48 protein-coding genes and 2 tRNA genes (1 of these 50 only partly in view) are annotated in these 57,671 nt (G+C 71.3%); 41 read left to right on the top strand and 9 right to left on the bottom strand.

Annotated features, from left to right (window positions below; genetic code table 11):
- Nucleotides 1-273 precede the first annotated feature (273 nt).
- From ACTVZO_RS15280 to ACTVZO_RS15270, 3 genes are all read left to right on the top strand, one after another.
- Nucleotides 274-1,677 carry a pyridoxal phosphate-dependent decarboxylase family protein gene (locus ACTVZO_RS15280; protein WP_443298904.1) on the top strand — a complete coding sequence of 468 codons (1,404 nt, stop codon included), beginning with the start codon at nucleotides 274-276 and terminating at the stop codon, nucleotides 1,675-1,677.
- Complete coding sequence (locus ACTVZO_RS15275) at nucleotides 1,674-2,123, top strand: HD domain-containing protein (RefSeq protein WP_443298903.1); 450 nt, start codon at nucleotides 1,674-1,676, stop codon at nucleotides 2,121-2,123. Before ACTVZO_RS15280 ends, ACTVZO_RS15275 begins: the two co-directional genes overlap by 4 nt.
- Nucleotides 2,124-2,273: 150 nt before the next feature.
- A complete protein-coding gene (locus ACTVZO_RS15270; protein WP_362296899.1) occupies nucleotides 2,274-2,468 on the top strand; it encodes a hypothetical protein in 195 nt (64 codons plus the stop codon).
- On the opposite strand, the gene ACTVZO_RS15265 is transcribed toward ACTVZO_RS15270, so the two are convergent.
- Nucleotides 2,458-2,940 carry a DUF4231 domain-containing protein gene (locus tag ACTVZO_RS15265; protein WP_443298902.1) on the bottom strand — a complete coding sequence of 161 codons (483 nt, stop codon included), beginning with the start codon at nucleotides 2,938-2,940 and terminating at the stop codon, nucleotides 2,458-2,460. The genes ACTVZO_RS15270 and ACTVZO_RS15265 overlap by 11 nt on opposite strands.
- A gap of 167 nt (nucleotides 2,941-3,107) precedes the next feature.
- Nucleotides 3,108-3,178, bottom strand: a tRNA-Gly gene (locus ACTVZO_RS15260).
- 203 nt (nucleotides 3,179-3,381) lie between these two features.
- Between ACTVZO_RS15260 and ACTVZO_RS15255 the strand changes: the two genes are divergently transcribed.
- The 5 genes from ACTVZO_RS15255 (at nucleotide 3,382) to clpX (ending at nucleotide 8,092) form a co-directional block, all read left to right on the top strand.
- Nucleotides 3,382-3,458: transfer RNA gene (locus tag ACTVZO_RS15255), tRNA-Pro, on the top strand.
- Between the two features lie 185 nt (nucleotides 3,459-3,643).
- Nucleotides 3,644-5,032 carry a trigger factor gene (gene tig, locus ACTVZO_RS15250; protein WP_443298901.1) on the top strand — a complete coding sequence of 463 codons (1,389 nt, stop codon included), beginning with the start codon at nucleotides 3,644-3,646 and terminating at the stop codon, nucleotides 5,030-5,032.
- Between the two features lie 275 nt (nucleotides 5,033-5,307).
- Nucleotides 5,308-5,925: an ATP-dependent Clp protease proteolytic subunit gene (locus ACTVZO_RS15245; RefSeq protein WP_069920280.1), complete on the top strand. Its 618-nt coding sequence runs from the start codon at nucleotides 5,308-5,310 to the stop codon at nucleotides 5,923-5,925.
- 61 nt (nucleotides 5,926-5,986) lie between these two features.
- Nucleotides 5,987-6,652: an ATP-dependent Clp protease proteolytic subunit gene (locus ACTVZO_RS15240; RefSeq protein ID WP_030710839.1), complete on the top strand. Its 666-nt coding sequence runs from the start codon at nucleotides 5,987-5,989 to the stop codon at nucleotides 6,650-6,652.
- A 153-nt stretch (nucleotides 6,653-6,805) separates the two neighbouring features.
- Nucleotides 6,806-8,092: an ATP-dependent Clp protease ATP-binding subunit ClpX gene (gene clpX, locus ACTVZO_RS15235; protein ID WP_443298900.1), complete on the top strand. Its 1,287-nt coding sequence runs from the start codon at nucleotides 6,806-6,808 to the stop codon at nucleotides 8,090-8,092.
- A gap of 67 nt (nucleotides 8,093-8,159) precedes the next feature.
- Here clpX and ACTVZO_RS15230 read toward each other — a convergent pair whose 3' ends face one another.
- Nucleotides 8,160-9,080, bottom strand: a complete 921-nt coding sequence (locus ACTVZO_RS15230) for a hypothetical protein (protein WP_443298899.1) — start codon at nucleotides 9,078-9,080, stop codon at nucleotides 8,160-8,162.
- Between the two features lie 128 nt (nucleotides 9,081-9,208).
- On the opposite strand from ACTVZO_RS15230, the gene ACTVZO_RS15225 reads away from it, so the two are divergent.
- Together ACTVZO_RS15225 and ACTVZO_RS15220 are read left to right on the top strand one after the other, a co-directional pair.
- On the top strand, nucleotides 9,209-11,830 hold the full coding sequence (locus ACTVZO_RS15225; RefSeq protein ID WP_443298898.1) for a valine--tRNA ligase: 2,622 nt from the start codon (nucleotides 9,209-9,211) through the stop codon (nucleotides 11,828-11,830).
- An 83-nt stretch (nucleotides 11,831-11,913) separates the two neighbouring features.
- Complete coding sequence (locus ACTVZO_RS15220; protein WP_443298897.1) at nucleotides 11,914-13,131, top strand: IS30 family transposase; 1,218 nt, start codon at nucleotides 11,914-11,916, stop codon at nucleotides 13,129-13,131.
- A gap of 92 nt (nucleotides 13,132-13,223) precedes the next feature.
- Here ACTVZO_RS15220 and ACTVZO_RS15215 read toward each other — a convergent pair whose 3' ends face one another.
- On the bottom strand, nucleotides 13,224-13,769 hold the full coding sequence (locus ACTVZO_RS15215) for a vitamin K epoxide reductase family protein (RefSeq protein WP_443298896.1): 546 nt from the start codon (nucleotides 13,767-13,769) through the stop codon (nucleotides 13,224-13,226).
- Nucleotides 13,770-13,921: 152 nt separating this feature from the next.
- Here ACTVZO_RS15215 and ACTVZO_RS15210 point away from each other — a divergent pair, with 152 nt between their 5' ends.
- Nucleotides 13,922-15,076 (top strand): sensor histidine kinase, encoded by a 1,155-nt coding sequence (locus tag ACTVZO_RS15210; protein ID WP_443298895.1) that lies wholly within the window; start codon nucleotides 13,922-13,924, stop codon nucleotides 15,074-15,076.
- A 78-nt stretch (nucleotides 15,077-15,154) separates the two neighbouring features.
- On the opposite strand, the gene ACTVZO_RS15205 is transcribed toward ACTVZO_RS15210, so the two are convergent.
- Together ACTVZO_RS15205 and ACTVZO_RS15200 are read right to left on the bottom strand one after the other, a co-directional pair.
- A complete protein-coding gene (locus ACTVZO_RS15205; protein ID WP_443298085.1) occupies nucleotides 15,155-16,141 on the bottom strand; it encodes an IS481 family transposase in 987 nt (328 codons plus the stop codon).
- Nucleotides 16,142-16,221: 80 nt separating this feature from the next.
- The gene (locus tag ACTVZO_RS15200; protein WP_443298894.1) at nucleotides 16,222-17,271 is read right to left on the bottom strand and encodes a rod shape-determining protein; all 1,050 of its coding nucleotides are present in this window, start codon (nucleotides 17,269-17,271) and stop codon (nucleotides 16,222-16,224) included.
- A gap of 117 nt (nucleotides 17,272-17,388) precedes the next feature.
- Between ACTVZO_RS15200 and folC the strand changes: the two genes are divergently transcribed.
- The 18 genes from folC (at nucleotide 17,389) to galE (ending at nucleotide 41,807) form a co-directional block, all read left to right on the top strand.
- Nucleotides 17,389-18,906: a bifunctional tetrahydrofolate synthase/dihydrofolate synthase gene (gene folC, locus ACTVZO_RS15195; RefSeq protein WP_443298893.1), complete on the top strand. Its 1,518-nt coding sequence runs from the start codon at nucleotides 17,389-17,391 to the stop codon at nucleotides 18,904-18,906.
- Between the two features lie 2 nt (nucleotides 18,907-18,908).
- Nucleotides 18,909-19,277, top strand: a complete 369-nt coding sequence (locus ACTVZO_RS15190; protein WP_443298892.1) for a DUF4233 domain-containing protein — start codon at nucleotides 18,909-18,911, stop codon at nucleotides 19,275-19,277.
- A gap of 64 nt (nucleotides 19,278-19,341) precedes the next feature.
- Nucleotides 19,342-19,752, top strand: coding sequence for a nucleoside-diphosphate kinase (gene ndk, locus ACTVZO_RS15185; RefSeq protein ID WP_361751243.1), 411 nt, complete (start codon nucleotides 19,342-19,344; stop codon nucleotides 19,750-19,752).
- 288 nt (nucleotides 19,753-20,040) lie between these two features.
- On the top strand, nucleotides 20,041-21,060 hold the full coding sequence (locus ACTVZO_RS15180) for a rod shape-determining protein (RefSeq protein WP_008738981.1): 1,020 nt from the start codon (nucleotides 20,041-20,043) through the stop codon (nucleotides 21,058-21,060).
- 134 nt (nucleotides 21,061-21,194) lie between these two features.
- Nucleotides 21,195-22,142, top strand: a complete 948-nt coding sequence (gene mreC, locus ACTVZO_RS15175; RefSeq protein ID WP_443298891.1) for a rod shape-determining protein MreC — start codon at nucleotides 21,195-21,197, stop codon at nucleotides 22,140-22,142.
- Between the two features lie 13 nt (nucleotides 22,143-22,155).
- A complete protein-coding gene (gene mreD / locus ACTVZO_RS15170) occupies nucleotides 22,156-22,860 on the top strand; it encodes a rod shape-determining protein MreD (protein WP_443298890.1) in 705 nt (234 codons plus the stop codon).
- A 13-nt stretch (nucleotides 22,861-22,873) separates the two neighbouring features.
- Nucleotides 22,874-25,054 carry a penicillin-binding protein 2 gene (gene mrdA / locus ACTVZO_RS15165; RefSeq protein ID WP_443298889.1) on the top strand — a complete coding sequence of 727 codons (2,181 nt, stop codon included), beginning with the start codon at nucleotides 22,874-22,876 and terminating at the stop codon, nucleotides 25,052-25,054.
- A 14-nt stretch (nucleotides 25,055-25,068) separates the two neighbouring features.
- Entirely contained in the window at nucleotides 25,069-26,268 is a 1,200-nt protein-coding gene (rodA, locus tag ACTVZO_RS15160) for a rod shape-determining protein RodA (RefSeq protein ID WP_443298888.1), read from the top strand.
- 61 nt (nucleotides 26,269-26,329) lie between these two features.
- Complete coding sequence (locus tag ACTVZO_RS15155) at nucleotides 26,330-27,901, top strand: CYTH and CHAD domain-containing protein (RefSeq protein WP_443298887.1); 1,572 nt, start codon at nucleotides 26,330-26,332, stop codon at nucleotides 27,899-27,901.
- Nucleotides 27,902-27,973: 72 nt separating this feature from the next.
- A complete protein-coding gene (locus ACTVZO_RS15150; protein ID WP_443298886.1) occupies nucleotides 27,974-29,899 on the top strand; it encodes a TIGR03960 family B12-binding radical SAM protein in 1,926 nt (641 codons plus the stop codon).
- 118 nt (nucleotides 29,900-30,017) lie between these two features.
- A complete protein-coding gene (locus tag ACTVZO_RS15145) occupies nucleotides 30,018-31,382 on the top strand; it encodes a hypothetical protein (RefSeq protein WP_443298885.1) in 1,365 nt (454 codons plus the stop codon).
- A 126-nt stretch (nucleotides 31,383-31,508) separates the two neighbouring features.
- A complete protein-coding gene (locus ACTVZO_RS15140) occupies nucleotides 31,509-32,288 on the top strand; it encodes a TIGR03936 family radical SAM-associated protein (protein WP_443298884.1) in 780 nt (259 codons plus the stop codon).
- A 235-nt stretch (nucleotides 32,289-32,523) separates the two neighbouring features.
- Nucleotides 32,524-36,507, top strand: a complete 3,984-nt coding sequence (locus ACTVZO_RS15135) for an Rne/Rng family ribonuclease (RefSeq protein WP_443298883.1) — start codon at nucleotides 32,524-32,526, stop codon at nucleotides 36,505-36,507.
- A gap of 287 nt (nucleotides 36,508-36,794) precedes the next feature.
- Nucleotides 36,795-37,115, top strand: a complete 321-nt coding sequence (rplU, locus tag ACTVZO_RS15130) for a 50S ribosomal protein L21 (protein WP_030013082.1) — start codon at nucleotides 36,795-36,797, stop codon at nucleotides 37,113-37,115.
- A gap of 13 nt (nucleotides 37,116-37,128) precedes the next feature.
- Nucleotides 37,129-37,383 carry a 50S ribosomal protein L27 gene (rpmA, locus tag ACTVZO_RS15125; RefSeq protein ID WP_008738950.1) on the top strand — a complete coding sequence of 85 codons (255 nt, stop codon included), beginning with the start codon at nucleotides 37,129-37,131 and terminating at the stop codon, nucleotides 37,381-37,383.
- A gap of 177 nt (nucleotides 37,384-37,560) precedes the next feature.
- Complete coding sequence (gene obgE, locus ACTVZO_RS15120; protein ID WP_443298882.1) at nucleotides 37,561-39,006, top strand: GTPase ObgE; 1,446 nt, start codon at nucleotides 37,561-37,563, stop codon at nucleotides 39,004-39,006.
- An 84-nt stretch (nucleotides 39,007-39,090) separates the two neighbouring features.
- On the top strand, nucleotides 39,091-40,707 hold the full coding sequence (locus ACTVZO_RS15115) for a glycosyltransferase family 2 protein (RefSeq protein ID WP_443298881.1): 1,617 nt from the start codon (nucleotides 39,091-39,093) through the stop codon (nucleotides 40,705-40,707).
- 86 nt (nucleotides 40,708-40,793) lie between these two features.
- Nucleotides 40,794-41,807: a UDP-glucose 4-epimerase GalE gene (galE, locus tag ACTVZO_RS15110; RefSeq protein ID WP_443298880.1), complete on the top strand. Its 1,014-nt coding sequence runs from the start codon at nucleotides 40,794-40,796 to the stop codon at nucleotides 41,805-41,807.
- Nucleotides 41,808-41,898: 91 nt separating this feature from the next.
- On the opposite strand, the gene ACTVZO_RS15105 is transcribed toward galE, so the two are convergent.
- Nucleotides 41,899-43,071: a glycosyltransferase gene (locus ACTVZO_RS15105; RefSeq protein WP_443298879.1), complete on the bottom strand. Its 1,173-nt coding sequence runs from the start codon at nucleotides 43,069-43,071 to the stop codon at nucleotides 41,899-41,901.
- Complete coding sequence (locus ACTVZO_RS15100) at nucleotides 43,068-45,938, bottom strand: bifunctional glycosyltransferase/CDP-glycerol:glycerophosphate glycerophosphotransferase (RefSeq protein ID WP_443298878.1); 2,871 nt, start codon at nucleotides 45,936-45,938, stop codon at nucleotides 43,068-43,070. The genes ACTVZO_RS15105 and ACTVZO_RS15100 overlap by 4 nt, the downstream gene beginning before the upstream one ends.
- 172 nt (nucleotides 45,939-46,110) lie before the next feature.
- Between ACTVZO_RS15100 and ACTVZO_RS15095 the strand changes: the two genes are divergently transcribed.
- The 7 genes from ACTVZO_RS15095 (at nucleotide 46,111) to ACTVZO_RS15065 (ending at nucleotide 52,727) form a co-directional block, all read left to right on the top strand.
- Nucleotides 46,111-47,109 carry a glycosyltransferase family 2 protein gene (locus ACTVZO_RS15095; RefSeq protein ID WP_443298877.1) on the top strand — a complete coding sequence of 333 codons (999 nt, stop codon included), beginning with the start codon at nucleotides 46,111-46,113 and terminating at the stop codon, nucleotides 47,107-47,109.
- Nucleotides 47,106-47,540, top strand: coding sequence for a GtrA family protein (locus ACTVZO_RS15090; RefSeq protein ID WP_443298876.1), 435 nt, complete (start codon nucleotides 47,106-47,108; stop codon nucleotides 47,538-47,540). Before ACTVZO_RS15095 ends, ACTVZO_RS15090 begins: the two co-directional genes overlap by 4 nt.
- A gap of 77 nt (nucleotides 47,541-47,617) precedes the next feature.
- Nucleotides 47,618-48,745 carry a glutamate 5-kinase gene (proB, locus tag ACTVZO_RS15085; protein ID WP_443298875.1) on the top strand — a complete coding sequence of 376 codons (1,128 nt, stop codon included), beginning with the start codon at nucleotides 47,618-47,620 and terminating at the stop codon, nucleotides 48,743-48,745.
- A gap of 84 nt (nucleotides 48,746-48,829) precedes the next feature.
- Nucleotides 48,830-49,249: a hypothetical protein gene (locus tag ACTVZO_RS15080; protein ID WP_443303180.1), complete on the top strand. Its 420-nt coding sequence runs from the start codon at nucleotides 48,830-48,832 to the stop codon at nucleotides 49,247-49,249.
- Nucleotides 49,250-49,538: 289 nt separating this feature from the next.
- Nucleotides 49,539-50,822 carry a glutamate-5-semialdehyde dehydrogenase gene (locus ACTVZO_RS15075; RefSeq protein WP_443298874.1) on the top strand — a complete coding sequence of 428 codons (1,284 nt, stop codon included), beginning with the start codon at nucleotides 49,539-49,541 and terminating at the stop codon, nucleotides 50,820-50,822.
- 77 nt (nucleotides 50,823-50,899) lie between these two features.
- Entirely contained in the window at nucleotides 50,900-51,466 is a 567-nt protein-coding gene (locus ACTVZO_RS15070) for an SCO2584 family spore wall biosynthesis protein (protein ID WP_443298873.1), read from the top strand.
- Between the two features lie 70 nt (nucleotides 51,467-51,536).
- Nucleotides 51,537-52,727 (top strand): SCO2583 family membrane protein, encoded by a 1,191-nt coding sequence (locus ACTVZO_RS15065; protein WP_443298872.1) that lies wholly within the window; start codon nucleotides 51,537-51,539, stop codon nucleotides 52,725-52,727.
- Here the strand turns inward: ACTVZO_RS15065 and ACTVZO_RS15060 are convergent.
- Nucleotides 52,711-53,838 carry a M48 family metallopeptidase gene (locus ACTVZO_RS15060; protein ID WP_443298871.1) on the bottom strand — a complete coding sequence of 376 codons (1,128 nt, stop codon included), beginning with the start codon at nucleotides 53,836-53,838 and terminating at the stop codon, nucleotides 52,711-52,713. The two genes, ACTVZO_RS15065 and ACTVZO_RS15060, sit on opposite strands and share 17 nt — an antisense overlap.
- Before the next feature lie 140 nt (nucleotides 53,839-53,978).
- Here ACTVZO_RS15060 and ACTVZO_RS15055 point away from each other — a divergent pair, with 140 nt between their 5' ends.
- The 5 genes from ACTVZO_RS15055 to ACTVZO_RS15035 all read left to right on the top strand — a co-directional run.
- On the top strand, nucleotides 53,979-54,146 hold the full coding sequence (locus ACTVZO_RS15055; RefSeq protein WP_443298870.1) for a hypothetical protein: 168 nt from the start codon (nucleotides 53,979-53,981) through the stop codon (nucleotides 54,144-54,146).
- A 51-nt stretch (nucleotides 54,147-54,197) separates the two neighbouring features.
- The gene (gene nadD, locus ACTVZO_RS15050) at nucleotides 54,198-54,815 is read left to right on the top strand and encodes a nicotinate-nucleotide adenylyltransferase (RefSeq protein WP_384225117.1); all 618 of its coding nucleotides are present in this window, start codon (nucleotides 54,198-54,200) and stop codon (nucleotides 54,813-54,815) included.
- Nucleotides 54,816-54,838: 23 nt separating this feature from the next.
- A complete protein-coding gene (locus tag ACTVZO_RS15045; RefSeq protein ID WP_443298869.1) occupies nucleotides 54,839-56,548 on the top strand; it encodes an LCP family protein in 1,710 nt (569 codons plus the stop codon).
- A 130-nt stretch (nucleotides 56,549-56,678) separates the two neighbouring features.
- The gene (rsfS, locus tag ACTVZO_RS15040) at nucleotides 56,679-57,125 is read left to right on the top strand and encodes a ribosome silencing factor (protein WP_030008628.1); all 447 of its coding nucleotides are present in this window, start codon (nucleotides 56,679-56,681) and stop codon (nucleotides 57,123-57,125) included.
- Nucleotides 57,122-57,671, top strand: partial view of a histidine phosphatase family protein gene (locus ACTVZO_RS15035; protein WP_443303179.1) — the 5' portion only. 107 nt of this gene lie beyond the right edge of the window; 550 of the gene's 657 nt are visible here — the first part of the coding sequence; it begins with the start codon at nucleotides 57,122-57,124; its stop codon lies off the right edge, out of view. The genes rsfS and ACTVZO_RS15035 overlap by 4 nt, the downstream gene beginning before the upstream one ends.

Genomic DNA, 57,671 nt, shown 5'->3' with positions numbered 1-57,671 from the left:
CCACTGCGGCCCGCGCCTGGCCGGGGTCCGGCCACTGCGGCCCGCGCCTGGCCGGGGTCCGGCCACTGCGGCCCGCGCCTGGCCGGGGTCCGGCCGCTCCCCGCCGCACTCGGCGGCTCGCCCCGGGCCTGGCCCGGCCGCTCCTCGCCGCTCCCCTCCGCGCCCGGCGGCCCGCGGCTGGCCGGGGGAGCGCGGTCCGAGGGGGCCGGGGGCCCGGCCACCTGGGGCGGATTGGACCGTCCGCGGCGGCCCGCCGGCGCCTACCGTGCCCCCATGGACCGCACGCTCGCCGCCGACCTCGCCCGGCTTCCCGACCTCCTCGACGCCACCCGCCGCGCCGCCGCCGACGCCCTCGCAGCCCTGGACGCGCGTCCCGTCGTACCGCCCGCCGGTAAGCCGGGCGCGGACGACGCGGCCGGGCCCGAGCCCCTCCCGGAGCACGGCGGCGGCACGGAAGCCGCCCTCGCCGCCTTCCGGGAGCGCTGGGAGCCGCGGCTGTCCGCCTCCGCCGGCCCCCGCTACCTCGGCTTCGTCACCGGCGGCGCCACACCCGCCGCCCTCGCCGGCGACTGGCTCACCGCCGCCCACGACCAGAACTCCAACTCCGCCCTCGACGGCGCCGGCCAGGACCTCGAACGCGAGACCGTCGGCTGGCTCCGCGCGCTCTTCCACCTCTCGCCCGCCCACTCCGGCACCTTCGTCAGCGGCGCCACGATGTCCAACACCACCGGCCTCGCCATCGCCCGCGAATGGCTCGGCGAACGCCTCGGCGTCTCCCCGGCCGACGACGGCGCCGCAGCCCTCGGCCCCGTACGGGTGCTTTCCGGAGCCCCGCACTCCTCCATCGCCAAGGCCCTCTCCGTCCTCGGCCTGGGCCGCAACAGCCTCGTCAAGGTCCCGACCCTGCCCGGCCGCGAGGCCGTAGACCCGGCCGCCCTGGACCGGGCCCTGGCCGACACTCCCGGACCGGCCGTCGTCGTCGCCAACGCCGGCACCGTCAACACCGTCGACTTCGACGACATCCGGGCTCTCGCCGACCTCAAGCGCCGCCACGAGTTCTGGCTGCACACCGACGCCGCCTTCGGCGCCTTCGCCGCCCTCTCCCCGGACCACGCCCACCTCACCGCCGGCCTCGACGCCTCCGACTCCCTCTGCGTCGACCTGCACAAATGGCTCAACGTCCCCTACGACAGCGCCGTCCAGTTCACCCGCCGACGCGACCTCCAGGCCCGCGTCTTCCAGAACTCCGCCGCCTACCTCGGCCCCCTGGGCGACCACCCCGACCTGGTCCACCTCACCCCGGAGAACTCCCACCGGCTGCGCGCCCTTGCCGCCTGGTTCACGCTCCGCGCGTACGGCCGCCAGGGCCACCGGGAGATCGTCGAACGCGATATCGCCTGCGCCCGCGCACTCGGCGAGCGCCTCTCCGCGGACCCCGCCTTCACCCTGCTGTCCCCGGTCCGCCTCAACGTCGTCTGCTTCACCCTCGCCGCCGACCCCACCCCGGCCCGGCTGACGGCCCTGCGCGAGGCGGCGGCCGCCGAGGTGTTCGTCACCCCGACCGTCTTCGGGGGAACCGCAGCCCTGCGCGCCGCGTTCTCCAACTGGCGTACCACGCAGGCGGATGTGCACCGGGTCGCGCAGGCCCTCACGACAGCGGCAAGGGAGATCGCATGACGAGCAGCCCCCTGACCCTCATCGAGGTCGAGGCCCTGGCCCGTACCGCGCACGAGGGCCAGACCGACAAGGCCGGCCGGCCCTACGCCGAGCACCTCGCGGCCGTGGCCGAGGGCGTCCGCGTGCGCGGCGGCAGCCCCGAGCAGCAGGCGGCGGCCTGGCTCCACGACGCGATCGAGGACGAGGCGCTCAGCCTCACCTGGCTGGATTCCGCCGCCCTGCCGCAGCCCGTCAAGGAGATGGTCCTGGCGGTCACCAAGCGCCCTGGCGAACCGGTCGAGCAGTACGCGGCCCGGATCCTCGCCACCCCGGGCGCCCTGCTGGTCAAGGAGGCCGACCTCGCGCACAACGCCGACCCCGCGCGCCTCTCCGTACTGGACGCCCCCACGCGCGAGCGGCTGTCCGCGAAGTACGCGTATGTCCGCTCGCTCCTCGGCCTCACCTAGCCCGGACGCCGCAGCGGCCGCACAAACGGAACGATGGCGATTCGTCACGGGACGGATAGGCGGGGCCCGTTGGTGGGAGGATGGTCCATGTGGGTGTGCGTGGCCGCACGCCCCGGGCCGAGCAGGGGACGACCGAAGGTGTGATCAGTTGTGGCCATTTCGCTGTCAGTGGTGGTTCTGTTGGGGGTCATCCTGGTGGTGCTGATCCGCGGCAACCACATCAAGGCGGGCCCCGCCATCGTCGCGGCCCTGTTCGGCTTCTTCCTGGCGTCCAGCTCGATCTCGGACGACGTGAACCGTTTCCTCAACTCGCTGGCGACGATGATCGCGAACATCAAGCTCTAGGCGGCTCGCCGCCCGGGAGCTGGAGGTCGGCGCTCACCTGACCCCCCAGGGTCATCACGTTCAACGTGGCCGAGTTCTCGCTCGCTATGGCCTTCTCCACCCGCGCCACCAGGGTCGGGAAGGCCTCGCCCTCCGACATCCCGAGGTACGGGCCCACACCCGTCTCGAAGTACACCTTCTCGTGGCCGAGCAGCTGCTCCGTCGACCGGTAGTTCTTCCACTGCTCGCGGTACCGGTACACGCTCTCCAGCGAAACGGACCCGACGACGACCAGACTGAGCGCCGTCGCGGCGAGCCGGGCGAACGGCAGGTCGATGTTGACCAGCACGGGCACTATGGCACCCCCGACCACCGACACGGTCCGCATCCTGAGATGCATGGCCTTCATCCTGACGGCTTTCCTGTCGTACCACTTCTGGTACTGCGAAAGCCTGCTGTCCACGTAGCTCTGGGCCTTGCTCGCCTCTGGCATGCGTCGGAGTACACCGGCGAACCCGCCAGCCGTCAACCCACCACCCCCCAGGGCCTGTTGTCCACCAGAGCCAGGCCAACGCGCGCCGGCGGGGGTTGATCCGGACCCGGGAACGCATCAGGGCCAGGTTGAGGAGGAGTCCTCTGACCTGGCCCTGAGTCGTTCAGAGCGGGTGACGGGAATCGAACCCGCGTAGCTAGTTTGGAAGACTAGTGCTCTACCATTGAGCTACACCCGCAACGCGCGCGCCGTCAGGTCCGGGGACCGCGGCACGGACAGCATCCTAGCGGGTCGTGCCGGGGGAGTGCACACCGCATTCCAGCGCGTCACGAGGACCGGCCGGTGAACCGGGTCCGGAAGCCGCCGGGGATCCCCGCGGGAAACTCCGGAAATACCGCGCATCAGAGGGTCTCCGGGCATGTACCCTACGTGTCGCACCGACGGGGTGTGGCGCAGCTTGGTAGCGCGTCCGCTTTGGGAGCGGAAGGTCGTCGGTTCGAATCCGGCCACCCCGACCACCAGCAGGGTCCCCTTCGAGCCATCGGGGGCCACCACAAGATCGCGTTGTGGGCTGATTGCCGCTTGCGGTTACTATGCAAGCTGCGTGCCCGTGTGTCTGATGTACCGGGCCGAAGTCCGCTGAACCGCTGAATCGCAGCGTGACGGCAGAATCCCCAGCAGTCAGCCACAAGGAGACCGAACCGTGAAGAGCGCCGTGGAGACCCTGAACCCGACTCGGGTTCGGCTCACTGTTGAGGTGCCCTTCGAGGAGCTCAAGGACAGCCTCGACGCGGCGTACAAGAAGATCAACCAGCAGGTCACGGTGAAGGGCTTCCGCAAGGGCAAGATCCCGGCCCGGGTCATCGACCAGCGCTTCGGCCGCGGTGCGGTGCTGGAGGAGGCCGTCAACGACGCCCTCCCGAAGTTCTACACCGAGGCGGTCAACGAGGCCGACCTGAACCCGCTGGGCCAGCCCGAGGTCGACATCACGGAGCTGAAGGACGGCGAACTGCTGGCCTTCACCGCCGAGGTCGACGTGCGCCCCGAGATCGAGATCCCGGACTACTCCGGCATCGAGGTCGAGGTCGACGCCATCGAGGTCTCCGACGAGGACGTCGAGAAGTCGGTCGAGCAGCTGCGCGGCCGCTTCGCGTCCACCAAGGACGTCGAGCGCGCCGCCGCCGAGGGTGACGTCGTCACCCTCGACCTCGAGGCCAAGGTCGACGGCGAGGTGCTGCCCGACGGCGTCGCCTCCGACGTCTCCTACACCATCGGCTCGGGCGAGCTCCTCGACGGCATCGACGAGGCCGTCAAGGGCCTCGAGGCCGGCGGCGAGGCCACCTTCACCTCGCAGCTGAAGGGCGGCTCCGCCGAGGGCAAGGACGCCGAGGTCACCGTCAAGGTCACCAAGGTCTCCGCCAAGGAGCTCCCGGAGCTGGACGACGAGTTCGCGCAGATGGCGAGCGAGTTCGACACCCTCGACGAGCTCAAGGCCGACAGCCGCAAGCGCCTCGAGAACATGAAGCAGTACGACCAGGCCACGCAGGCCCAGGAGCGCGTCCTGGAGAAGCTGCTGGAGCTCGTCGAGGTCCCGATCCCCGAGAAGCTCCTTGCGGACGAGGTCCAGACCCGCAAGCACAACCTGGAGCACCACCAGCTCGGCCAGATGGGTCTGACCATCGAGAAGTACCTGGAGTTCCAGGGCAAGACGGTCGAGGAGTTCGACGTCGAGACCTCCGAGCAGGCCGTCAAGGGCATCAAGACCCAGTTCGTCCTCGACGCGCTGGTCAACAAGGAGAAGCTGGGCGTCGACCAGGAGGAGCTCACCGAGCACCTCATGCGCCGCGCCGCCTCCTCCGGCATGTCCCCCGACCAGTTCGCCCAGGCCGTCGTCGAGGGCGGCCAGGTCCCGATGCTGGTCGGCGAGGTCGCCCGCGGCAAGGCCCTCGCGGTCGTCGTCGAGGCCGCCAAGGTCGTCGACACCAACGGTGAGGTCATCGACCTCTCGGACGAGGACGAGGAGCAGGCCGTCGAGACGGTCGAGGCCGCCGTCGACGCCGACGCCGAGGTGCAGGCCGACGAGGCCAAGTAACACCCCGGGCGAAGCCCACTGAGCAGTGCCTCGAAGGGCCCGGACGCCAGCGCGTCCGGGCCCTTCCGCACTGCCCCCGGAAGGGGGTGGGACCTTGCGCTCCGAGCGAACAGTTCGGGAAGCGGGATGGCGTTGTCCTACCTGCGCGTTAGGGTCCATGAATACGAGGGCACGGGAGTAACCGGATGCCGGCGGACTCGTCCGCCCGGCAGGGCCGCGCCCCAGAACGAGACGCTGAGACGGCACATGGCCGTCGGAGACGAGCAGGTGGATACGTGACGAATCTGATGCCTTACGCCGCGGGTGAGCCGTCCATCGGTGGCGGCCTCGGCGACCATGTCTACAACCGGCTGCTCGGCGAGCGAATCATCTTCCTCGGCCAGCAGGTCGACGACGAGATCGCCAACAAGATCACGGCGCAGCTCCTCCTCCTCGCGGCCGAGCCCGAGAAGGACATCTACCTGTACATCAACAGCCCCGGTGGCTCGGTGACGGCGGGCATGGCGGTCTACGACACCATGCAGTACATCCCGAACGACGTCGTCACCATCGGCATGGGCATGGCGGCCTCCATGGGCCAGTTCCTGCTCACCGGTGGCGCCAAGGGCAAGCGCTTCGCCCTGCCGAACACCGACATCCTGATGCACCAGGGTTCCGCCGGCATCGGCGGCACCGCGTCGGACATCAAGATCCAGGCCCAGTACCTGCTGCGCACCAAGCAGCGCATGGCCGAGATCACCGCGTTCCACTCGGGCCAGACCGTCGAGGCGATCATCCGCGACGGCGACCGCGACCGCTGGTTCACCGCCGTGGAGGCCAAGGAGTACGGCCTCATCGACGAGATCATCTCGGCCGCGTCCAACGTGCCGGGCGGCGGCGGCACCGGGGCCTGATCCCGGCCCCAGCGCCAGTACCGAGCAGCCGACAGCCCGCAGAACGCAGAACGCCACCAGGATGGTGAACACCCAGATGCAGAACAACTTCTCCGCGAGCGGCCTCTACACCGGCCCGCAGGTGGACAACCGCTACGTCATCCCGCGCTTCGTCGAGCGCACCTCGCAGGGCGTGCGCGAGTACGACCCGTACGCGAAGCTGTTCGAGGAGCGCGTGATCTTCCTCGGCGTGCAGATCGACGACGCCTCCGCCAACGACGTCATGGCGCAGCTGCTGTGCCTGGAGTCGATGGACCCGGACCGCGACATCTCGATCTACATCAACAGCCCCGGCGGCTCCTTCACCGCGCTGACGGCGATCTACGACACGATGCAGTTCGTGAAGCCGGACATCCAGACGGTCTGCATGGGCCAGGCGGCCTCCGCCGCCGCGGTCCTGCTCGCCGCCGGCACCCCCGGCAAGCGCATGGCCCTGCCGAACGCCCGCGTGCTGATCCACCAGCCGTCCGGCGGCACCGGCCGTGAGCAGCTCTCCGACCTGGAGATCGCGGCCAACGAGATCCTGCGCATGCGCGACCAGCTGGAGACCATGCTGGCCAAGCACTCGACGACGCCGATCGAGAAGATCCGCGACGACATCGAGCGCGACAAGATCCTCACGGCCGAGGACGCCCTCGCGTACGGCCTGATCGACCAGATCATCTCGACCCGCAAGAGTTCGCACTGATCCTTGCCGCCAGTTGGCGTGGACGCGCCGCCGCATTCGGCGATGTGAACCACGTCAAGGGGGCCCCGCAGGGGGCCCCCGGCAAGGTACCGTCGGATATGAGGCACCAGGAGCGCTGAACCAGGCGTCTCCCAGGCGAAGGGGAAGCACCTCGTGGCACGCATCGGTGACGGCGGCGACCTGCTCAAGTGCTCGTTCTGCGGAAAGAGCCAGAAGCAGGTGAAGAAGCTCATCGCAGGACCCGGTGTGTACATCTGCGACGAGTGCATCGACCTCTGCAACGAGATCATCGAAGAGGAGCTCGCGGAGACCTCCGAGGTCCGGTGGGAGGAACTCCCCAAGCCCCGTGAGATCTACGAGTTCCTGGAGAGCTACGTCGTCGGCCAGGAGCCGGCGAAGAAGGCGCTCTCCGTCGCGGTGTACAACCACTACAAGCGGGTCCAGGCCGGCGAGAACGGCGGCGGGCAGGGCCGCGAGGACGCGATCGAGCTCGCGAAGTCGAACATCCTGCTGCTGGGCCCCACCGGCTCCGGCAAGACCCTGCTCGCGCAGACGCTCGCCCGCATGCTGAACGTCCCGTTCGCCATCGCCGACGCGACGGCGCTGACGGAGGCCGGGTACGTCGGCGAGGACGTCGAGAACATCCTGCTCAAGCTGATCCAGGCCGCGGACTACGACGTCAAGAAGGCCGAGACCGGGATCATCTACATCGACGAGATCGACAAGGTCGCCCGCAAGAGCGAGAACCCGTCGATCACGCGCGACGTGAGCGGTGAGGGCGTGCAGCAGGCCCTCCTGAAGATCCTCGAGGGCACGACGGCCTCGGTGCCCCCGCAGGGCGGCCGCAAGCACCCGCACCAGGAGTTCATCCAGATCGACACGACGAACGTGCTCTTCATCGTGGGCGGCGCCTTCGCCGGCCTGGAGAAGATCATCGAGTCGCGTGCGGGCGCCAAGGGCATCGGCTTCGGGGCGACGATCCGCTCGAAGCGCGAGATCGAGGCGAGCGACCAGTTCCAGGAGGTCATGCCGGAGGACCTGGTGAAGTTCGGGATGATCCCCGAGTTCATCGGCCGCCTCCCCGTGCTGACCTCGGTGCACAACCTGGACCGCGAGGCCCTGCTCCAGATCCTCATCGAGCCGCGCAACGCCCTGGTGAAGCAGTACCAGCGGCTGTTCGAACTCGACGGTGTGGAACTGGACTTCGAGCGCGAGGCCCTCGAGGCCATCGCCGACCAGGCGATCCTCCGCCAGACGGGCGCGCGCGGCCTGCGCGCCATCATGGAAGAGGTCCTGATGTCGGTGATGTACGAGGTCCCGTCCCGCAAGGACGTGGCCCGCGTGGTCATCACGGCGGACGTGGTCCGCTCCAACGTCAACCCGACGCTGGTGCCCCGTATCGTCCCCAAGGACCAGGGCCCGCACGAGAAGTCGGCGTAGCCGTACGGAACATGCGGAAGGGGCACTCCCGGCCGGGGGTGCCCCTTCCGCATGTCCTTGCGGGCCGCTACTTCTTGACGCGGGAGGTGTTGTAGAGCTTCGCGGTCAGGTCCGCGGTCTGCTCCAGGGTGTAGCCCGACTTGCCGGCGAGCACGGAGGCCATCTCCATCGAGGTGACCGTGCTCAGGGTGCTGTAGTCACCCCAGATGCAGATCGGGAGGGTGAACTCCTTGGGGCCCTTGGTCGTCGTGTCCTTGGAGGAGAACTTGGCCTCCTGGCACTTCATGACGGCGCCCTTGAACCCGGCCGGGCTCATCGTCTTGGGGCTGCCGATGAGCTCGACGTTCGTCTTGCTGTCGTCCTTGGTGGCCTCCAGCTTGGCCAGGGCGAAGTACGCGTCCACGGCCTTCTCCGGATCGGCGATCTCGCCGTAGATGCCCGAGAAGTTGAGGAGCTTGCCGGCCAGCGGGTTCGCCGGGTCACCGGACTGGTAGGTCATGCCGACCTGGGTGGGGTTCTTCACGCCCACTCCCTCGGCTTCCTTCTTGTCCTTGTCGGTGAAGGGCTTGTCCTTGTACTTCGGGTCCTTCTTGAAGTCGTCGACCGACTCCGGCGCCACCAGCTTGTACCCCTTGGTGTCGGCCGCGATGGAGCCGCCCGCGCCGCCGCCCAGGAAGTACCAGCCGCCGCCCGCGATCACCGCGACCGCGACGACCACGCCGATGACCACGCCGGCCTTGGACTTCTTCGGAGGCTGCTGCGGGGGCATGCCGCCGTACGGGGGCTGCTGGTAGCCGTAGGCCGGCTGCTGCTGGGGCTGCTGCGGGTAGCCCTGCGGCGGGACGCCCGGCTGCTGCGGGTATCCGTAGCCGGGCTGGGGCGCGGGCTGGCCGTACGGGCCCGGCGGCGGCGGGGGCTGCTGCCCGTAGGGTCCGGGCTGCTGCGGCTGCGGCTGCTGTCCGTAAGGCCCTGGCTGGTTGTAGCTCATTCCGCGTCCCCCAATGAGGTTGCTTATACGTCCCACACATCCTGTCGGAAGGCGCGGGCGGACAGGTCCCCGGGGCACCCCGATTACCGGTTTCATGACTGGACTGTTACGGCCCTAAACTGTGCCTCGTGACCGAGAACACGCAGACACCCAGCAGCCCCAACTCCGAACTGCCGACCCAGTACGCGCCGGCCGAGGTAGAGGGGAAGCTCTACGAGCGCTGGGTGGAGCGTGGGTACTTCACGGCCGATCCCAAGAGCGAGAAGCCCGCGTACACCATCGTCATCCCGCCGCCGAACGTCACCGGCTCCCTGCACCTGGGGCACGCCTTCCAGCACACGCTCATGGACGCCCTGACCCGCCGCAAGCGGATGCAGGGCTTCGAGTCGCTGTGGCTGCCGGGCATGGACCACGCCGGCATCGCCACCCAGAACAAGGTCGAGCAGCAGCTCGCCGAGGAGGGCAAGTCCCGCCACGACCTGGGCCGCGAGGAGTTCGTCGAGCGGGTCTGGCAGTGGAAGGAAGAGTACGGCGGCAAGATCCTCGGCCAGATGCGGCGCCTGGGTGACGGCGTCGACTGGAGCCGTGAGCGGTTCACCATGGACGAGGGCCTGTCCAAGGCCGTCCAGACGATCTTCAAGAAGCTCTTCGACGACGGGCTGATCTACCGCGCCGAGCGCATCATCAACTGGTGCCCCCGCTGTCTCACGGCCATCTCCGACATCGAGGTGGAGTACCAGGAGGACGCGGGCGAGCTCGTCTCGATCAAGTACGGCGAGGGCGAGGACACCCTGGTCGTCGCCACGACCCGCGCCGAGACGATGCTCGGTGACACGGCCGTCGCCGTCCACCCGGACGACGAGCGGTACGCGCACCTCGTCGGCAAGCAGATCAAGCTGCCGCTGACCGACCGGACCATCCCGGTCGTCGCGGACACGCACGTCGACCCGGAGTTCGGCACCGGCGCCGTCAAGGTGACCCCGGCGCACGACCCGAACGACTTCGCCATCGGACAGCGCCACGGCCTGCCCAATATGACGATCATGGACGAGCACGGTGTCATCACCGTCCACGGCCCCTTCCTCGGCCTGGACCGCTACGAGGCGCGTTCCGCGGTCGTCGGCGCCCTGCGCGAGCAGGGCCGCATCGTCGCCGAGAAGCGCCCGTACCTGCACTCCGTCGGGCACTGCTCGCGCTGCCGCACCACCGTCGAGCCGCGCCTGTCCCTCCAGTGGTGGGTCAAGGTCGAGACGCTCGCCAAGGCCGCCGGCGACGCCGTCCGTGACGGCCGGGTCTCGATCCACCCCGAGGAGATGTCGAAGCGCTACTTCGACTGGGTCGACAACCTCAACGACTGGTGCATCTCGCGCCAGCTGTGGTGGGGCCACCGCATCCCGGTCTGGTACGGCCCGGCGGGCGAGGTCGTCTGCGTCGGACCGGACGACGAGGCACCGACGGGGGAGGGCTGGGTCCAGGACACCGATGTCCTCGACACCTGGTTCTCGTCCGGCCTGTGGCCGTTCTCGACGCTCGGCTGGCCGGAGAAGACCCCGGACCTGGAGAAGTTCTACTCCACCGACGTCCTGGTCACCGGCCACGACATCATCTTCTTCTGGGTCGCCCGGATGATGATGTTCGGCCTGTACGCGATGGACGGCGAGCCCCCCTTCAAGACGATCGCGCTGACCGGTCTGGTCCGCGACGAGCGCGGCAAGAAGATGTCGAAGTCCTTCGGCAACGTGGTCGACCCGCTGGACTGGATGGACAAGTACGGCTCCGACGCCGTCCGCTTCACCCTGGCCAAGGGCGCCAACCCCGGCACCGACGTCCCGATCGGCGAGGACTGGGTCCAGGCCTCGCGCAACTTCGCGAACAAGATCTGGAACGCCACGCGCTTCGCGCTGATGAACGGCGCGACGATCGAGGGCGAGCTGCCGCCGGTCGAGCAGATGTCGGCGACCGACCGCTGGATCCTGTCCCGTCTGAACAAGACCGTCGCGCAGGTGGACGCGTACTACGAGGACTTCCAGTTCTCGAAGCTCAGCGAGGCCCTCTACCACTTCGCGTGGGACGAGGTCTTCGACTGGTACGTCGAGCTGTCGAAGACGACCTTCTTCGCGGGCGGCGAGGGCGCCAGGGTCTCCGGCCGGGTCCTCGGTGAGGTCCTGGACACGACCCTGCGCCTGCTGCACCCGGTGGTCCCCTTCGTCACCGAGACCCTGTGGACCACGCTGACGGGCGGGGAGTCCCTCGTCGTCGCGGACTGGCCCGAGGACAGCGGCTTCCGCGACGAGGCCGCCGAGGCCGAGATCGAGAACCTGCAGGCCGTCGTCACCGAGGTCCGCCGGTTCCGGGCCGACCAGGGTCTGCAGCCGGGCCAGAAGGTCCCGGCCCGCCTGGACCTCACCGGTACGGCGCTGGCCGCGCACGAGGGTGCCATCCGGCAGCTGCTGCGCCTCCAGCCGGAGGGCGACTCCTTCAGCGCCACCGCGACCCTCCCGGTCGCCGGTGCCACCGTCGCGCTCGACCTGTCGGGCACCATCGACGTGGCCGCCGAGCGCAAGCGGCTGAGCAAGGACCTGGCCGCCGCCGAGAAGGAGAAGCAGCAGGCCGAGGGCAAGCTCGGGAACGAGGCCTTCCTGGCCAAGGCCCCCGACAACGTCGTGGACAAGATCAAGGGCCGCCTGGCCAAGGCCGAGGCGGACATCGCCCGGATCCAGGCCCAGCTGGACGGGCTGCCCGCCGCGTAGTACCCCCGTGCACGCTGAGAAGGCCCCCACGCCGTCGGCTTGGGTTCTAGAAGTCGTCGCAACACCCCAGCTCAAGGGGTGCGATGGAGTTCGAGATCCGCGAGGTGCGGACGGTGGCCCAAGGCCGTCGGAAGCTGGTCCGTGAGCGGGAGGAATACTTCCGGCTCATGGACCAGGGCCTGAGCAGTTCCGAAGCCTGCAGACGAGTCGGGATCAACCTGCGCACGGGCAAGCGGTGGCGTAACGGCCGCAACCCGTCGGGCCGGCACAAGGCGGCACCACCGGTTCGTCCGGTGGTGCCGCCTTCCGCGTCGTCGCGGTATCTGTGTGAGGCCGACCGGATCCACATCGCAGACCGGCTGCGGGAGAAGGCCACGATCCGGGCGATCGCGGCCGAGCTGGGCCGCAGCCCGTCCACGGTCAGCCGGGAGCTTCGCCGCAACCGGCACCCGGGGAACGGGCAGTACCGGCCCTTCGCGGCGCAGGCCCGGGCCGATGACCGCCGGCCACGGCCCAAGCCGCGCAAGATCAGCCAGAACCCCGAGCTGAGAGCCGCGGTCCAGGCCGGCCTGGACGAGCTGTGGAGCCCGGAGCAGATCTGCCAGGCTCTGCGGGCACAGTTCCCCGACCGGCCGGAGATGCACGTGGTCCACGAAACCGTCTACCAGGCCCTCTACGTCCAAGGACGCGGGGAACTGCGCAGGGAGCTCGCCGGAGCACTGCGGACCGGACGGGCCCGCCGCAAGCCCCACCGCCAGGCCCAGCAGCGACGGCCCCGCTTCGCCGAGCCCATGGTCATGATCAGCGAGCGTCCCGCCGAGGCGGAAGACCGTGCGGTCCCCGGCCACTGGGAAGGCGACTTGATCATCGGCAAGGACAACGGGTCCGCGATCGGAACCCTGGTCGAGCGGGCCACCCGATACGTGATGCTCGTGCACCTGCCGGACGGCCGGAGCGCCGAGCAGGTCCGCGACGCACTGCAGGAGACCGTCCAGCTCCTGCCTGCCCACCTGAAACGGTCCCTGACCTGGGACCAGGGTTCGGAGATGGGCCGCCATCACGAGTTCACCGTCGCCACCGACGTTCCGGTCTACTTCTGCGATCCGGCCAGTCCCTGGCAGCGCGGCTCGAACGAGAACACCAACGGCCTGCTGCGGCAGTACTTCCCCAAGGGCACCGACCTGTCCGTCCACGACCGGGAACACCTCGACGCCGTCGCCGCCCAGCTCAACGGCCGCCCACGCAAAACGCTCGACTGGGAAACCCCAGCCGAGCGCCTGCATAAACTGCTCGCGGCCTGATCAACATGACCACGTGTTGCGACGACCCCTAGAAAGCACCCGGTCGACGTGGGGGCCTTCCTCCGTATGGCTTCCCCGCGAGGGGGCCGGTGTCACAGGAGGCGGGTGCCGAACTCCGTCACGATCAGCACGGCCACCACCGCGTACGCGGTCAGCGGTACCAGCCAGTGGGGGAGCGCCCGCAGCCGGGAGCCGGGGCGCGACAGCTGCCGGGTGACGTACCAGAACAGCGGGATCATCACCGCCCACACGACCATGCACCACGGGCACAGCGCGCCGATCACGTACAGGCACTGGCCGATCAGCCAGACCGTGAACGCGAAACCGGCGGCGACCCCGGCCCACAGCCCCCGCCACAGCCAGCGCGGGAACACGGCCCCGGCGACCAGTGCCACCCCGAGCCCCGCGAGCGCGGCGAAGCCGGCCAGGCCGAGCAGCATGTTCGGGAAGCCGAGCAGGTTGCCCTGCCAGGTGGTCATCACGTCTCCGCAGCTGAGGACGGCGCTGACATTGCACCCCGGGGTGAACAGGGGGTCCTCGAGGGTGCGGATCCGGTCGTACGTGAGGACGCCGGAGGCCAGGGTGCCCAGGAGGCCGCTGATCAGCACGAGCAGTGACGTGCCCCGAGTGGTGGTCATTCCTCCGACGGTACGAGGGCCGGGCCGGCCCGCGGCAGGGCGGAAGGTCGCGGTGATCCGGGACCTCCGGCCTGTCCGAAGTGCCCTATATCACTCGTTATCCCGTCCGCGTGGATCCCGATCCTGGGAGATGACCACGGATGATGGAGGGCATGCACGTCAAGCCCGCCGCCTCCTCGGCGCTCCACCGGGTCGTGGCCTCCGGGCGCCGGCTCACCGAGGGCTGGGCCGGTTCACCGAGGGCACTGGACGTGCTGACGGCGCTCAGCTGCCTGGCCCTGATGGCGCTGGACATCCCCGGGCTGGCCGCGGCCGACAACTCGCTCAACGGGCCGCTCGCCGCCGTCGTGCTCACCGTCGGCTGTTCCAGCCTGCTGGTGCGGCGCAGGATGCCCTGGCTCTCGTACCTGGCCGCGCTGCTGTTCGTCGGCTGGCTGCACGAGCTGACCCTGATCCAGTTCGCCCTCTACTCGGTCGGCCGCTACCGCGGGCGCCGGGCCGGGATCCTCTCCACCCTCGGCTACGTGGCCTTCGCGATGGCCCTGTTCTACGGGGTGCCGGACTGGCCCGCCTCCAAGGCCGAGACCTTCAGCGGCTTCCTCAGCGTGGTCGTGCCCATCGGGGTGCTCGCCTCGGCCGTCGGCATCGCCGCGTACCGGCACGACCTGGTGTCGGAGCTGACCGAGCGGCGGGCCGAGTCCGCCGTGCTCCAGGCCGTGCAGCAGGAGCGCACCTCCGTGGCCCGGGACGTCCACGACTTCGTCGGGCGGGAGCTGACCCTGCTGACGGTGCGCTCCGAGGTGCTGTCGTCGCGGGCCCGCGAGACGGCGTACGCCAAGGACTTCGAGGAGCTGGCCGACACCGCCCGCCGGGCCCACCTGGTGCTCAACGAGATCATCGTGCAGCGCGGCGGCCGGACCTCGACCCCGGGGGTGGAGGGGCTGGCGGCGCTGGCGGAGGAGAGCGGGCGGGCCGGTTCGCCGGTACGGCTCGCCATGGACCCGGCGGTGGCGGCGCTGTCGCCGCTGCGGCAGGCGGCGGTCTACCGGGTGGTGCAGGAGTGCCTGACCAACGCGGCCAAGCACGCGCACGGCGAGACCATCGACGTGTCGATCGCGGCGGACGGCCCGCGGCTGCGCATCGCCGTCAGCAACGCGCTGCCGGCCCGGAGCCCGGGCCGCGCGCCCGTCTCGGCGGGTTCGGGCACGGCGAGCATGTCCGAGCGCGTGCGCAGCCTGGGCGGCGAGCTGACGGCGAGGCGTACGGACGACTCGTACGAGGTCGTCGCCAGCCTGCCGCGCGGCTAGGGCCTGTCGTCACACTCCCGTCTGCCCCGCGACGGGAGTTTGACGACAGGCCCTAGTTGTGCGACTGCTGGTGCTTGATTACACCGGGGCCTCGGTCTTCTGCTTGAGGCGTTCGTAGGGTGTCTGGCCGCCGAGGGCGCCGTGGGGGCGGTGGTAGTTGTAGTAGTCCTCCCACTCTCGCAGCTTGTCGTTGAAGACGCCTGTGTCGTCGATGACGAGGCCGTCGAGCATGCGGTAGAACTCCTCGGCGTCGATGCGATGGGAGCGTTCGACTTTGCCGTTGAGGTGCGGTGATGCGGGTTTGATGTAGGTGTGGGCGATGCCCTTGTCGAGAACGTTCCAGTGGAAGGCTGACTGGAACTCCGCGCCGTTGTCGGTCTGGATGACCTCGATGCGGAACGGCAGGCGCTCGAGGACGTAGTCGAGGAACTGGACGGCGGTCTTCTGGTCGCACCGCGGGTAGATCCGCAGCACCCGCAGCCTGGTGCAGTCGTCGATGGCGGTGAACTGGTAGTACTTCGCCCGGCGCCGCCGTTTCGGAAGGGGCCCGGTCACCGGCGCTGCCGCAGGAGCCTGCGCAGGGAGGCCGATCGGCTCGATGAATTTGACGTCGATCTGGACGCGGTTGCCGGGCAACTGCTTCTCGTAGCGGGTGTAGCGCTTGTCGTGGCGTTTGTAGCGCTGGGAGGCCGGCAGCCGGTTCAGCCCGAGCTTCTTGAGGATGCGGTAGACGGCTGAACAGGCGATGTCGATGTCGTGGTACCGCTTGAGGTACATCTTGATCTTCATCGGACCGAAGTAGTAGTGCCGCCGCAGGTAGACGATCTTGTTCACGACGTCGGCCTCGGTGGCGTGAGGACAGTGGTGCGGCTTGCTGGACCGGTCCCGCAGGCCGTCGAGGCCTTCGTCCTGGTAACGGCGCTGCCACTTATAGAAGCAAGTGCGGCTGATGCCGTAGTACCGGCAGGTCAGCGCGACATTCCCCGTGACTTCTTCGGCGTGTCGCAGGACCGCAAGGCGGTGCTGGGCCTGACGGTCCTGCTGCTGTTGAGGTGAAGGGGGCACGGCAGACCTCCGTCTACTCGGAGACCCATGTGTAACCAACGTCCGGCAGTTTCATACCTAGGGCGCTTCTTCGCCCGGTGTCAGCCCTTGGCCGGGGCCAGCAGGCTGCTCAGGGTGTCCAGGTCCTCGACGCAGCGGCCCGAGCCCAGGGCCACGCAGTCCAGCGGGTTGTCGGCGACGTAGACCGGGATGCCGGTGGCGGAGGCCATCCGCAGGTCCAGGCCGGGGAGCAGGGCGCCGCCGCCGGTCAGCACGATGCCGTGTTCCATCACGTCGCCGGAGAGCTCGGGCGGGCACTCCTCCAGGGTGGTGCGGACGGCGGCGATGATCGCCTCGATCGGCTCGTCCAGGGCGGTCCGCACGTCCGGAGCGGTCAGCTCGAGGGTCTTGGGCATGCCGCCGACCTTCTCGCGGCCGCGCACGGTGAAGGTGCGGGTCTCCAGCTCCGGCCGGTCCGGGACGGGCCAGGCCGATCCGATGCCGACCTTGATGTCCTCGGCGGTGCGCTCGCCGATGAGCAGGGCGTGCTCCTTGCGGACGTAGTCGATGATCGCGGAGTCAAGCCGGTCCCCGCCGACGCGCAGCGACTGCGAGGTGACGATGCCGCCCAGGGAGATCACGGCGACCTCGGAGGTGCCGCCGCCGATGTCCACGACCATGGAGCCGCGCGGTTCGGCGACCGGGAGCCCGGCGCCGATGGCGGCGGCCATCGGTTCCTCGATGAGGTGGACGGTGCGGGCTCCGGCCCGGGTGGAGGCGTGGATGATGGCGCGGCGCTCGACCTGGGTGACCCCGGACGGTACGCAGATCACCATGCGGGTGCGGGTGCGCCGGCCGGGGACTGCCTTGCGGACGAAGTGCCGGATCATCTCCTCGGCGGCCTCGTAGTCGCAGATCACGCCGTCCTTGAGGGGGCGGATGGCGGTGATGGAGCCGGGGGTGCGGCCGATGGTCTCCTTGGCCTCCGCCCCGACGGCCAGCGCGGTGGTCGTGCCCGCCTTCACGGCGACCACGGACGGCTCATTGAGCACGATCCCGTGCCCCCGTGCGTAGACCAGGGTGTTCGCGGTCCCCAGGTCTATCCCTATGTCGCGGCTGGATGCTGTCTTGTTGCTGCTGGCCTGCGGCATTTGTTCCCCAATCTCCTGCCCGCAAGGCTTGCATAACGATCTGGTCGCCCCGCCCGCCGGAAGTCCCGAAACGCCCGGGCCGAAAGTCCCGCCGGTCCTCGTCCGTAGACTGGCTCCGTGAGTGAGCAGCAGCCCGAGAGTCACGAGCCCGACGAGTTCGACCAGATCGTGGCGGAAGAGTCCGAACGCGACCCCGACCTGGCGGTGATCGAGGCCGGCAGCCGCACCCTGCGCGCCCAGGCCGGACCGCCCCAGGGCGACCCGGTGCCCGCCCGGCCCGTCGACCCGGAGGTCGCGAAGGCGCTGCTGGAGGTGGAGCAGGAGCTGGCGACGCGCTGGGGCGAGACCAAGCTGGAGCCCTCGGTGACGCGGATCGCCTCGCTGATGGACGTCCTGGGCGAGCCGCAGCGCGCGTACCCCTCCATCCACGTCACCGGCACGAACGGCAAGACCAGCACGGCCCGCATGATCGAGTCCCTGCTGAACGCCTTCGAGCTGCGCACCGGCCGCTACACCAGCCCGCACGTGCAGTCGGTCACCGAGCGGATCAGCCTCGACGGGGCGCCGATCACCGCGGAGCGGTTCGTCGAGACGTACCACGACATCAAGCCGTACGTGGAGATGGTCGACGCCGCCGAGGAGTACCGGCTGTCGTTCTTCGAGGTGCTGACCGCCATGGCGTACGCGGCCTTCGCGGACGCCCCGGTGGACGCGGCCGTGGTCGAGGTCGGCATGGGCGGCACCTGGGACGCGACCAACGTCATCGACGGCGCGGTCGCCGTGGTCACCCCGATCAGCCTGGACCACACCGACCGGCTCGGTTCGACGACCGGCGAGATCGCCCTGGAGAAGGGCGGCGTCATCAAGCAGGGCGCCACCGTGATCCTGGCGCAGCAGCCGGTGGACGCGGCGCAGGCGCTGCTGAAGAAGGCCGTCGAGGTCGACGCGACGGTGGCCCGCGAGGGCATGGAGTTCGGCGTGGTGGCGCGCGAGGTCGCGGTCGGCGGCCAGCAGCTGACGCTGCGCGGGGTCGGCGGGGAGTACGACGGCATCTTCCTGCCCCTGTACGGGGCGCACATGGCGCACAACGCGGCGGTGGCGCTGGCCGCGGTCGAGGCCTTCTTCGGGGTCGGGACCGGCGGTCAGGAGCACGCGCGGGTGCTGGACGCGGACACCGTCCGCAAGGCCTTCGCGTCGGTGACCTCGCCGGGCCGCATGGAGGTCGTGCGGCGCAGCCCGACGGTGGTGCTGGACGCGGCGCACAACCCGGCGGGGGCGGCGGTCACCGCGGACGCGGTCACCGAGTCCTTCGGTTTCAGCCGTCTGATCGGTGTCGTGGCCGCGAGCGAGGGCAAGGACGTCCGCGGGGTGCTCGAGGCCTTCGAGCCGATCTTCGCGGAGGTGGTGGTCACGGAGAACTCCAGCCACCGGACGATGGGCGCGGACGAGCTGGCGGCCGTCGCGGTCGAGGTGTTCGGGCAGGACCGGGTGCAGGTGGAGCCGAGGCTGGACGACGCCCTGGAGGCGGCGATCACCCTGGCGGAGGAAGAGGCCGAGTACGGAGGAGCCGGGGTCCTGGTGACCGGTTCCGTGATCACGGTGGGCGAGGCCCGCCTGCTGCTGAAGAGGGGCTGAGGATGCGCACGCTGTGTGCGAGCACGCTGATCGGCGAGTTCTTCGTGATCGGGTTCGCGGGCCTGGTGGCCATGAAGGACCCCGACCTGACCCAGGCCGCGGTGTGGACGGTGTGCGGGGTCACGATGCTGCTGTCGGTGCTGCTGTGCGGGATGCTCTCGCGTCCCGGTGCGGTCCAGCTGGGCTGGGCCCTGCAGATCGGCCTGATCGTCAGCGGGTTCGTCGTCCCGACGATGTTCTTCCTCGGCGCGGTGTTCGCGGGGCTGTGGTGGTGCTCGGTGCACTACGGCCGCAAGATCGACGCGATCAAGGCCCGCTGGGCGGCCACGGCGGAGGCGCCGTCGGCCCCCGGGGCGCCTGACGCTGCGTGACAGCTCGTCCGAACGGCCCTGTAGATTCGTCCTACCGCACCCGTATGCCGCAAGGAGCCGCAACATGACCCAGCGCACCCTCGTCCTGCTGAAGCCCGACGCCGTCCGTCGCGGTCTGGTGGGCGAGATCATCGGCCGTATCGAGCGGAAGGCCGGCTGGACCATCCCGGCGCTGGAGCTGCGCACGCTGGACCAGGAGACGCTCGAGGCGCACTACGGCGAGCACAAGGGCAAGCCGTTCTACGAGCCGCTGATGGGCTTCATGGCCAGCGGCCCGGTCGTGGCCCTGGTCGTCGAGGGCGAGCGCGCGATCGAGGGCGTCCGCCAGCTGGCCGGACCGACCGACCCGATCGCCGCGGCGCCCGGCTCCATCCGGGGGGATTTCGGCACGATCGTCCGGGAGAACCTGATCCACGCCTCGGACTCGGAGGAATCCGCGGAGCGCGAGCTGAAGCTCTTCTTCCCCGCGCTCTGACACTGACGTGACATCAGCCAAATAGCGCTCATGACCTGGGGCGACCGAAGTAATTTCGGTCGCCCTTCGGTATTTCCCGGCAGGAGCGGGAACGCCTGGGCAGAACACGTCGTCACCACTAAGGGGGCGGGTATCCATTCCGGCGGGATTGCCGGAGTCCCGTCGCGCGGTGTCCGTACTCCCGGCACTACGATGGGGCTTCCACCCACACACCCACCTCGCCGACCTGACAGCAGCCGCTATCAACTGGAAGGCCAGACGCTCCTCATGGGGAACAAGGGGAACAACATGTCGTTCATCGGCCGTGACATGGCGATCGACCTCGGGACCGCCAACACGCTGGTGTACGTGAGGGGCCGGGGGATCGTCCTGAACGAGCCGTCCGTGGTCGCCATCAACACGAACACCGGCGGCATTCTGGCGGTCGGCTCCGAGGCGAAGAAGATGATCGGGCGCACGCCCGGCAACATCGTCGCCGTAAGGCCCCTCAAGGACGGCGTCATCGCCGACTTCGAGATCACCGAGCGTATGCTCCGGTACTTCATCCTCAAGATCCACAAGCGCCGCTACCTGGCCCGCCCCCGCGTCGTGGTGTGCGTGCCCTCCGGCATCACCGGAGTGGAGCGGCGCGCCGTCATCGAGGCGTCCACGCAGGCCGGCGCCCGCCAGGTGCACATCATCGAGGAGCCCATGGCCGCCGCCATCGGCTCGGGCCTGCCCGTCCACGAGGCCACCGGCAACATGGTCGTGGACATCGGCGGCGGCACCACCGAGGTCGCCGTCATCTCCCTCGGCGGAATCGTCACGGCGCAGTCCATCCGGGTGGCCGGCGACGAGCTCGACAACGCGATCATCCAGCACATCAAGAAGGAGTACTCGCTCCTCCTCGGTGAGCGCACCGCCGAGCAGATCAAGATCACGATCGGGTCGGCGTACGACCTCGACAAGGACGAGCACACCGAGATCCGCGGCCGCGACCTGGTGTCCGGGCTGCCCAAGACGGTCGTCATCTCGGCCGCCGAGGTCCGCAAGGCCATCGAGGAGCCCGTCAACGCCATCGTCGACGCCGTCAAGACCACCCTCGACAAGTGCCCGCCGGAGCTCTCCGGCGACATCATGGACCGCGGCATCGTCCTGACCGGCGGCGGTGCCCTGCTGCGCGGCCTCGACGAGCGGCTGCGGCGCGAGACCGGCATGCCCATCCACATCGCCGAGGATCCGCTCGACTCCGTCGCCCTCGGCTCCGGCAAGTGCGTCGAGGAGTTCGAGGCCCTCCAGCAGGTCCTGGACGCCCAGCCCCGTCGCTGAACACACCCCTCCGTGCCGGAGGGACCATGCGGAACACACAAGGATCCGCCGTACGGGTGCTACCGGGCCCGTGCGGCGGATCGTTGATATACAGGCAAAACAACATTCCGATGAGGAAGGCACGGCCGCCGCACGTGAGGGACACACGAGAAAGCCGGCTGCTCCTGGTGCTTCTGATCGCCATCGCGTTCGCATTGATCACGGTGGACATCAGGGCAGGCGAGGAGTCGCCGGTCGACGGTGCCCGGCAGGCCGCCGCAGCGGTCTTCGGCCCGGTCGAGAAGGGCGTGGCCACCGCCGTCGACCCGGTCGCCAACGCCATAGGGGCGGTACGGGACTCCGGCGAGCGCCACAACCGGATCGCCGTACTGGAGCGCGAGAACGCGGCCCTGAAGGCCAGGCTCGGCAGCGACGAGCAGACCCGCAGCCGCATCCACGAGCTCGACGAGATGCTCAAGCGGGCCGGCGCGGGGCAGTACGGCATCAAGGGCGCCGAGGTCATCGCCATAGGAGCGGCACAGGGCTTCTCCTGGACCGTCACCATCGACGCCGGCAGCAAGGACGGCATCGAGCGCGACATGACCGTCCTCAACGGGGACGGACTCGTCGGCCGGGTCACCACCGTCGGCCCCGACACCGCCACCGTCGTCCTTGCCAACGACCCCGACTTCACCGTCGGCACCCGTCTGGAGAAGACGGGCGAACTCGGCTTCGCGACCGGACAGGGCGACCGCGCCCTGTCCGTGCAGATGCTCAACGGCAAGGCCAAGATCGGCCCCGGGGACCGCCTCGTCACCTTCGGCTCGCACGGCAACAAGCCCTTCGTGCCCGGCGTGCCGATCGGCGAGGTCGTCAAGGTCGACGCCGCCCGCGGCGACCTGACCCGCACCGTCTGGGTGCGTCCGTTCGTCGGGTTCTCGCGCCTGGACATCGTCGGCGTCGTGGTGATGCCGCCGCGCGACGACCCGCGCGACGCCGTCCTGCCGCCGAAGCCCGAGGCCCCCAAGCCCACCCCGACGGTCACCGTCACGGTCACCCCGTCAGGGTCCGCCAGCGTGCCCGCCAAGCCGTCCGACGAGTAGGAGCAGACCGACCATGCGCTTCAACCGGATCCTGCTCTCGGCCACGCTCGTCGTGGTCGCCCTCGTCGTGCAGGTCACCGTCCTGGGCCGGCTCCAGCTGCCCGGAGCCGTGCCCGACCTGCTGCTGCTCACCGTCGTCGCCCTCGCACTCGTGTACGGGCACGTCAGCGGCGCCCTCATCGGCTTCTCCGCCGGCCTCCTCGCCGACCTGGCACCGCCCGCCGACCACGCCGCCGGACGGTACGCACTCGTCCTGTGCGTCATCGGCTACGTGGCCGGGCTCGTGCGCCCCGACAACGGGCGCTTCCGCTCCGCCTGGGGCCCGATGCTGACCGTCGTCGGCGCGGCGATCGGCTCCACCCTGCTCTACGCGAGCGTGGGCGCCCTCGTCGGCGACACCGCAGCCCGCCACGTGGGCCTGACCGGGCTGCTGTTCACCGCCACCCTCTACGACCTGCTGCTCGCGCCGTTCACCGTGCCGTTCATCATGGCGCTGGCCCGGCGCGCCGAGAACGACCCGATGGCCGTCGAGGCCGGCGGCGGACCCCCGCAGGGCAAGGACGTGTCCTCCGGCTGGCTGGCCGGCGGCACCGGCCTGCGCATCGGCAGCCAGCGCGGCGGCCTGCGCCTGAAGACCGCGCGCGGCCGCGCCAACAAGGCCGTCCGCATAAAGGGCGTCAAGGCCGTGAAGAGCGTGAAGAGCGTCAGAAAGCTGTGAGGGAGGAGCCGACGTGACCAATGTTCCGGAGACCGGCCGCACCTCCCGTGTGCAGATCCGGCTCGTCATCATGCAGGTGCTCGTCCTCTCGATGCTGGTCACCCTCGGCGGGCGCCTGTGGTACCTCCAGGTCCGCAACGGCGAGGAGTACTACCGCGAGGCGAAGAGCAACCACGTGCAGCGGGTCGTCCGGCCGGCCGTGCGCGGGCCGGTCCTCGACGCCCGCGGCGTCCCGCTCGCCGACAACGAGACCCGTCTGGTCGTCTCCGCGAGCCGTACGGCGCTGATGAAGATGAAGGACCGGGGCAAGGGCGTCATGACCCGCCTCGCCGACGTCCTGGGCATGAGTCCCAAGGAGGTCATGGACAAGGTCCGGCTCTGCGACTCCCAGACCCCGAAGCCCTGCTGGAACGGCTCTCCGTACCAGCCCATCCCGATCACCCTCGAAGCCAGCACGCAGCAGGCGCTGCAACTGCGCGAACGGCCCGAGGAGTTCCCCGGCATCACCGCCGAGCCCACCGCCGTCCGCCGCTACCCGGCCCCCGGCGGAGCGCGCACCTCGCAGGTGCTCGGCTACCTCTCGCCGGTCACCGACGACGAGATCCAGAAGGCCAAGGACACCGACTCGCCGCACCTGCGGTCCGATCAGGTCGGCCGCTCCGGCATCGAGCGCACCTACGACAAGCAGCTGCGCGGCAAGGCGATGGTCACCTCGTACGAGGTCGACAACCTCGGCCGGGTCATGCACCAGACCGAGTCCGACCCGGGCGTGCCCGGATCCACCCTGGTCACCAGCATCGACGCCCGGGTCCAGTCCGTCGCCGAGTACGAGCTCCAGCAGGCGATGAAGACCGTCCGCCAGGAGACCGACAAGATCACCGGCCGCAAGTACGAGGCCGACTCGGGCGCCGTCGTCGTGATGGAGGCCAAGACCGGCCGCATCGTCGCGATGGCCTCCCAGCCGGACTACGACCCCAACGCCTGGGTCGGCGGCATCTCCGCCAAGGACTACGCCAAGCTCACCAGCAAGAACTCCAACTACCCGCTGCTCAACCGGGCCATCCAGGGGCAGGCCCCCGCGGGCTCCATCTTCAAGGTGGTGTCCGCGAGCGCGGCCGTCCGCGCCGGCTACCCCTTCGACAGCAAGTACAACTGCAGCAGCTCCTACAGCCTCGGCGGCCGCAGCTTCGCGAACTTCGAGTCCAAGGGGCACGGCCCCATCACCCTCGGCGAGGCGCTGAAGTTCTCCTGCAACACGGTCTTCTACGCCCTCGGGCACAAGGAGTGGCAGCGCGACGGCGGCCTCAAGCCCAAGAAGGACGCCCACGACTGGTTCTACCGGACCGCCCGCGAGTTCGGGCTCGGCTCCGAGACCGGCGTCGACCTGCCGAACGAGGAGACCGGCCGCATCCCCGACCGCCGGTGGAAGAAGACCTTCTGGGCGGCCAACAAGGACTCCTGGTGCAAGCAGGGCAAGAGGGGCGGCACCTACGTCGAGCAGATCGCCTACGAGAGCTGCCTCGAGGGCAACCAGCTGAAGGCCTTCGACAGCATCAACTTCGCCATCGGGCAGGGCGACGTACTGGTCACCCCCATCCAGATGGCCACCGCCTACTCCGCCATCAGCAACGGCGGCACCCTCTTCGACCCCACGGTCGGCAAGGCCGTCATCAGCCCCGACGGCAAGCACGTCGAGATGATCAAGCCCCGGCCGCACGGCAGGCTGCCGATCGACGCCCAGACCGTCAAGGACCTCGACAAGGGCCTGCGGATGGTCGTCGAGCCCGGCGGCACCGCCGCCTGGAGGTTCGGCGGCTGGCCGCTGGACAAGATCCCGATGCGGGCCAAGACCGGCACCGCCCAGGTCTACGGCAAGCAGACCACCTCGTGGCTGGCGACCTACACCGACGACTTCACCATCGTCATGACCATCTCCCAGGGCGGCACCGGCTCCGGAGCCTCCGGCCCCGCCGTCCGCAACATCTACAACGCCATCTACGGCCTCGACATGGCCGGCAAGCAGGACGTGAAGAAGGCCCTGCTGCTGGGGCCCGAGACGAAACTGCCCAGGATCCGCCCCGACGGCTCCATCGACTCCCCCGAGATCAGGCCGTACGTGCCGCCGTCCCCGGAGGAGCTGGCGCCGCCCGCGCTCGCCGGCCCGCCCGCCCAGCGCCCCGCGCAGCACGACTGAGGACCGAAACCGACATGCAGACCGCCAACAAGTTCTCCGTCTCCCGGTACGCGCCCGAGCGCGGGGCGATGGCCAAGCTCACCGCCCGCGACTCGGTGGTGCGCAGGCTCGACTGGCCGATACTCCTCTCCGCGCTGGCCCTGTCCTTCATCGGCGCCCTGCTGGTGTGGTCGGCGACCCGCAACCGGACGTCCCTGAACCAGGGGGACCCGTACTACTTCCTGGCCCGGCACGCCCTGAACACCGGGATCGGCCTGGTCCTGATGATCGGCACGATCTGGCTCGGCCACCGCACCCTGCGCGGCGCGGTGCCGATCCTGTACGGGCTCTCGCTCCTGCTGGTCATCGCGGTGCTCACCCCGCTCGGCGCCACCATCAACGGCGCCCACGCGTGGATCGTGATCGGCGGCGGATTCTCCCTCCAGCCCTCCGAGTTCGTGAAGATCACGATCATCCTGGTCATGGCGATGCTGCTGGCGGCCCGGGTGGACGCGGGCGACCTCACCCATCCCGACCACCGCACGGTCGTCAAGGCCCTGTGCCTCGCGGCCGCGCCCATGGGCATCGTCATGCTGATGCCCGACCTCGGCTCCGTCATGGTGATGGTCGTCATCGTGCTCGGCGTGCTGCTGGCCTCCGGCGCCTCCAACCGCTGGGTGCTGGGCCTGATCGGCTCCGGCGCCGGCGGCGCCATCCTGATCTGGCAGCTCGGCGTCCTCGACGAGTACCAGATCAACCGCTTCGCGGCCTTCGCCAACCCCGAACTCGACCCCGCCGGCGTCGGCTACAACACCAACCAGGCGCGCATCGCGATCGGCTCCGGCGGCCTCACCGGCTCCGGGCTCTTCAAGGGCTCGCAGACCACCGGCCAGTTCGTGCCGGAGCAGCAGACCGACTTCGTCTTCACGGTGGCGGGGGAGGAGCTGGGCTTCGTCGGGGCCGGGCTGATCCTGCTGCTGCTGGGCGTGGTGCTGTGGCGGGCCTGCATGATCGCCCGCGAGACCACCGAGCTCTACGGGACGATCGTGTGCGCCGGGATCATCGCGTGGTTCGCCTTCCAGTCCTTCGAGAACATCGGGATGACCCTCGGGATCATGCCGGTGGCCGGACTGCCGCTGCCGTTCGTCTCGTACGGAGGCTCGTCGATGTTCGCCGTGTGGGTGGCCATCGGGCTACTCCAGTCGATCAAGGTGCAACGGCCATTGTCGGCCTGATCCCCGGCCTGATCCCCCGTTCACCCTGCCGTCGCCGTCCGTTCAGGACTAAGTTCGGTCTATGGCGGACACGAAGCGCGAGATCGAGCGGAAATTCGAGTTCACTAAGGCGTCGGCGGCCCGGCGCGGAGTGCCGGACCTGACGGGCACGGCCGCGATCGCGGCCGTCTCCGACCAGGGCACCGTCGACCTGGACGCCGTCTACTACGACACCCCGGACCACCGGCTCGCCGCCGACGGCCTCACCCTGCGGCGCAGAACCGGTGGCGCCGACGCGGGCTGGCACCTCAAGCTGCCCGTCTCCCCGGGCGTGCGCGACGAGATCGCGGCCGCGCTCAGCGACACCGTCCCGGTCCAGCTGGCCGCCCTGCTGCGCTCCCGGGTGCGCGGGGCCGGGCTGGAGCCGCAGGTCAGGCTGGTCTCCTCGCGCAGGGTCAGCCACCTCCTCGACGCCGACGGAGCCCTCCTCGCGGAGCTGAGCACCGACACGGTCCGGGCGGAGCGCGGCGAGGCCACCGCCGGCTGGACCGAGGTCGAGGTGGAACTCGCCGACGGGATCGACCCCCGGCTGCTCGACGCGGTCGAGAAGGCCTTCCGCAAGGCCGGGCTCCGTGTCTCCGACGCCCCCTCGAAACTCGCCCGGGCCCTGACCGAGACCGAAGCCGAGCCGGGGGCCGAGGCCGGGGCCGGGGCCGGGACCGGTGCCGAGGCCGAGCCCGCCGCCGCACGGCCCGCGGCGGATCCCGGTGACGGCACGGCGGGCGCGTACGTGCTCGCGTACCTGCGCGAACAGCGCGACGCCCTGGTCACCCTGGACCCCGCCGTACGGCGCGGCCTGCCGGACTCCGTCCACCAGATGCGGGTCGCCACCCGCCGCCTGCGCAGCGCCTTCAAGACGTACCGCAAGGTGCTGGACCGGGCCGTCACCGACCCGATCGGCGAGGAACTGCGCTTCCTCGCCGCGGAGCTCGGCGTCGACCGCGACCAGGAGGTCCTGCTCGACCGGATCCAGGGCCACCTGGACGAGCTGCCGCGCACCCTGCTGATCGGCCCGGTCCGCGGCCGGCTGCGGACGTGGAACAACTCCCGCCGCTCCGGATCCCGCCGCCGGGCGCTGGCCGTGCTCGACAGCGCCCGCCACCTCGCCCTGCTGGACTCCCTCGACGCCCTGCTGGCCGAGCCGCCGCTGCGCAAAGCCGCCGGCGGGCGGGCCGAACGCGTCCTGCCCACGGCGGTGCTGCGCGACTACGAGCGCCTCGCCGGCCGGGTCGAGGGAGCGCTGGCCATGGAAGCGGGCGGGGAACGCGACGTGGCCCTGCACGAGGCCCGCAAGGCGGCCAAGCGCGCCCGCTACGCGGCGGAGGCGGCCACACCCGCCGTCGGCAAGCCCGCGAAACGCCTGGGCAAGGCCGTGAAGAGGGTCCAGACCCTGCTCGGAGACCACCAGGACAGCGTGGTCGCCCGCGAGGCCCTGCGCGGCCTCGGCGTCCAGGCGGCGGGCGCCGGCGAACCCTCCTTCACCTGGGGCGTGCTCTACGCCCGCGAGGAAGCCCTGGCCGAGCGGCGCGAACGGGAGCTTCCGGACGTCTGGGCCAAGACCTCCGAGCCGGGGCTGCGCGCGGCCCTGGGATGATCATGTGGCTGGGGGCGGCCGAGCCTAGAGGTACGCTTGAGAGCTGCCCCCTGCCCGCTTCACGAAAGTCGCGTGATGACCGAGTCGGTCTTCCCTCAGCTTGAGGCTCTGCTTCCGCACGTGCAGAAGCCCATCCAGTACGTCGGCGGTGAGCTCAACTCCACGGTCAAGGAGTGGGAGAGCTGCGACGTCCGCTGGGCTCTCATGTACCCGGACGCGTACGAGGTCGGGCTGCCCAACCAGGGCGTCATGATCCTGTACGAGGTGCTCAACGAGCGCGAGGGCGTGCTCGCGGAGCGCACCTACAGCGTGTGGCCCGACCTCGAGGCACTGATGCGCGAGCACCAGGTGCCCCAGTTCACGGTCGACAGCCACCGCCCCGTATCGGCCTTCGACGTGTTCGGCCTGTCCTTCTCCACGGAGCTGGGCTACACGAACATGCTCACGGCCCTGGACCTCGCGGGCATCCCGCTCGAGGCCAGGAACCGCACGGTCGACCACCCGATCGTCCTCGCGGGCGGCCACGCGGCCTTCAACCCCGAGCCGATCGCGGAGTTCATCGACTGCGCCGTCATCGGCGACGGCGAGCAGGCCGTCCTCGACATGACCGAGATCATCCGCACCTGGAAGGCCGAGGGGCGGCCGGGCGGACGCGAGGAGGTCCTGCTGCGCCTGGCGAAGACCGGCAACGTCTACGTGCCGGGCTTCTACGACGTCGAGTACCTGCCGGACGGCCGCATCGGCCGTGTCGTGCCCAACCGCTCCGGCGTGCCGTGGCGGGTGTCCAAGCACACGGTCATGGACCTCGACGAGTGGCCGTACCCCAAGCAGCCCCTGGTCCCGCTCGCCGAGACCGTCCACGAGCGCATGTCCGTGGAGATCTTCCGCGGCTGCACCCGCGGCTGCCGTTTCTGCCAGGCCGGCATGATCACGCGCCCCGTGCGGGAGCGAAGCATCACCGGCATCGGCGAAATGGTGGAGAAGGGCCTCAAGGCGACCGGCTTCGAAGAGGTCGGCCTGCTCTCCCTCTCCTCGGCGGACCACACCGAGATCGCCGACATCGCCAAGGGCCTCGCGGACCGCTACACGGACGACAAGGTGGGCCTGTCCCTGCCGTCGACCCGCGTGGACGCCTTCAACGTGGACCTGGCCAACGAGCTGACCCGCAACGGGCGCCGCTCCGGCCTGACCTTCGCCCCCGAGGGCGGCTCCGAGCGCATGCGCAAGGTCATCAACAAGATGGTCTCGGAGGAGGACCTGATCCGCACGGTCTCCACGGCGTACGGCAACGGCTGGCGCCAGGTGAAGCTGTACTTCATGTGCGGCCTGCCCACCGAGACCGACGAGGACGTGCTCCAGATCGGCGACATGGCGGTCAACGTCATCGCCAAGGGCCGCGAGGTCTCCGGCCAGAACGACATCCGCTGCACGGTGTCCATCGGCGGGTTCGTGCCGAAGCCGCACACCCCGTTCCAGTGGGCTCCGCAGCTGTCGGCCGAGGAGACGGACGCCCGCCTGGGCAAGCTCCGCGACAAGATCCGCGGCGACAAGAAGTACGGCCGCTCCATCGGCTTCCGCTACCACGACGGCAAGCCGGGCATCGTCGAGGGCCTGCTCTCCCGCGGCGACCGCCGCATCGGCGACGTCATCCGCGCCGTGTACGAGTCGGGCGGCCGCTTCGACGGCTGGCGCGAGTACTTCTCGTACGACCGCTGGATGGAGGCGGCCGAGAAGGCGCTGCCCGCCTACGGTGTGGACGTGGCCTGGTACACGACCCGCGAGCGCACCTACGAGGAGGTCCTGCCCTGGGACCACCTGGACTCCGGTCTCGACAAGGACTGGCTCTGGGAGGACTGGCAGGACGCCCTCGACGAGACCGAGGTCGAGGACTGCCGCTGGACCCCGTGCTTCGACTGCGGCGTCTGCCCGCAGATGGACACCAGCATCCAGATCGGCCCGACGGGCAAGAAGCTGCTCCCGCTGTCGGTCGTGAAGTGATCCAGGGCTGATCGAGGCCCCGCAACGCGCCCCCCGCCGTTCCCGGCGGGGGGCGCGTTCTCGTCGGGGCGGCCGGTCCGCGTGCAACGGCCGTGGCCCGTCCTGCGTCGTCAAGGGCATGGACCTGGAGAAGCACGGCAGACACGAGCCCCCACCCGCCGGGCAGGGGTGCGTGTACGCGCTGGTCCGGATCCCGGTGCGGATCCTGGCCGTGGTGATCGTGCTGCCCGTGAGGGTGGTCTGGGACCTGCTCGTCCTCGGGGCGCGCGCCGTGCACCGGCGCGCCCTGCGCCCGGCCGGCGACCTGGCCGGCCGCGCCTGCGCCTGGCTGCTGCGGTACGTGCTGGCGCCGGCCGGGTCCGCGCTCGCCCTGCTGGCGCGGGGGACCGGGCTGGTGCTGAAGTGGGCCGCGCTCGCCGTCCTCTACTGGCCGTGGGCGGCGCTGTGGCGGTACGCGCTCGTCCCCGGCTGCGCCGCGCTGTACCGGTACCTGCTGAGGCCGGCGGGGAAAGGGTTCGAACGGGTGGTCCTGGCCCTGGTCCGGTACCTGCTGAAGCCGTCGGGCGCGGCCGTGCTCTGGACCCTCGCCGCGGTGTGGCGGTATCTGCTCAAGCCGTCGGGCGCGGCCGCCGCATGGACCGTGTCCGCGGTCTGGCGGTGCCTGCTGAAGCCGTCGGGTGCGGCCGTGCTCTGGACCCTCGCCGCGGTGTGGCGGTATCTGCTCAAGCCGTCGGGCGCGGCCGCCGCATGGACCGTGTCCGCGGTGTGGCGGTATCTGCTCAAGCCGTCGGGCGCGGCCGCCGCATGGACCGCGTCCGCGGTGTGGCGCTACCTGCTCGTGCCGCCGGCCCGGGCCGCCGCCTGGCTGGTGGGCGGGCTCTACCGGTACGTCCTCACCCCGGCCGGACACGCACTGGCGTGGCTCGCGCCGCGCACCTTCGCGGCCCTGTTCGTCTGGCCGTGGGCGGCGCTGTGGCGGTACGCGGTCGTCCCGGCCGCCACCGGCACCCACCGGTACCTGCTGGCCCCGCTCGCCCGCGCCGCCGGCCGGCTGGCCCGGGGCCTGTACCGGTACGTCCTGACGCCGCTCGGCCACTTCGCCGCCGCCACCTGGCGGCTCGCCGGCCGGGTCAGCCGCGCCCTGGGGCGCGGGCTCGTATGGCTCTGGCGCGGCTGCGTCGCCCGCCCCGCGGCATGGGTCCACCGGCAGGTGGCCACGCCCGTCGGACATCTGGTCCGCGAGGTGTGGCGGGCCTCCCGCGCCGCGGCGCGCGTGGCATGGCGCACCTCCCGCAGCGCGGCGGGTGAGGTGTGGCACACCGCCCGCAGCGCCGTCCGGGACGCGCGGGCCGGGGTGCGGCAGGCGCTCTTCGGTACTCCTCCCCGGGAACCGGCGAGGTCACGGGCGCGTACTCTGGGTAGTACGACAGCCGCAGGCAACACGCCCGCTCCCGACGTCTCCCTGCACAAACCGCAGGTGTGAGCCGGAGGCAGGGCGCGGCCCGCAGGCCCCCAGACGCTCAGGGCGACGCGCGAGACGCGGAGCCCCGCACAAGGAGAAGAACCACTGGGCAAGCGACAGCCCGAAGGCCCGCCTCCCGCACCGGTGGTGCAGCGCATTCGACTGCGCTACACCAAGCGCGGCCGCCTCCGGTTCACCAGCCACCGCGACTTCCAGCGAGCCTTCGAGCGGGCCCTGCGCCGCGCCGAGGTGCCGATGGCGTACTCGGCCGGCTTCACCCCGCACCCCCGTGTCTCGTACGCGAACGCCGCCCCGACCGGGACCGGCAGTGAGGCGGAGTACCTGGAGATCGCCCTCGCCGCGCCCCGAGACCCCGAGAAGCTCCGAGAGCTGCTCGACGAGTCGATGCCCACCGGGCTCGACATCATCGACGCCGTGGAGGCCCGCACCTCGGGCCTCGCCGACCGGCTGACCGCCTCCGTGTGGGAGCTGCGCCTCGACGGCGTGGAGCCCGCGGAGGCCGAGCGGGCCGTGACGGCGTTCCTCGCCGCCGAGACCGTGGAGGTGCAGCGACGGACCAAGAACGGCATGCGGACCTTCGACACGCGCGGCGCTGTAGTCAGCCTCGAGGCGCTTCCTGCCCCGGCTGATAGGCCCCTGGACAATGCCTGTGCGATACTGCGCCTGGTTGTTCGGCATCTGACACCTGCCGTGCGACCCGACGACGTCCTGTCCGGTCTCCGAGCTGTGGCCGACCTGGCGCCGCCGGTCCCCTCTGCGGTGACCAGGCTGGCGCAGGGGCTCTTCGACGAGGAGTCCGGCACGGTGACCGACCCGCTCGCGCCCGACCGCGAGGCAGACACGGCCGCCCCACCCACGGTCGCCGTGACCGCCGACGCGAAGGCGCCGGAAGGTCCCGCCGCGTAGGGATCGTCGTCGTCGCGCAGCCCTGGCACTCGGGAGCCACCTGGGTCGGGCCGCGCACAGACCTGAAGACTTCCGCCAGGCCGTACGGACAACACGTACGGAACCGGCGGCCATGGACTACAGCTCCCGTGTGGCGAACGCGCCCCGGAGGCCGGTTCCGCGCTCATCGCGCGGAGCCGTGCCGGACCGGAAGTCAGCCGCGGCGCCCGGGAGCGTGACGGGAGAACCGCCCGCAATGCCCAACAACGAAAACGACACCACCGACACCACCAGCCCGAGCGACAACCTGCCCCCGCGCAGGCGTCGCCGCGCCGCGTCCCGGCCCGCCGGCCCGCCCGGCGCCACCGCCGCGGAGACGACCCCGGTGACCGAGGCCGCCCCGGCCGCCCCCGTGGAGGAGGCCGCTCCGGCCGCCGCCCCCGCCCGTACCCGCCGCCGTGCGACCCGCGCCGTGGCCGCTCCCGAGACCCCGGCCGCCGTGGCCGAGGCCCCGGCCGCTCCGGCCGTCGCCGAGGAGGAGCCCGCCGCTCCCGCCCCGCGGGCCCGGCGCCGCGCCACCCGCGCCGTCGCCGCCCCGGAGGCTCCGGCCGCCGAGGCCGCGCCCGTGGTGGAGGAGGAGGCCCCGGCCGCTCCCGCCCCGCGTGCCCGCCGCCGTGCGACCCGCGCCGTGGCCGCCCCCGAGACCCCGGCCGCCGTGGCCGAGGCCCCGGCCGCCCCTGTGGAGGAGCCCGCTCCGGCCGCCGCCCCCGCCCGTACCCGCCGCCGTGCCACCCGCGCCGTGACCGCCCCGGCCGCTCCGGCCGCCGAGGCCGCCGAGGTCGTGGAGGCCCCCGTGGCCGAGGCCCCGGCCGCTCCGGCCGTCGCCGAGGAGGAGCCCGCCGCTCCCGCCCCGCGGGCCCGCCGCCGTGCCACCCGCGCCGTCACCGCCCCGGCCGCTCCGGCCGAGGCCCCCGTCGCGGACGAGGCTCCCGCCGCCGTGGAGGAGGCCCCCAAGGCCGCCACCCGCGCCGTGACCGTCGCCGACGCCGTGGACTCCCCGAAGCGCGGCGGCCGCCGCCGCGCCACCCGCTCCGCCGCCGCGGCCGCTCCGGCCGCCGCGCCGCAGCCCGCCGCCGAGCCCGAGGCGCCCGCCGCCCCGGCCCGTGCCCGCCGCGCCGCGCGTCCCGCCGTCGCCGTGTTCCAGGCCCCGGTGTTCGCCGAGCCGATGTTCCAGACCCCCGAGACCGCCGCCATGGCCGCCGCGGCCGCTGCCGCCGCCGTACGGGCCGAGGAAGCGGAGGAGGAGGCCGAGCTCGACGCCGAGGTCGAGGCCGAGGTCGAGACGGAGGTCGTCGAGACCCCCGCCCCGCAGCCGGCCGGCCGCCGCCGTCGCCGTGGCCGCGGCGCCGCCGCCGAGAGCGCCCCGGTGTCGCTGCCCGAGGTGCTCGCCGAGGAGGAGCCCGAGGCCGAGGCCGCCGAGCTCGAGGACGAGTCCGCCGACTTCGAAGAGGGCGACGAGTCGGGCGAGCGCCCCTCCCGCCGCCGTCGCCGTGGTGGCCGCCGCCGTCGCCGCGGTGAGGCCGCCGAGCTCGACGAGGCAGCCGAGGAGGAGACCGGAGTCCCGGCCGCCGAGCAGGAGACCGACGAGGACGAGGGCGACGAGGACGAGGGCGAGGAGAACGAGGCCCTGGGCTCCAGCTCCAGCCGCCGTCGCCGCCGTCGCCGTCGCCGCAGCGGGGAGCCCGCTGACGTCACGGCCGAGTCCGCCGCGGGCGAGGAGGACGGCGTACGCACCGTCGTCAAGGTCCGCGAGCCGCGCCCGGCGCGCGAGCGCAGCGAGTCCACCTCCTCCGACGAGGTCCAGTCCATCAAGGGCTCGACCCGCCTGGAGGCGAAGAAGCAGCGCCGCCGCGAGGGCCGCGAGCAGGGCCGCCGCCGCGTCCCGATCATCACCGAGGCCGAGTTCCTGGCCCGCCGCGAGGCCGTCGAGCGCGTCATGGTCGTCCGCCAGAACGGCGACCGCACGCAGATCGGCGTCCTCGAGGACAACGTGCTCGTCGAGCACTACGTCAACAAGGAAGAGGCCACCTCGTACGTCGGCAACGTCTACCTGGGCAAGGTCCAGAACGTGCTGCCGTCCATGGAGGCCGCCTTCATCGACATCGGCAAGGGCCGCAACGCGGTCCTGTACGCCGGTGAGGTCAACTTCGAGGCGCTCGGCATGGCCAACGGGCCGCGCCGCATCGAGTCCGCCCTCAAGTCCGGCCAGTCGGTCCTGGTGCAGGTCACCAAGGACCCGATCGGCCACAAGGGCGCCCGCCTGACCAGCCAGGTCTCGCTGCCCGGCCGCTACCTGGTCTACGTGCCCGAGGGCTCGATGACCGGCATCAGCCGCAAGCTGCCCGACACCGAGCGCGCGCGCCTGAAGACCATCCTCAAGAAGATCGTCCCCGAGGACGCGGGCGTCATCGTGCGCACCGCCGCCGAGGGGGCGAGCGAGGACGAGCTGCGCCGCGACGTCGAGCGCCTGCAGGCCCAGTGGGAGGACATCCAGAAGAAGTCGAAGCAGATCTCGACCTCTTCGCCGAGCCTGCTGTACGGCGAGCCGGACATGACCGTCCGCGTCGTGCGCGACATCTTCAACGAGGACTTCTCGAAGGTCATCGTCAGCGGTGACGGCGCCTGGGAGACCATCCACGGCTACGTGAACCACGTGGCCCCGGACCTGGCCGACCGGCTGTCGCGCTGGACCTCCGAGGTCGACGTCTTCGCGACGTACCGGATCGACGAGCAGCTCGCCAAGGCGCTCGACCGCAAGGTGTGGCTGCCCTCGGGCGGCTCGCTTGTGATCGACAAGACCGAGGCGATGATCGTCATCGACGTCAACACCGGCAAGTTCACCGGTCAGGGCGGCAACCTCGAGGAGACCGTCACCAGGAACAACCTGGAGGCGGCCGAGGAGATCGTGCGCCAGCTGCGGCTGCGCGACCTGGGCGGCATCGTCGTCATCGACTTCATCGACATGGTCCTGGAGTCCAACCGCGACCTGGTCCTGCGGCGCATGCTGGAGTGCCTGGGCCGCGACCGCACCAAGCACCAGGTGGCCGAGGTCACCTCGCTGGGCCTGGTCCAGATGACCCGCAAGCGGGTGGGCCAGGGTCTGCTGGAGTCCTTCTCCGAGACCTGCGTCCACTGCAACGGCCGCGGCGTCATCGTGCACATGGAGACGCCGACCGCGATCGGCGGCGGCAACGGCAAGCGCTCGAAGCGGCGCGGCGGCAAGGCCGACTTCGACCAGCACGACCACGAGGTCGAGACGGTCGAGGCGGAGTTCGAGACCGTCGAGGAGCTGGCCGCCGAGGTCGCGGCGCCGCGCGCCCTGCCCGAGCCGGAGTTCGTCGCGGACGAGGAGCTGTACAGCAGCCCGGCCGAGGCGGAGGCCGCCGCGGGTCTGAGCGGCCGTCGCAACCGTCGCCGTGCCACCCGCAAGGCGACCGCCCCGGCGGGCGCCCCGCGCGGTGCGGCGGCCCCGGCGCAGGCCCCGGTCCGGGCGGAAGCCCCGGCCGCGGCGCCCGTCGTCGAGGACGAGCCGGTCACCGAGCCGGCCGACACGGTCCTGGAGCCGGCCGCCGAGGCCGTGGAGGCCGCGGAGACGGTCGAGGAGGCCCCCGTCGAGGAGGCCGCGCCGAAGGGCCGTACCCGTCGCCGCGCGACCCGCAAGGCCACCGCCCCGGCGGGTGCCCCGGCCCCCGCGGCCGAGGAGGCCCCGGAGCCGGTCGTCGTGGCGGAGCCCGAGCCGGTCGTGGAGCCCGAGCCGGAGCCGGTCGCAGTGGCGGCCGAGCCCGAGGCCGTCGCCGAGGCCCCCGTGGCCGAGGCCGCGCCGGCCCGTCCGCGCCGCCGTGCCACCCGCAAGGCCACCGCGCCGGCCGGTTCCCCGGCGGGCGCCGCCGAGGCCGCCGTACTGGTCGTCGAGGCCCCGGTGACCGAGCCGACGGCGCCGGTCGAGGAAGCCGTGCCCGCCGAGGAGCCCGCGCCGGCGAAGAAGGCCGCCCGCAAGGCTCCGGCCAAGAAGGCGGCCGCGGCGAAGAAGGCCCCGGCCAAGAAGGCGGTGGCCGCCAAGAAGACCGCGGTCAAGAAGACGGCCACGACCAAGAAGACCGCGACGAAGCGGGCGACGAAGAAGACCGCGGCGGCCGAGCAGCAGACGCTGCCGTCCGTCTCGGCTCCGACCGAAGCCTGATCCGTCACGTGACCGTGGGCCCCGCCGCGAGGCGGGGCCCACGGCCGTGCGGGACCCGGTTTGACCCCCTGGAACCGGCCCCGTAACCTAGACCGTCGGCGTGTCCTGTACGAATCCGTGCAGCGTGCGCCGCGCTCCTGAGCACCTTCCTCCCGGTCCGTACGCGCAAGCGTCGTGCGGGAGAGGCCGCTCGTCCAATCCGGATCAGTGCGGTCCTGTCGCAAGACGGGGTCCCGACTGAGCGGCTGGCTTCAGGAGCATCCGTCCCGAGTGAGAGAGAGATCCGCGTGTACGCCATCGTGCGCAGCGGTGGTCGCCAGCACAAGGTTGCTGTCGGCGACATCGTTGAGGTTGACAAGATTTCCACTGCCAAGGTTGGCGACACGGTCGAGCTCTCGACCCTGCTCGTTGTCGACGGCGAAGCCGTGACCAGCGACCCGTGGGTCCTGGCCGGCATCAAGGTCACGGCCGAGGTCGTGGACCACCACAAGGGCGCCAAGATCGACATCCTGCGCTACAAGAACAAGACCGGCTACCGCCGTCGCCAGGGTCACCGCCAGCAGTACACGGCGATCAAGGTCACCGGTATCCCCGCGGCTGCGAAGTAAGAGGGACTGAGACATGGCACACAAGAAGGGCGCATCGTCCACCCGGAACGGGCGCGACTCCAATGCCCAGCGGCTCGGCGTGAAGCGCTTCGGCGGTCAGGTCGTCTCCGCCGGCGAGATCCTCGTCCGCCAGCGCGGCACCCACTTCCACCCGGGCGCGGGCGTCGGCCGTGGCGGCGACGACACGCTGTTCGCGCTGCAGGCCGGTGCCGTGCAGTTCGGCACGCACCGTGGCCGCAAGGTCGTCAACATCGTTCCGGCCGCCTGATCCAGCCTCGGCTGATCGAGCGTTCGTAACTTCCCGAGGGCGGATCTCAGCTCCTTCCGGCGCAAGCCGGGAAGAGAGGTCCGCCCTCGGCGCGTTGTCACATAGACACGTCTCATGGGCAGCAAGGCCTACCACCGGATTTTCCGGACTATTCCCGCTGTATCTGGAGGAACACCCATGACCACCTTCGTGGACCGCGTCGAGCTGCACGTCGCCGCGGGTAACGGGGGCCACGGCTGCGCCTCCGTTCACCGGGAGAAGTTCAAGCCGCTCGGCGGCCCCGACGGCGGCAACGGCGGCCGTGGCGGCGATGTGATCCTGGTCGTGGAGCAGGCGATCACCACCCTGCTGGACTACCACCACAGCCCCCACCGCAAGGCCACCAACGGCCAGCCCGGTGCCGGCGACAACCGCTCGGGCAAGGACGGGCAGGACCTGGTCCTGCCCGTGCCGGACGGCACCGTCGTCCTCGACAAGGAGGGCAACGTCCTCGCCGACCTCGTCGGCCAGGGCACCACCTACGTCGCCGGTGAGGGCGGCCGCGGCGGCCTCGGCAACGCGGCGCTCTCCTCGGCCCGCCGCAAGGCGCCCGGCTTCGCGCTCCTCGGTGTCCCCGGCACCACCGCCGACATCGTCCTGGAGCTCAAGACCGTCGCCGACGTGGCGCTGGTCGGCTTCCCGAGCGCCGGAAAGTCCTCGCTGATCTCGGTGCTCTCCTCGGCCAAGCCGAAGATCGCGGACTACCCGTTCACCACCCTCGTCCCGAACCTGGGCGTCGTCACGGCCGGCTCGACCGTCTACACGATCGCCGACGTTCCGGGCCTGATCCCCGGCGCCAGCCAGGGGCGCGGCCTGGGCCTGGAGTTCCTGCGCCACGTCGAGCGCTGCTCGGTGCTCGTGCACGTCCTGGACACCGCCACGCTGGAGTCCGACCGCGACCCGATCGCCGACCTCGACCTCATCGAGGAGGAGCTCAAGCTCTACGGCGGCGGCCTGGAGAAGCGTCCGCGCCTCGTCGTCCTCAACAAGGTCGACATCCCGGACGGCCAGGTGCTCGCCGACATGGTCCGCCCGGACCTGGAGGCGCGCGGCTACAAGGTCTTCGAGGTCTCCGCGGTCGCCCGTACGGGCCTCAAGGAGCTCTCCTACTTCCTCGCCGAGGTCATCGCCAAGGCCCGCGCCCGCAAGCCGAAGGAGGAGGCGACCCGCATCGTCATCCGCCCGAAGGCCGTGGACGACGCCGGCTTCACCGTCACCTACGACGAGGCCGAGGACGTCTACCTGGTGCGCGGCGAGAAGCCCGAGCGCTGGGTCCGCCAGACCGACTTCAACAACGACGAGGCCGTGGGCTACCTCGCGGACCGCCTCAACCGCCTCGGCGTCGAGGACGCGCTCAAGAAGGCCGGCGCCCGCGCCGGCGACGGCGTGGCCATCGGCTCCGACGAGAACTCCGTCGTCTTCGACTGGGAGCCGACCATGATGGCCGGCGCCGAGATGCTGGGCCGCCGCGGCGAGGACCACCGACTGGAGGCTCCGCGCCCGGCCACCACGCGCCGCAAGGAGAAGGAAGCCAAGCGCGGGGACTCGGCGCAGAAGGAGTACGACGAGTTCCGGCCGTTCTGATTCCGGCCGTTCCCGTCCCCTTTCCCCAAGGGCCACCCGGCGGCTTTGAAGGCGTCTTTACACGGGTCGCCTAGGATCCACCAGGTGAACAGCACCAACCTCCCCACCGTTTCCGTCGTGGTGATCGCGTACAACGACGCCGGGCTCGTGGGCGAGGCCGTCTCCTCGGCCCTCGCCCAGGGCCCGGTGGTCGCCGAGGTCATCGCCGTGAACGACGCTTCGTCCGACGGCACCGCGCGGGTGCTGGACGAGCTGGCCGCCGCACACCCCCGCCTGAAGGTCGTGCACCGCACGGAGAACAGCGGAGGGTGCGGCACCCCGCGCAACGACGGGATGGCCGTCGCGAGCGCCCCGTACGTCCTCTTCCTCGACAGCGACGACGTCCTTCCGGCGGGCGCGGCCGAGGCGCTGGTGCGCGCCGCCGTGGAGCACCGCGCCCCGGTCACCGTCGGCGCCGCCGTACGGCGCGAGCTGCCGCTGGGGCACGACGTGCCGTGGATGCCGGGCCTCTACACCCCGGGCGACGTCATCGAGCGGCCCGCCGACCGTCCGGAGCTGGTCCGGGACACCCTCTGCGTCAACAAGCTGTACGAGCGGGCCTTCCTGGAGGAGCACGGACTGCGCTTCCCCGACGGCCGGTTCGTCTACGAGGACTTCGTCTTCACCTCCCGGGTGCTGGCCGCCGCCCCGCGCATCGCCGTCATCGGCGACCTCGTCTACGTGTGGCACGTGCGCCGCTCCGCCGCCCAGGTGTCGATCTCCCTGGACCGGGGGGACGTCTCCAACTGGCGCTCGCGCATCGAGGCCCACCGCACGGCCTCCCGCACCCTCGCGGCGGCCTCCCCGGTGCTGGGCGGCGCCTGCCAGGTGAAGTTCCTCGAGTACGACCTGCGCATGTACCTGCGCGAGCTCGGCCGGGACGCCGAGTACCAGGCCGCCTGGTGGGCCCTGACCCGCGAGTACCTCGACACCTTCGCCGAAGCCGACATCGAGGCCGCCGCGCCCCACGCCCGCTGGATCGTACGGGTGCTGCGCGCCACTGCGAGCCCGCCGTCCGATACCGAGCGGCTCACCCGGCTGGCCGCCGAGCCGCCGCGCCTGCTGCCCCCGTACGCGGCCGCCGCCGACGGGACGCCGGTGTGGAGCGAGGAGCTCCCGGTGGAGCTGGACGGCCTGGCCGGGCTGCCGACGGACCGGCTGCCCGTCACCGTCGACGCCGAGCCGGCCGGCCGCGGATCCGTCCGGATCCGCCTCCACGACCTGTACGGACGCCTCGCCGAGGCCGGCCCGCGGACCGCGCAGCTGCGCTTCCTGCCCCGCGCGGGCGGCGAGCCGGTCCTCGCCCAGCCCGTGGAGCTGCGCCCCGACCCGCAGGGCGGCTGGGTCGCGCTGCTGCCGTTCCGCCTGGCCGACGTGGCCGCCACCGGCCGCCGCCGGGGGCTGCGCCGGATGCAGGCGTGGAACGTGGAGGTGGGCGTGCAGTGCGCCGACGGCACCTCCGTGTTCACCTCGTTGCGCCCCCGGGGCCGGCTGCTCCGCCGCCGGGCCCTGCCCAGCAGCCGGTACGGTGTGCTGCTGGCGCAGCCCTACCGCACGGGGGCCGGCGCGCTCGCGCTGCGCCTCGCGCCCGGCGCCGAGGGCGCGCTGTACCTCGTACGCAACCGCCTCCACCGGGCCCGGGCAGGCCACGGGGCGGGCTGAAGGGCGACCGCTCGTTCCACGGCAGGCGCGGTACGCGGTACGCCGAGCTCTGCACACCGAAATCGGACAGGACCAGGGAGATACACATGACGTTTCTGATCACCGGTGGCGCCGGATACATCGGCGCGCACGTCGTCCGGGCGATGCTGCTCGCCGGGGAGAAGGTGGTCGTCCTCGACGACCTCTCCACGGGCAACGAGAACCGTGTCCCGGAGGGCGTACCGCTGGTGGTCGGCTCGGTCCTGGACCGGCTGATCCTCGACAAGACCATCGCCGAGCACAAGATCACGGGTGTGGTGCACCTCGCGGGCAAGAAGCAGGTCGGAGAGTCCGTCGAGAAGCCGCTGTACTACTACCACGAGAACGTGCAGGGCCTGACCGTCCTGCTCCAGGCCGTCGCCGCCGCGGGCGTGCGCAACGTCCTGTTCTCCTCCTCCGCCTCCGTCTACGGCATGCCCGACGTGGACCTGGTCACCGAGGACACCCCGTGCGCGCCGCTGAGCCCGTACGGCGAGACCAAGCTGGCCGGCGAGTGGCTGATCCGCGCCGCGGGCAAGGCCCACGGCATCTCCACGGCCTGCCTGCGCTACTTCAACGTGGCGGGCGCGGCCACCCCCGAGCTCGCCGACACCGGCGTGTTCAACCTGGTCCCGATGGTCTTCGAGCGGTACGACGCCGGCCAGGGCGCCAAGATCTTCGGCGACGACTACCCGACCCCGGACGGCACCTGTATCCGCGACTACATCCACGTCGAGGATCTGGCGGAGGCCCACGTGGCGGCCGCCCGCAAGCTCGCCGAGTGGGCCGCGGCCGGGGACTACAAGGACCTCACCGTCAACATCGGCCGCGGCGAGGGCGTCTCCGTCGCGGAGATGGTCGCGCTGCTGAACGAGAACACCGGGCACGACTACGCCCCGGTGATCAGCCCGCGCCGTCCCGGCGACCCGGCGAAGGTCGTGGCCTCGGCCGACAAGATCACCGGTGAGCTGGGCTGGAAGGCCCGGCACGACGTCCGCGAGATGGTCGTCTCGGCCTGGGCGGGCTGGGAGGCCAACAAGGCCGCCCGCCCGGACGCGCACAGCGACGTCCACCAGGCCTGACGCCCGCCTGCGCGGCCGCGCGCACGAAACCGCCCGCCCCGGACGCATCCGGGGCGGGCGGTTCCACATGCGCGCGGCCGCGCTGGCGCGGTCAGCGCTCGAGGAACGCGAACAGGGCTTCCCAGCGGTCGGTGATCTCCGCGCTGGAGTAGCGCTTCACCGACGCGAAGGCGGTGTCGCCGAGCCGGTCGCGCACCTCGCTGTCGGACATCAGCGCGTCCAGGTGCCCGGCCAGCTCCATCGTGTTGCCCAGCCGGGCCAGCAGCCCGTCCTCGCCGTGCGTGACGATCTCCCGTACGCCCGGCGCACAGTCGAAGGCGGCGACCGGCAGGCCCGCCGCCATCGCCTCCAGCAGGGTGATCGGGAAGCCCTCGGCCCGGGATGCCTGGGCGAAGACCGAGGCGCCGCGCAGCGCGCCCAGCACGTCGTCCGTGCTGCCCATCCACTCCACCGAGTCGTCCAGCCCCAGCGCGGTGCAGTGCGCCCGCAGGGCCGCCTCCTCCAGGCCCGCCCCGTAGATCCGCAGGACCCAGTCGGGGTGGTGCGGGGAGGCGTCCGCCCACGCGTCCAGCAGCAGGTCGACGCCCTTCTCGAAGGCGAGCCGGCCGACGCTGGCGACGACGTTGGCGGTGCGCGGGGCGGGGTCTGGCGGCATGAAGGGCAGCGGGTTCGGCATGCTGCCGACGTTCTCCATGCCGGCCCGGATCCACAGGTCCGCGTCCTCGGCGGTCAGCACCAGCAGCCGGTCCACCTGGGGGTAGTGGCGGCGGACCCGCTCACCGCGGGTGGACTTCTGGCTGGCCTCGAAGGACTCGTGGCTCATGCCGATGACGCTGAGCCCCTTGGTGTCGGCGAGCGCCACCCACTCCATCGCCCAGACCTGCGTGACGATCACCACGCTGCCGGGGCGGGCGGCCCGGAACAGCTCGCTGAGCTTCTCCGCCTTGGCCCGCATGCCCGCCCGCCGGGCCGCCTGGCGGCGCCGCTCGGGCGCGTTCAGCCGGCCCTTGATCCCGCGCAGCCGGCGCGCGGCCGGCGGGTGGGCGTCGTACAGGGTGGTCATCGCGTACGGGAGGTCCGCGGGCAGCTTCTGCCGGATCTCCTCGGCGACCGGGGCGATGCCGACGATGTGGACCGTGTGCCCGCGCTCGGTGAACAGCCGGGCCATCTGGTGCGACCAGGTGGTCACGCCGCCGAGCTCGTCGACGTTGTTGGAGACGAGGAAGATGTCACGGCCGCCCGGGGTGGCGGTCTGCTGGCTCACTTGCCGCTCCTGGTGAAGAACTTCTCGACGATCTGGCGGGCCGCGTCCCCGCGGTCGTACTCGCCGAACTCGGTGAGGAACCGCTGTCGCGCCTCCGCGTACTTGGCGTCCGCCTCCTCGAAGGCGGAGAGGGCCTGCAGGAGTTCGTCGGCCGTGGCCACCACCGGGCCCGGGGCCTTCTCCTTCAGGTCGAAGTACGTGCCGCGGATGTCGCCCGCGTACTTCTCGTAGTCGTACGCGAAGAACAGCATCGGCCGGTCCAGGACCGCGTAGTCGAACATCACGGACGAGTAGTCCGTGATCAGTCCGTCGGCGAGGGCCAGCAGCGGGGTGATGTCGTGGTGCCGGGACACGTCGATGACCCGGCCCTCGACGGACGGCGGCAGCGAGACGCTGTTGAGGTAATGGGTGCGCACCAGCAGCGTGAAGCGGTCGCCGAGCCGCTCGGCGAACTCCTCCACGTCGAAGGGGAAGACGAAGCCCTCCACCGTGCCGTCCGCGGCCGCCCGGAAGGTCGGCGCGTACAGCAGCACCTTCTTCTCCGGGTCGATGCCGAGCTCGGACGCCAGCGGACCGCGGATCCGCTCACCGCTGTCCGTCTCCCTGCGGTACGCCTCGACGAGGGCGTCGTTGCGCGGGTAGCCCGTGCGCAGCAGGACCTCGTCGCGCAGCCTGAAGCCCTTGGCGAGGGTCCGGGTGTCGTGCTCGGAGCGGATCAGGAAGTGGTCGAAGCGGTCGACGGCCGCCTGGAACCGGGCCTGGCCCGCGCGGCCCTGCGCCTTGGTGCGGGGCTCGTGGAAGCCCATGCGCTTGAGCGCCGAGCCGTGCCAGGTCTGGATGTACGTGGTGCCGGGCCGCTTGGCCAGCGCCAGCGGGAAGCCCTGGTTGTCGACCCAGAACTCGGCCTGGGCCAGCGCCCGCAGGTAGGGCCAGCTCCAGCGGCGCACCAGGGTGGCCTCCTTGGGGAAGCCGGTGGGCCGGGTGCCCGCGTAGGACCAGATCGCCTCGAACGGGGCGCCCTGGCGCACCAGCTCCTCGTAGATCGCCTTGGGGCTGTCGCTGTACTGCTTGCCCATGTGGCTCTCGAAGACGACCGTGCCCTTCTTGACCGGCAGCTTCGAGAAGACCTCGTGGTAGACCTTCACCTTCTGTTCGCCGGACCCCATGCTCCGGCGCATCCGCAGGGCCTTGCGCAGGCCCCGCTTGACCACGTTGGCCGTCCTGCCCTGTATGGCGTTGTTGAGCAGGTTCTGGGTGCGGACCGCGGCGGCGCCCTCGGCGGCCAGGACGTAGGAGAGGTTGCCCTTCTTGGTGACCTCCGGCGCGAAGCGGTCGGAGACCAGCCGGGTCAGTCGCGGCCGCACGCGCAGGCGGGCCGCCGCGTCCAGGTCGAGGCCGCCGACCGATACCCGGGTGGCGATCTCGTCGCTTCCGGCGGTCAGCTTCAGCCGGACGTCCCAGACGGCGTCGATGATGCCGAGCGGGCGGACGGTGCTGCCGATGTCGGCCGTACCGGTCCACTCGATCGTGTCACCGGCGTGCCGGACGGTTGCCACCGGGAAGCTGAAAGAACGCACGCCGATCTGCCGGCGGGCCCGGAACTCGAGCGAGGCCGTCAGCCGCGCGTCGGCGGGGATCCGGCCGAGCGGGTTCACGACGGTGCCGGAGAGCGTGACGCTGCCGCGCCCGTCGTCCTCGTAGGAGGTGAGACGGTTCCCCAGGGTGAGGGAGGTGAGCGGGGTGGTGTGGAAGCCCTGCTCGGTGACGTCCAGTATCCGGCGGGCCTCCTCGTCGGCGAGGTGCTCGCCGCACCAGTAGACGCGCCCGTCCCGCTCGGCGAGCGGCGAGGTGAGCCGGCCCTTGTTGGTCATGGCGTCGGCGGCCGGGAGGAGGTTGTCCCAGTCCTCCTTGCCCAGCAGGTAGGCGCAGATCGCCTGGAGGTGCGTGACGTTCTCGTACGCGGCCGGGTCGATCCCGGCGAGGTAGCCGTTGGCGAGCCGGGCGAACTCCTGGCGGTACGCGTCGCTCAGCAGCGGCAGGTCGCGCAGGTGCAGGACCAGGTCGTGCTTGAGGAACTTGGCGTCCTTGGCGGACTTGATGTCCGTGTGGCCCTTGGCCGCGAGCAGTTCGTCGACACGCCGGTGGATCTCCATCCGGTGGACGAAGTTCGCGATCTCGTGACGCCGGTTGCTGATCGACTTCGCCGCGGCCTTCTCGACCACGTTCCAGAAGTAGACGTGGTTCGGGATCAGCGTGATGCGGCGGGCGGCGACGTACGCCTGCGCGGAGAACAGCAGGTCCTCGTAGTGGATCCCGACCGGGAACTCCAGGCCCTCCTCCAGCAGGAACTCGCGCCGGTAGCACTTGTTCGTGGAGAGCGTGTCGTAGACCAGCAGGTCGGGGAAGTCGGTGATCGACTCCAGCGTGCGGGTGCGCGCGTAGATCCAGGGGTACCACTCGGTGGTCTTGTCCCACCGGTTGCCCACGTGCACCCGGACGCACATGCCCGAGACCAGGTCGGAGCCGGTGCGCTCGGCGGCGTCCAGCATGTTCCGGCAGGCGTTGCGCTCGAGGACGTCGTCGCTGTCCAGGAACATGACGTACTTGCCGGTGGCCTGCCGGATGCCGTGGTTGCGGGGCGCACCGCAGCCGCCGCTGTTCTCCGGCAGCCGGAAGGCGCGCACTCTCCCCGGATGCACGGATTCCAGTTCCTGGGCGACCGCGTACGACCGGTCCTTGCTGCAGTCGTCGACGATCACGACCTCGACCCCGTGCAGGGTCTGGTCCAAGACCGACTGGACTGCTGTCGACAGACGCTCTGCGTCGTTGTAGACGATGACGACCACGGAGACGTCGGGCACGTGCACCTCGATCCCTTCGTTTCGTTTCGTTCAGCTCATTCCGCTTATCTCGTCCACGCTACCGTGCGCCGCACTCGTCTCCGGCAGGCCGACTCCCGGCGTGCATACTTCTAAGGAAGAGGTGAGTGGCGGGTCCGGTCGCCGACAATCACCCGTTCGGACCCAGCAGGAAGTGTTCATGACGAAGCTGTCCGTAGTTGTCCCGTGCTACAACGAAGAGGCCGTCATCGACAGCTTCGACGTGGAGATCCGCAGGGTCCTCGACACCCTGTCCGTCGAGTACGAGATCTGCTACGTCGACGACGGAAGCCGTGACGGCACCCTCGGCAAGCTCCGGAAGATCGCGGTCGAGCACGGCGAGCAGACGCGGTACGTCTCCTTCAGCCGCAACTTCGGCAAGGAGGCCGGCATGCTCGCCGGCCTGCGCGAGGCCACCGGCGACGCCGTGGTGATCATGGACGCGGACCTCCAGCACCCGCCGGAGCTCATCGCGACCATGCTCGACCTCTACCGGCAGGGCCACGACCAGATCATCGCCCGCCGCACGCGCGAGGGCGACAAGAAGGTCCGCTCGGCGCTCAGCCGCCTGTACTACCGGGGCGTGAACCGCTGGGTCGACGTCGAACTCACCGACGGGGTCGGCGACTTCCGGATGCTCTCGCGCCCGGCCGTGGACGCGCTGCTGTCGCTGCCCGAGTACAACCGCTTCTCCAAGGGCCTGTTCTCCTGGGTCGGCTTCGACACCGTCCACTTCGACTACCGCAACGCGCAGCGCGAGGCCGGCGAGACCAAGTGGAGGTTCGGCGCCCTGCTGAACTACGGCATGGACGGCCTGATCTCCTTCAACAACCGGCCGCTGCGGATCGGGATCTGGTTCGGCGTGTCGCTGGTCGCCCTGACCGGCCTGTACGCGCTGTGGATCATCGTCACGGCGCTCACCAACGGCGTCGAGGCCCCGGGGTACGTCACCCTCGTGGCGATCATCACCGGCCTGGGCGGCGTGCAGATGATCATGCTGGGCCTGATCGGCGAGTACATCGGCCGCATCTACTACGAGACCAAGCGCCGGCCGCACTTCCTGGTGAAGGAAGCGCACGGGGCGGAGCGCGCGGACGGCGTGGCGCGCGTGATGCGGACCGCGACCGCCGAGCGCGGCCCGGAGCGCGGCGCGCGATGAACACCAGCCGCAAGGACCAGCTCGGCCAGATCTTCCGCTTCGCCCTGGTGGGCGGGGTCAACACCGGCACCTTCTTCGGCATCTACCTGCTCCTGCACCCGTGGATGCCGTACTTCGCCGCCTACTCGCTCGCCTTCGTGCTGGCGATGATCGGCTCGTTCTTCATGAACACCTACTTCACCTACCGGACCCGGCCGACGTGGAAGAAGTTCCTCCTCTTCCCGCTGACGAACGTCACCAACTACGTGATCCAGTCGGTCGGCCTGTACGCCCTGGTGGCCTGGGCCGGGATGGACACCCGGATCGCCCCGCTGGTCGCGGCGGTCGTGGCCATCCCGTTCACCTTCCTGATCTCGCGCAGGATCCTCGTCCCGGGCACCGCCCGGGACGAGGACTCCGAGCCCGAGCGGGCCGGGCGGTCCAGGGTCTGAAACCCCCGCGCAGCCGTCCCGCGCCACCCCGTAGATTTGAGCAGGCAGGCATTCCGGCAAGGGGCAAGGGGACAGACGTGTCAGCGGCTAGGCAAGGTGTCGTGGACGCCCGCAGGATCGTGGTCAAGGTCGGCTCCTCCTCCCTGACCACCGCGGCCGGGGGACTCGACGCCGACCGGGTGGACGCGCTGGTCGACGTCCTGGCCAAGGCGCGCAGCGGCGGGGAGAAGGAGATCGTCCTGGTCTCCAGCGGAGCCATCGCCGCCGGACTCTCCCCGCTCGGGCTGCGCCGCCGCCCCAAGGACCTGGCCCGCCAGCAGGCCGCCGCCAGCGTCGGGCAGGGGCTGCTCGTCGCCCGGTACACCGCCTCCTTCGCCCGGTACGGCGTCCGCGTCGGCCAGGTGCTGCTCACCACCGACGACACCAGCCGGCGGGCCCACTACCGCAACGCCTACCGGACCCTGGACCAGCTGCTGGCGATGGGCGCGCTGCCCGTCGTCAACGAGAACGACACCGTCGCCACGGACGAGATCCGGTTCGGCGACAACGACCGGCTCGCGGCCCTGGTCGCCCACCTGGTCCGGGCCGACCTGCTGGTGCTGCTGTCCGATGTGGACGGCCTCTACGACGGCGACCCGGCCCGGCCCGGCACCACCCGCATCGACGAGGTCCGCGGCCCCGAGGACATCGCGCACGTCTCCATCGGCAGCGCGGGCAAGGCGGGCGTGGGCACCGGCGGCATGGCCACCAAGGTCGAGGCGGCCCGGATCGCGGCCGCCGCCGGCATCCCGGTGGTACTGACCTCCGCGAGCCAGGCCGCCGACGCGCTGGCCGGACGCGTCACGGGCACGCACTTCCACGCCACGGGCCGCCGCTCGGCGGACCGGCTGCTCTGGCTCCAGCACGCGTCCACGCCCCAGGGGCACCTGGTCCTCGACGAGGGCGCGGTGCGGGCCGTCACCGAGCGCGGCAGCTCGCTGCTGCCCGCCGGGATCGCGGCGGTCGAAGGCGACTTCGTCGCCGGGGACCCCGTGGAACTGCGCTCCGCCGACGGCCGCGCCGTGGCCCGGGGCCTGGTCAACTTCGACGCCAAGGAGCTCCCGCAGCTCCTCGGCCGCTCCACCCGAGAGCTCGCACGGGAACTCGGACCCGCGTACGAGCGGGAGGTCGTCCACCGGGACGATCTGGTCCTGCTCGAGGACTGAGGTTCGGCAAAACCGCCGCGCGGCGAGCCGTGGGCTGGTCAACTGTGAAGGGCGGGCGACACGCGTGGCAGAGACAGGAGGCGGCTGGTGAGACGAGCGCTGACCAGTGTCGGTCCGGGGGACGGTGACGGCGGCGGCGGTGGCGGGGACCAGCAGGACCACGACTCGCGTCTCTGGCACGTGACCCTGAGCGTCTCCGGCAAGCCGGCCCCGCTGTCGGACGTCCGGCGCGGACTGGAACAACTGGCCCACGACCATCCCTTCCTGCTGACCAGCCGCTACGCCGACGACCACGCCGAGATCCGGTACTGGGAGGAGGCCCGCGACCTCCACGACGCGGCGGCCGTCGCCCTGCGGCTCTGGGGCGAGCACCGCTCGTCGGCGCAGCTCCCGCCCTGGGAGATCGTCGGCCTGGAGGTCATCGACCGCGCCACCTACCACCAGCGCGTGGCCGAGGGCTACGGCCCGCCCCCGGCCCACCCGGTGGGCGTGCACCCGTACTGACACTCCGGGCCTGACCGAGGGAGACCCGGGGCGCCGCCCCGGACCCTTGAGCCGTGCCCGCGGCCGGGGTACGGGTTCGGGGTCCGGGGCGGGAGCCCACGCCGCTGAGCCGTGCCCGCGGCCGGGGTACGGGTTCGGGGTCCGGGGCGGGAGCCCACGCCGCTGAGCCGTGCCCGCGGCCGGGGCGCTGGTCAGGGCACCGGGCGGCAGCCCCGGTCTTTGAGCCAGGTGCGTCTCGGGGGCTGGAAACCCCATCGGCCGGGGCCCGGCCGGGGATTACCCTGGCGGCATGACCTCGCTCGATGCCGCCACCGCTCCCTCGCCCGTCCTCGCCACCGCGCAGCGGTCCCGCACCGCGGCCGCCGCCATCGCCCCGCTCCCGCGCTCCGCCAAGGACGCGGCCCTGCTGGCGATCGCCGACGCGCTGGAGGCCCGTACGGCCGAGATCATCGCGGCCAACGCCGTCGACACCGACAAGGCCCGCGCCGCCGGCACCAGCGAGACCGTCATCGACCGCCTCACCCTGACTCCGGAGCGGATCGCGGCCATCGCCTCCGACGTACGGGACGTCGCCGCCCTCCCCGACCCGGTCGGAGAGGTCGTCCGCGGCAGCACCCTGCCCAACGGCATCGACCTCCGGCAGATCCGCGTCCCCCTCGGCGTCGTCGGCATCATCTACGAAGCCCGTCCCAACGTCACCGTCGACGCCGCCGCCCTCTGCCTCAAGTCCGGCAACGCCGTCCTCCTCCGCGGCAGCTCCTCCGCGTACGCCTCCAACACCGCGCTCGTCGCCATCCTGCGCGACGCCGTCGCCGCCGCCGGGCTCCCCGCCGACTCGGTCCAGCTCGTCCCCGGCGAGTCCCGCGACTCCGTCCGCGAGCTGATGCGCGCCCGCGGTCTCGTCGACGTGCTCATCCCGCGCGGCGGCGCCTCCCTCATCAAGACCGTGGTCGAGGAGTCCACCGTCCCGGTCATCGAGACCGGTACCGGCAACTGCCACGTCTACGTCGACGCGCAGGCCGACCTCGACATGGCCGTGGAGATCCTCGTCAACTCCAAGGCCAGCCGGCCCTCCGTCTGCAACTCCGCCGAGACCCTCCTCGTCCACCGCGACATCGCCGACGCCTTCCTCCCGCGCGCCCTCGACGCCCTCGCCGACGCGGGCGTCACCGTCCACGGCGACGCCCGGGTCCTGGCCGCCGCCGCGGACACCAAGGTCACCGCGCTGCCCGCCACCGACGAGGACTGGGCCGCCGAGTACCTGTCCTACGACATCGCCGCCGGGGTCGTGGACTCCCTGGACGAGGCCGTCGCCCACATCCGCCGCTGGACCTCCGGCCACACCGAGGCGATCGTCACCACCTCGCAGGCCGCCGCGCGCCGCTTCACCCAGCTGGTCGACTCGACCACGGTTGCCGTGAATGCCTCCACCCGGTTCACGGACGGTGGCCAGTTCGGCTTCGGCGCCGAGATCGGCATCTCCACGCAGAAGCTGCACGCCAGGGGGCCGATGGGCCTTCCCGAGCTGACCTCCACCAAGTACATCGTCACCGGCGACGGTCACGTCAGGTAATCGGAGACCGAACACGGTGTGGCCGGATTTCGGCGCACACCCTGCCCAAAGCAGCCCCCCAGGTCTAGGCTGGTCCCGTGCCGGACGACGTGGGGGGCAAGTTCCCGGACGACGGGACCCCCGAAGACCATGCAGACGACCGCGGAGGCGCGGACAAGGACTTCGCCTCCGTGGTGTTCGACGAGGCCTTCGTCCGGAACGCCGCGATCCATGAACCGAGCGCCGCGGAGCGCCAGCGGGCGGCCGACCGGTCGCGCGCCGAGGCCGAAGCGGCCCGCGCCGTCGCCGGAGGCTGGACGGGCGACGACGACTACGACAGCTACGGATACGGCCACCCCGACGGGCACGGCCTCGACGACGGCTGGGACCACGACCGCGGCCACGGAGCCGCCGACGGCTCGTACGGACCGTACGGGGCCTACGGCGGCAGCCTGCGCCCCTACCGAGGCCGCTCACCCTGGCTGCGCCCCGTCGCCTGGGTGCTCGCCTTCGTGATGGGCCTCGGCATGGTCGCGCTCGCCTTCAGCGCCGTCTACCGCAGCGCCGCGGGTGAGGCGGAGCCCGCCCCGGCGCCCGCCAGCACCCCCCTGAGGGAAGTCACCGGCGTCGGCGCGTTTACGTACCCCTCCGACCGCCAACCCTGAAGGTACGACCCCACTCGCGCACACGTCGGAGCTGGGGGCTTCTCTGAAGCGGGGACAGCGGGGAGAAGCGATGGCCGTGCCAGGAGATCCACCCAACGGCACCCCCGAGGGCATCGGCGGGGGTGACGACGAATTCCGGTCGGAGGAGCTCCGCTCGGTGGTGTTCGACGAGGAGTTCGTCCGCGCTGCCCGGCTCCAGGAGTTCTCCGCGCAGGAGCGCATGGGCCTGCACGCCCGGGCCGTCCGCAGCCGCTCCATGTGGTCGACCGGCGCCTCCGGCCCCCGGACCAGCACCCCCGGCCGCGGCGCCCGCCAGGGCATGCTGCTCGTGCTGCTCATCGCCACGGCCTTCGCCTGCGCCGTCTACATGGGGCTGCGCAACCCCTACGTCCCGCCGCCCCGCGGCCCGGCCGAGCCGCTCAGCAGCACCGTCGTCCCGCTCGCACCCGCCGTGGCCGTGCCCGGCGGGCGGCCCGCCGACCTCTACGCGAACAGCCCCGCCGCCGAGTACCGCGTCGGCGCGGCCGGGATCACCCTGCCGGCCGTGCGCCGCACGCACCACTTCACCGACGCCCAGGTCGTCACCGCGCTGTCCATCGCCAAGGACTACCTGGTGCAGTCCTCGCTGGACCCCGACGTCCTGTCCGGCACCGCCTCCCGGCCGGTGCGGGTCCTGCTCGACCCCGACCAGCTGACCCAGTTCGACCGCAGCATCACCTCGCCCTCGGGCGACGGCAGGCACGCCGCCACCGGCTGGCTGGTCCGCTTCGACCCGGCCACCGCCGTCGTGGCCGACTCCCGGGTACGGGTCACCGGCACCCTCGCCTTCGCCGAGGTGAACCCGGACGTGCTGGAGGTGCTCACCGACCACACCTTCGTGTACGCCGTGCGCCCGGCCACCGGACCACCCACCGCGGTCGACGGCGCCTCACTGTTCACCGTCCGCCGCGAGCTCCGGCTGCGCTTCGACCGGGAGGACCTGGGCGCCCGGCGGGCGGAGCTGGCCTCGGCCTATGTGATGGCCGGGCCGCAGGCCTGCTCCAGCGACCCGGCCGACGCCTTCCGGCCGCTGCCCGCCGGGGCCGGACCGACCACGGTGGGCCCGGCCGCTAGCGATCCGTACGCCAGCGGCCATCCGCGGCGCACGGCCGGACTGTGCGGCGTGCTCGCCCCGCCGGCGACCGAGCCCGCGACCGAGCCCGCCACCGAGCCCACGACCCCGCAGGCGACCCCGGGCAGCCCGGTCAGCCCCGCTCCGTAGCCCCGCCCTTGCCCTCGGAGCCCTCTGAGCCCTCGGAGCCGCTGCCGGAGGCGTTGCCGGAGCCGGAGCCGGACGAGGAGGCCCCCGGACCCGCGCCGGTGAACTTGTCGCGGAGCTTGCCGCCCATGTCGGCCGCACCGCCCGCGATGTCGCCGACCAGCTTGAACAGCGGATCCTTGCTGGTGCGCACCGAGTCGGCGTAGTGCGCGGCGGACTGGCGGAAGGAGTCGGTCACCGAGGTGTCCTTGTCCTCCTCGCGCCGTGGGTAGTGGCCGTCCATGATGCGCTGGTAGTCGCGGTTCTCCGACCACTTCTTCAGCTCGGCCGCCCGGACCGTGGTGAAGGGGTGCGTCCGCGGCAGCATGTTCATGATCTTCAGGACGGAGTCGCGCAGATCGCCGCTCGACTCGTACTCCTCGGCCTGGGCCAGGAAGGCGTCCACGTTCATCTCGTGGATGTGGTTGCCGCCCGCGAGCTTCATCAGGCCGCGCATCGAGGCCTGGAGGTCCTGCCCCACCAGCAGCCCGGCCCGGTCCGCCGAGAGCTCCGACTTGCGGAACCACTCCCGCAGCGCGGTCACGATCGCCATGATCGCCACATTGCCCAGCGGGATCCACGCGACCTTCAGCGCCAGGTTCGTCAGGAACAGCAGGATCGTGCGGTAGACGGCGTGCCCGGACAGCGCGTGGCCCACCTCGTGGCCCACCACCGCCCGCATCTCCTCCTCGTCGAGCAGCTCGACCAGGCTCGTGGTCACCACGATGATCGGCTCGTCCAGCCCGATGCACATGGCGTTCGGCTTCGGGTCCTGCTGCACGTACATCTGCGGGACCTTCTCCAGGTCCAGGATGTAACAGGCGTCGCGGAGCATCTCGTACAGGTGCGGGAACTGCGTCTCGCCCACCCGCACCGAGTCCGACAGGAACAGCAGCCGCAGGCTCCGCTCCGGAAGCAGCCCGCTCAGCGCCTTGAACACCGTGTCGAAACCGCTCAGCTTGCGCAGCGCGACCAGCGCCGAACGGTCCGCCGGGTGCTCGTACGCCCGCGAGGAGATGCCGGGGAACCTCCTGCGGTCCCGCGCCGGCACCTTCTCGAACCCTGTCTGCGTCATTGCGCCCTCCCCTGGATCGACCTGCCTGGCCCTGCGTCTATCCTCCCCAACGCCTGAGTCGGCGTGAGCGTGCCCCAGGCCCCCGCATACGATGTGAGCGAAGTCTCCGCCCGCTCCCCGACTCGATAGGTACCTGCCTGATGAGCCTCTCCTCCACCGCCCACAACCTGGTCGTCCTCGCCTCGGAGGGGGCCGAGCAGCACGGCGGCAACCACGACAGCCTGAACCCCTACCTCACCGGCGGCGGCGCGCTCGTCATCCTGCTCCTCATGCTCTGGGTGACCACGCGCCTGAACCGCGACCGCTAGGTCCCCCCGACCTGGACCGCCGGGCCGTCCGGGCCAGTAGGCTCTGCGCTCATGGGAGAGCAGGAGACGCCTACCGGCCCGGTCAAGCGCCGGCTCGGGGTCATGGGCGGCACATTCGATCCGATCCACCACGGACACCTGGTGGCCGCCAGCGAGGTGGCCTCGCTGTTCCACCTCGACGAGGTGGTGTTCGTGCCGACCGGCCAGCCCTGGCAGAAGTCGCAGCGAGCCGTGTCGCCCGCCGAGGACCGTTACCTGATGACCGTCATCGCCACGGCCTCGAACCCGCAGTTCTCGGTGAGCCGCATCGACATCGACCGCGGCGGGCCGACGTACACGATCGACACCCTGCGGGACCTGAAGGCGCTGAACGACGACGCCGACCTGTTCTTCATCACCGGTGCCGACGCGCTCGCCCAGATCCTGACCTGGCGGAACGCCGAAGAGCTGTTCTCCCTCGCCCACTTCATCGGGGTCACCCGGCCCGGCCACGTCCTGACCGACGACGGACTGCCCGAGGGCGGCGTCTCCCTCGTCGAGGTGCCCGCGCTGGCCATCTCCTCCACGGACTGCCGCGCCCGGGTCGCCGAAGGGGACCCCGTCTGGTACCTGGTGCCCGACGGCGTGGTGCGCTACATCGACAAGCGTGAGCTGTACCGGGGAGCCTGAGCTTCCGGAGAGAGGGGCCCGCGGTGAACGACCGACAGGATCCGTACGACCCGTACGCCGGACACGAGCAGCAGCTCATCGGCTACGACGCGTACGGGCGGCCGGTGTACGGCCAGGCGCCCGCGCAGCCCGCCCAGCCCGTCCAGGACTACGCACAGCAGCAGTACGGCTACGACTACCAGGCGCAGGCCCCGTCCTACGGACAGCCGCAGCAGCCGCAGCAGTACTACGCCGAACCCGCGCAGGACTACGCGCAGCAGGCCCCGTCCTACGGGTACGACACGCAGCAGACCCAGCAGGCTCATCACGCCCAGCAGACCCAGCAGGCCCAGGCCCAGCAGTGGATCCCGCAGCAGACGGCCCCCGAGCCCCCCTACCAGCCGGAGCCGGAGCAGGAGCCCCGCTCCGAGCGGCAGCGGAGCGCGCAGGTCCCCGAGCCGCGCCGGGCCGACGCCGGGTCCGAGGCCGGGCGGGACTACCGCACCGAGATGTTCGCCTTCATCGACCAGCCGGACGAGGACTCCGAGGACGTCATCGACTGGCTCAAGTTCACCGAGAGCCGGACCGAGCGCCGTGAGGAGGCCCGCCGGCGCGGCCGCAACCGGGTGGTGGCGCTGATCGTCGTCCTCGCGCTGTTCGTCGTCGCCGGCCTCGGCTACCTCTGGTACGCGGGCAAGCTGCCCTTCCTCGACGGCCCCGGCAAGCGGGACAACGGCACGGCCGCCGCCACCGGACCGCAGAAGCGCGACATGATCGTCGTCCACGTGCACGACACCAAGAGGGGCGGCTCCTCCTCGGCGCTGCTCGTCGACAACGTCACCGCCAAGCAGGGCGCGACCGTCCTGCTGCCCGACACCCTCGGGGTGCCCGGCCCGGACGGCACCGCCACCGGCCTCGCCAAGGCCGTGGAGGGCGGTCTCGGCACCCGCGAGGCCCTCGACTCCGTGCTCGGCACGCAGATCGGCGGCACCTGGCGGCTGGACACCCCCTTCCTGGAGAACCTGGTCGAGCTGGTCGGCGGCATCGAGGTGGACACCGACACGGCCGTCCCCGCCGACGACGCCGCCAAGATGCCGGCCGTGGCCCAGGGCCAGAAGCAGAGCCTGAGCGGCCCGATGGCCGTCGCCTACGCCACCTACCAGGCGCAGGGCGAACCGGAGGCCAAGCAGCTGGAGCGCATGGGCAAGGTCCTGTACGCCGTCCTGCGCAAGGTCCCGAGCGACCCGAAGGCGGCCGCGGTGACGGTCGAGAGCATGGGCCAGATCCTCGACCCGGCCCTGAACGCGCAGACGCTCGGCGCCCTGCTGTCGCGGCTCGGCGCGCACGCCAAGGTGGGCGCGTACCGCACCGACGTCCTCGGGGTGAAGGCCGACGGGGCCCTGACGGAGGACGCCACCAAGAAGGTCGTCAAGGAGGTCCTCGGCGGCTCCGTCGCGGCGGGGCAGCCCGGTGCGGCCCCGCGCGTCGGCCTGAAGGACGCCACGGGCGACGAGAAGACGCAGGTCGCGGCGAAGGCGGCGCTGCTGAACGGCGGCTACGACTTCGTGGACGGCGGCAAGGCGGACAAGACCGCGGCCGCCTCGCAGATCACGTACCAGGACGACGCCCACAAGGACCGGGCGCTCGAGGTCGCCAAGACGCTGGGGCTGCCCGAGACGGCCGTGAAGAAGGGCGAGAACGCCGTGAACGCGGACGTCGTGGTGATCCTGGGCAAGGACTACAAGGCGTCCTGACCCGGGCTCCGGCGGCTCCGGCAGAGGCCTGACAGGGGTGCCCCGCCCGCGCGGAACCTTCCGCGCGGGCGGTGTCGGCGGTACATGAGACCCTTGTAAGGATCTGCCCGCCAACCCGAAAGCATGGCCAGTGACCGCCACGGACCGCTCCATCGAGCTCATCACCGCCGCCGCCCAGGCCGCGGCCGACCGGCTCGCGCACGACATCATCGCGTACGACGTCAGCGACGTGCTGTCGATCACCGACGCCTTCCTGCTCGCCTCGGCGCCCAACGACCGCCAGGTCAAGTCGATCGTCGACGAGATCGAGGAGCGCCTGCTCAAGGAACTCGGCGCCAAGCCGGTGCGCCGCGAGGGCGACCGCGACGCCCGCTGGATCCTGCTCGACTACGTCGACATCGTCGTCCACGTCCAGCACAGCGAGGAGCGGGTCTTCTACGCGCTGGAGCGCCTGTGGAAGGACTGCCCCGAGATCGAGCTCCCCGAGGACGCCAAGCTCACCATCGGCAAGGCCGAGGAGCACGCCAAGCTGCGCGAGGCGGCCGGTGACGACGAGCTGGACGGTGATCTGTTCTGAGCGCGACCACCGCGGGCAAGTCCGGCAGGAAGATCGTCCTCTGGCGGCACGGCCAGACCTCGTGGAACCTGGAGCGCCGCTTCCAGGGCTCCACGGACATCGAGCTGACCGAGGCCGGAGTGGCGCAGGCGCGCCGCTCCGCCCGGCTGCTCGCCTCGCTGCAGCCGGACGCCATCGTGGCCTCCGACCTGCGGCGCGCCTCGGCCACCGCCGCGGAGCTGGCCGCCGTCGCGGGGCTGCCCGTCACGCACGACGCGGCGCTGCGCGAGACGTACGCCGGTGAGTGGCAGGGCCTGACGCACGACGAGATCCTCGCGAAGTACGGCGAGCAGTACGCGGCGTGGAAGCGCGGCGAGGCGGTCCGCCGCGGCGGCGGTGAGCTGGAGACCGAGGTCGCCGACCGCGCCGCGCCGGTGGTGCTCGAGCACGCCGGCCGGCTGCCGGAGGGCGGCACGCTCGTCGTGGTCAGCCACGGCGGCACCATCCGTACGACGATCGGGCGCCTGCTGGGCCTGGAGCCGTACCACTGGGAGGGCCTGGGCGGGC

This window comes from Streptomyces sp. IBSNAI002 (assembly GCF_052244475.1).
Lineage (GTDB): Bacteria > Actinomycetota > Actinomycetes > Streptomycetales > Streptomycetaceae > Streptomyces.
Note: the sequence above shows the minus strand (reverse complement) of the source record. Positions and strands in the feature narration are given on the sequence as shown.

Excerpts from the sequence above, each read along its gene's own strand:
- ACTVZO_RS15280 (WP_443298904.1), top strand. The coding sequence starts at position 274 with ATGGACCGCACGCTCGCCGCCGACCTCGCCCGGCTTCCCGACCTCCTC.
- ACTVZO_RS15275 (WP_443298903.1), top strand. The coding sequence starts at position 1,674 with ATGACGAGCAGCCCCCTGACCCTCATCGAGGTCGAGGCCCTGGCCCGT.
- ACTVZO_RS15265 (WP_443298902.1), bottom strand. The coding sequence starts at position 2,940 with ATGCCAGAGGCGAGCAAGGCCCAGAGCTACGTGGACAGCAGGCTTTCG.
- ACTVZO_RS15240 (WP_030710839.1), top strand. The coding sequence starts at position 5,987 with ATGGTGAACACCCAGATGCAGAACAACTTCTCCGCGAGCGGCCTCTAC.
- ACTVZO_RS15230 (WP_443298899.1), bottom strand. The coding sequence starts at position 9,080 with ATGAGCTACAACCAGCCAGGGCCTTACGGACAGCAGCCGCAGCCGCAG.
- ACTVZO_RS15220 (WP_443298897.1), top strand. The coding sequence starts at position 11,914 with ATGGAGTTCGAGATCCGCGAGGTGCGGACGGTGGCCCAAGGCCGTCGG.
- ACTVZO_RS15215 (WP_443298896.1), bottom strand. The coding sequence starts at position 13,769 with ATGACCACCACTCGGGGCACGTCACTGCTCGTGCTGATCAGCGGCCTC.
- ACTVZO_RS15210 (WP_443298895.1), top strand. The coding sequence starts at position 13,922 with ATGCACGTCAAGCCCGCCGCCTCCTCGGCGCTCCACCGGGTCGTGGCC.
- ACTVZO_RS15200 (WP_443298894.1), bottom strand. The coding sequence starts at position 17,271 with ATGCCGCAGGCCAGCAGCAACAAGACAGCATCCAGCCGCGACATAGGG.
- ACTVZO_RS15190 (WP_443298892.1), top strand. The coding sequence starts at position 18,909 with ATGCGCACGCTGTGTGCGAGCACGCTGATCGGCGAGTTCTTCGTGATC.
- ndk (WP_361751243.1), top strand. The coding sequence starts at position 19,342 with ATGACCCAGCGCACCCTCGTCCTGCTGAAGCCCGACGCCGTCCGTCGC.
- ACTVZO_RS15180 (WP_008738981.1), top strand. The coding sequence starts at position 20,041 with ATGTCGTTCATCGGCCGTGACATGGCGATCGACCTCGGGACCGCCAAC.
- mreD (WP_443298890.1), top strand. The coding sequence starts at position 22,156 with ATGCGCTTCAACCGGATCCTGCTCTCGGCCACGCTCGTCGTGGTCGCC.
- rodA (WP_443298888.1), top strand. The coding sequence starts at position 25,069 with ATGCAGACCGCCAACAAGTTCTCCGTCTCCCGGTACGCGCCCGAGCGC.
- ACTVZO_RS15155 (WP_443298887.1), top strand. The coding sequence starts at position 26,330 with ATGGCGGACACGAAGCGCGAGATCGAGCGGAAATTCGAGTTCACTAAG.
- ACTVZO_RS15145 (WP_443298885.1), top strand. The coding sequence starts at position 30,018 with ATGGACCTGGAGAAGCACGGCAGACACGAGCCCCCACCCGCCGGGCAG.
- ACTVZO_RS15135 (WP_443298883.1), top strand. The coding sequence starts at position 32,524 with ATGCCCAACAACGAAAACGACACCACCGACACCACCAGCCCGAGCGAC.
- rpmA (WP_008738950.1), top strand. The coding sequence starts at position 37,129 with ATGGCACACAAGAAGGGCGCATCGTCCACCCGGAACGGGCGCGACTCC.
- obgE (WP_443298882.1), top strand. The coding sequence starts at position 37,561 with ATGACCACCTTCGTGGACCGCGTCGAGCTGCACGTCGCCGCGGGTAAC.
- galE (WP_443298880.1), top strand. The coding sequence starts at position 40,794 with ATGACGTTTCTGATCACCGGTGGCGCCGGATACATCGGCGCGCACGTC.
- ACTVZO_RS15095 (WP_443298877.1), top strand. The coding sequence starts at position 46,111 with ATGACGAAGCTGTCCGTAGTTGTCCCGTGCTACAACGAAGAGGCCGTC.
- ACTVZO_RS15090 (WP_443298876.1), top strand. The coding sequence starts at position 47,106 with ATGAACACCAGCCGCAAGGACCAGCTCGGCCAGATCTTCCGCTTCGCC.
- ACTVZO_RS15075 (WP_443298874.1), top strand. The coding sequence starts at position 49,539 with ATGACCTCGCTCGATGCCGCCACCGCTCCCTCGCCCGTCCTCGCCACC.
- ACTVZO_RS15065 (WP_443298872.1), top strand. The coding sequence starts at position 51,537 with ATGGCCGTGCCAGGAGATCCACCCAACGGCACCCCCGAGGGCATCGGC.
- ACTVZO_RS15060 (WP_443298871.1), bottom strand. The coding sequence starts at position 53,838 with ATGACGCAGACAGGGTTCGAGAAGGTGCCGGCGCGGGACCGCAGGAGG.
- ACTVZO_RS15055 (WP_443298870.1), top strand. The coding sequence starts at position 53,979 with ATGAGCCTCTCCTCCACCGCCCACAACCTGGTCGTCCTCGCCTCGGAG.
- nadD (WP_384225117.1), top strand. The coding sequence starts at position 54,198 with ATGGGAGAGCAGGAGACGCCTACCGGCCCGGTCAAGCGCCGGCTCGGG.